This is a genomic window from Streptomyces sp. PR69 (assembly GCF_026420845.1).
In the GTDB taxonomy this organism is placed as follows: Bacteria; Actinomycetota; Actinomycetes; order Streptomycetales; family Streptomycetaceae; genus Streptomyces.
On the sequence record NZ_JAOWCB010000042.1, the window covers coordinates 1 to 41,407 of the forward strand.

General features: G+C 71.3%; 32 protein-coding genes. 18 read left to right on the forward strand and 14 right to left on the reverse strand.

Annotation, left to right across the window (positions count from 1 at the left end; translation table 11 throughout):
• A partial coding sequence (locus OF819_RS26230) for a hypothetical protein (RefSeq protein WP_267246122.1) occupies window positions 1-826 on the forward strand: 826 nt, incomplete at its 5' end.
• A 399-nt stretch (window positions 827-1,225) separates the two neighbouring features.
• Here the strand turns inward: OF819_RS26230 and OF819_RS26235 are convergent.
• Window positions 1,226-1,726 carry a hypothetical protein gene (locus OF819_RS26235; protein ID WP_267246123.1) on the reverse strand — a complete coding sequence of 167 codons (501 nt, stop codon included), beginning with the start codon at window positions 1,724-1,726 and terminating at the stop codon, window positions 1,226-1,228.
• Window positions 1,727-1,905: 179 nt separating this feature from the next.
• Between OF819_RS26235 and OF819_RS26240 the strand changes: the two genes are divergently transcribed.
• The gene (locus OF819_RS26240) at window positions 1,906-2,550 is read left to right on the forward strand and encodes a DUF6461 domain-containing protein (RefSeq protein WP_267246124.1); all 645 of its coding nucleotides are present in this window, start codon (window positions 1,906-1,908) and stop codon (window positions 2,548-2,550) included.
• A gap of 49 nt (window positions 2,551-2,599) precedes the next feature.
• Here the strand turns inward: OF819_RS26240 and OF819_RS26245 are convergent, their stop codons facing one another.
• Window positions 2,600-3,322 (reverse strand): GntR family transcriptional regulator, encoded by a 723-nt coding sequence (locus OF819_RS26245; RefSeq protein WP_267246125.1) that lies wholly within the window; start codon window positions 3,320-3,322, stop codon window positions 2,600-2,602.
• 154 nt (window positions 3,323-3,476) lie between these two features.
• Between OF819_RS26245 and OF819_RS26250 the strand changes: the two genes are divergently transcribed.
• Together OF819_RS26250 and OF819_RS26255 are read left to right on the forward strand one after the other, a co-directional pair.
• Window positions 3,477-3,674: a hypothetical protein gene (locus tag OF819_RS26250; RefSeq protein WP_267246126.1), complete on the forward strand. Its 198-nt coding sequence runs from the start codon at window positions 3,477-3,479 to the stop codon at window positions 3,672-3,674.
• Window positions 3,675-3,969: 295 nt separating this feature from the next.
• Window positions 3,970-4,716 carry a class I SAM-dependent methyltransferase gene (locus OF819_RS26255; RefSeq protein WP_267246127.1) on the forward strand — a complete coding sequence of 249 codons (747 nt, stop codon included), beginning with the start codon at window positions 3,970-3,972 and terminating at the stop codon, window positions 4,714-4,716.
• A 187-nt stretch (window positions 4,717-4,903) separates the two neighbouring features.
• On the opposite strand, the gene OF819_RS26260 is transcribed toward OF819_RS26255, so the two are convergent.
• Window positions 4,904-6,241 carry an LCP family protein gene (locus OF819_RS26260; protein WP_267246128.1) on the reverse strand — a complete coding sequence of 446 codons (1,338 nt, stop codon included), beginning with the start codon at window positions 6,239-6,241 and terminating at the stop codon, window positions 4,904-4,906.
• Window positions 6,242-6,360: 119 nt separating this feature from the next.
• Here OF819_RS26260 and OF819_RS26265 point away from each other — a divergent pair, with 119 nt between their 5' ends.
• Window positions 6,361-6,909, forward strand: a complete 549-nt coding sequence (locus OF819_RS26265) for an acyl-CoA thioesterase (RefSeq protein ID WP_267246129.1) — start codon at window positions 6,361-6,363, stop codon at window positions 6,907-6,909.
• Window positions 6,910-6,932: 23 nt separating this feature from the next.
• On the opposite strand, the gene OF819_RS26270 is transcribed toward OF819_RS26265, so the two are convergent.
• Window positions 6,933-8,318, reverse strand: a complete 1,386-nt coding sequence (locus tag OF819_RS26270) for an LCP family protein (protein ID WP_416370627.1) — start codon at window positions 8,316-8,318, stop codon at window positions 6,933-6,935.
• A gap of 343 nt (window positions 8,319-8,661) precedes the next feature.
• On the opposite strand from OF819_RS26270, the gene OF819_RS26275 reads away from it, so the two are divergent.
• Window positions 8,662-9,693, forward strand: a complete 1,032-nt coding sequence (locus tag OF819_RS26275; protein WP_267246131.1) for a glycosyltransferase family 2 protein — start codon at window positions 8,662-8,664, stop codon at window positions 9,691-9,693.
• Between the two features lie 96 nt (window positions 9,694-9,789).
• Here the strand turns inward: OF819_RS26275 and OF819_RS26280 are convergent, their stop codons facing one another.
• The 4 genes from OF819_RS26280 to OF819_RS26295 form a co-directional block, all read right to left on the reverse strand.
• Entirely contained in the window at window positions 9,790-11,508 is a 1,719-nt protein-coding gene (locus tag OF819_RS26280; RefSeq protein WP_267246132.1) for an LCP family protein, read from the reverse strand.
• 86 nt (window positions 11,509-11,594) lie between these two features.
• Entirely contained in the window at window positions 11,595-13,526 is a 1,932-nt protein-coding gene (locus OF819_RS26285; protein WP_267246133.1) for an LCP family protein, read from the reverse strand.
• A gap of 219 nt (window positions 13,527-13,745) precedes the next feature.
• Window positions 13,746-14,909, reverse strand: coding sequence for an LCP family protein (locus OF819_RS26290; RefSeq protein WP_323748968.1), 1,164 nt, complete (start codon window positions 14,907-14,909; stop codon window positions 13,746-13,748).
• Window positions 14,910-15,189: 280 nt separating this feature from the next.
• On the reverse strand, window positions 15,190-15,948 hold the full coding sequence (locus tag OF819_RS26295; RefSeq protein WP_267246134.1) for a TIGR03089 family protein: 759 nt from the start codon (window positions 15,946-15,948) through the stop codon (window positions 15,190-15,192).
• A gap of 139 nt (window positions 15,949-16,087) precedes the next feature.
• On the opposite strand from OF819_RS26295, the gene OF819_RS26300 reads away from it, so the two are divergent.
• Complete coding sequence (locus tag OF819_RS26300; RefSeq protein WP_267246135.1) at window positions 16,088-17,455, forward strand: peptidoglycan recognition protein; 1,368 nt, start codon at window positions 16,088-16,090, stop codon at window positions 17,453-17,455.
• Window positions 17,456-17,541: 86 nt separating this feature from the next.
• Complete coding sequence (locus OF819_RS26305; protein ID WP_267246136.1) at window positions 17,542-18,624, forward strand: nucleotidyltransferase family protein; 1,083 nt, start codon at window positions 17,542-17,544, stop codon at window positions 18,622-18,624.
• Window positions 18,625-18,660: 36 nt separating this feature from the next.
• Here the strand turns inward: OF819_RS26305 and OF819_RS26310 are convergent, their stop codons facing one another.
• Window positions 18,661-20,697: a WD40 repeat domain-containing serine/threonine protein kinase gene (locus OF819_RS26310; RefSeq protein WP_267246137.1), complete on the reverse strand. Its 2,037-nt coding sequence runs from the start codon at window positions 20,695-20,697 to the stop codon at window positions 18,661-18,663.
• A 94-nt stretch (window positions 20,698-20,791) separates the two neighbouring features.
• Window positions 20,792-22,867 (reverse strand): WD40 repeat domain-containing serine/threonine protein kinase, encoded by a 2,076-nt coding sequence (locus tag OF819_RS26315; RefSeq protein ID WP_267246138.1) that lies wholly within the window; start codon window positions 22,865-22,867, stop codon window positions 20,792-20,794.
• A gap of 176 nt (window positions 22,868-23,043) precedes the next feature.
• On the opposite strand from OF819_RS26315, the gene OF819_RS26320 reads away from it, so the two are divergent.
• Entirely contained in the window at window positions 23,044-24,096 is a 1,053-nt protein-coding gene (locus OF819_RS26320; protein WP_267246139.1) for a DNA-3-methyladenine glycosylase family protein, read from the forward strand.
• A 93-nt stretch (window positions 24,097-24,189) separates the two neighbouring features.
• Here the strand turns inward: OF819_RS26320 and OF819_RS26325 are convergent, their stop codons facing one another.
• The 3 genes from OF819_RS26325 to OF819_RS26335 are packed head-to-tail and all read right to left on the reverse strand — an operon-like array spanning window position 24,190 to window position 27,161.
• Window positions 24,190-25,593 (reverse strand): coenzyme F420-0:L-glutamate ligase, encoded by a 1,404-nt coding sequence (locus tag OF819_RS26325; protein WP_267246140.1) that lies wholly within the window; start codon window positions 25,591-25,593, stop codon window positions 24,190-24,192.
• Window positions 25,590-26,549: a 2-phospho-L-lactate transferase gene (gene cofD, locus OF819_RS26330; RefSeq protein WP_267246141.1), complete on the reverse strand. Its 960-nt coding sequence runs from the start codon at window positions 26,547-26,549 to the stop codon at window positions 25,590-25,592. Before cofD ends, OF819_RS26325 begins: the two co-directional genes overlap by 4 nt.
• 21 nt (window positions 26,550-26,570) lie before the next feature.
• On the reverse strand, window positions 26,571-27,161 hold the full coding sequence (locus tag OF819_RS26335; RefSeq protein WP_267246142.1) for a cysteine dioxygenase: 591 nt from the start codon (window positions 27,159-27,161) through the stop codon (window positions 26,571-26,573).
• 734 nt (window positions 27,162-27,895) lie between these two features.
• On the opposite strand from OF819_RS26335, the gene OF819_RS26340 reads away from it, so the two are divergent.
• From OF819_RS26340 to OF819_RS26350, 3 genes are all read left to right on the forward strand, one after another.
• The gene (locus OF819_RS26340; RefSeq protein WP_240139015.1) at window positions 27,896-28,159 is read left to right on the forward strand and encodes a WhiB family transcriptional regulator; all 264 of its coding nucleotides are present in this window, start codon (window positions 27,896-27,898) and stop codon (window positions 28,157-28,159) included.
• A 374-nt stretch (window positions 28,160-28,533) separates the two neighbouring features.
• A complete protein-coding gene (locus OF819_RS26345; protein ID WP_267246143.1) occupies window positions 28,534-32,478 on the forward strand; it encodes a glycosyltransferase family 2 protein in 3,945 nt (1,314 codons plus the stop codon).
• Window positions 32,475-34,049: a DUF5719 family protein gene (locus OF819_RS26350; RefSeq protein WP_267246144.1), complete on the forward strand. Its 1,575-nt coding sequence runs from the start codon at window positions 32,475-32,477 to the stop codon at window positions 34,047-34,049. Before OF819_RS26345 ends, OF819_RS26350 begins: the two co-directional genes overlap by 4 nt.
• Before the next feature lie 79 nt (window positions 34,050-34,128).
• On the opposite strand, the gene OF819_RS26355 is transcribed toward OF819_RS26350, so the two are convergent.
• Window positions 34,129-34,584: a metallopeptidase family protein gene (locus tag OF819_RS26355; protein ID WP_267246145.1), complete on the reverse strand. Its 456-nt coding sequence runs from the start codon at window positions 34,582-34,584 to the stop codon at window positions 34,129-34,131.
• 273 nt (window positions 34,585-34,857) lie between these two features.
• On the opposite strand from OF819_RS26355, the gene OF819_RS26360 reads away from it, so the two are divergent.
• The 6 genes from OF819_RS26360 (at window position 34,858) to OF819_RS26385 (ending at window position 40,986) form a co-directional block, all read left to right on the forward strand.
• Window positions 34,858-35,316, forward strand: coding sequence for a DUF3499 domain-containing protein (locus OF819_RS26360; protein ID WP_267246146.1), 459 nt, complete (start codon window positions 34,858-34,860; stop codon window positions 35,314-35,316).
• Window positions 35,317-35,431: 115 nt separating this feature from the next.
• On the forward strand, window positions 35,432-36,793 hold the full coding sequence (locus tag OF819_RS26365; RefSeq protein WP_267246147.1) for a phosphomannomutase/phosphoglucomutase: 1,362 nt from the start codon (window positions 35,432-35,434) through the stop codon (window positions 36,791-36,793).
• Window positions 36,794-36,968: 175 nt separating this feature from the next.
• Window positions 36,969-37,151 carry a Trm112 family protein gene (locus OF819_RS26370; RefSeq protein ID WP_267246148.1) on the forward strand — a complete coding sequence of 61 codons (183 nt, stop codon included), beginning with the start codon at window positions 36,969-36,971 and terminating at the stop codon, window positions 37,149-37,151.
• Window positions 37,152-37,345: 194 nt separating this feature from the next.
• Window positions 37,346-38,482, forward strand: coding sequence for an SIS domain-containing protein (locus tag OF819_RS26375; protein ID WP_267246149.1), 1,137 nt, complete (start codon window positions 37,346-37,348; stop codon window positions 38,480-38,482).
• A 175-nt stretch (window positions 38,483-38,657) separates the two neighbouring features.
• On the forward strand, window positions 38,658-39,848 hold the full coding sequence (gene manA / locus OF819_RS26380; protein WP_267246150.1) for a mannose-6-phosphate isomerase, class I: 1,191 nt from the start codon (window positions 38,658-38,660) through the stop codon (window positions 39,846-39,848).
• A 175-nt stretch (window positions 39,849-40,023) separates the two neighbouring features.
• Window positions 40,024-40,986 (forward strand): cation diffusion facilitator family transporter, encoded by a 963-nt coding sequence (locus OF819_RS26385; protein ID WP_267246151.1) that lies wholly within the window; start codon window positions 40,024-40,026, stop codon window positions 40,984-40,986.
• Window positions 40,987-41,407: the final 421 nt, after the last annotated feature.

Here is a 41,407-nt window from a genome sequence, read left to right on the forward strand (position 1 = left end):
AGACGGCGCTTGCGGTGGTACGTCTTACTGCAACGGCAAGACTGAGAGCTGGACCAAGGACAGCAGCGGAAAGTGGCAGTACGATGCGCAGCCCACCGGTGGCAAGGGAGGCAGCAATGCTGATGCCAGTAACGACATCAGGGCCTGTCGCTGCGGAAGGCGTCCTCCCCTGATCGACAGCAGCGGCAAGCCTACGGGAGCTCACACGAGTGGTGGGTCTCCCGTAAGTCGCAAGCTGATCCTGTCACCTGCTCCATCATCACGAGCTGAGGTGGAACCGGCAACCGAGGAACAGCGCCAGCAGGTCGAGCTGCTGAAGAACATCGATACCGGACTCAAGTGGGCCAGGGCAACGGGAGGCGGCACGCTCTCGCAAAGAGTCGCTGGCGTCATCTATGAGACAGCCTTCAGCGTGGCTGACTATCACACTAGGGGTGTCTGCGTTAGCGGCTCAGTGGGAATCGTTGCAGGTGTGAGTGGCCAGTATTGCGCTGTGATTGTAGCTACGCCAGAAAACGGCTACCGTGTTGGTCATACCAAGTCGGTAGGCTGGGGTACTGAGGACTTTAAATTTGGAGCCTCCGTGCTGTTCCATAGCCTCCGCAGCAATGCTGATGATATCGGTCAACTTGGTGGCGCAGGGCATGACATAGGTGGATCAGTGAGAGCAGGGTATGGGGTCGGCGCAAATCACGAGACCGCCATTCGCACGAATAATTCACGTGGACAGCAGGTGAGTGCAATCGATTTTGCACTCGGGTGGGGACTGGGGCTTGATATAAATACAGGTATAAACCACGCCTGGAGTGAGTGGGGGATCTGGTGATGATTGAACGGATGTCGTCTGACATTGGATCATTTCCTGCGAATGGATCGCAGGAAAATATCTACGTGCTGTATATCGGTGCATGTGTACTTATTGCGGTTGGTCTTCTCCTCGCCCTCAACGCATGGGGGGCCGCTGATAAATACTTCCGGTTGATCGTCCGGTTCAGTCCGCCCGGGAAGGCGACACCTAAGACGCTCAGAGCCGTTGGCGCGGGGCAAGTGGTAGTCGGGTCACTTGTGGTTCTCCCGGATGCCCTCCAGGCGCTCTTCTGAGAACTCACATTTACAGAGGATCGATGGGCTCTCCCTGTCGAAACGCAGCTCGCTCGGCGGCCGTGCTCCACCGCGCGTGAGCTGCCCACGAGTTTCGCGGAACGACGGGTGCAGGAGTCGTGGGTCACAGATAGTCGAAGAAGCGGGTCCACCAGGTCGGGGGATGCTCGGGTGGGCGGGGGCAGGAGGAGGCGAGTTGGCTGACGCCGTCGTATCGCGTCCAGAGCAGGTGCGGTGAGATGGCGACATAGCCGAGCGCCTTCAGTTCGGCGTCGATTCGGTACCGGTCAGCACTCTGGAAAAATTCGCGTTCCTCTTCCTCGTCGTAACTGCCGGGGTTCCCCAGGGACACGGCTGCGAGGCTTCCGAAGTTGCTGACGGTCACGGTGATGTGTTCCACGCTGACGGTGGCTGCGTCAGGGATGACGATCGTCCCGTGGTGACTGGCGTCCTGGACGCCTCGGTCGACAGTGCAGATGCAGTCGAATCGCAGGTTCAGGCGGTGTGCGAGCTGGTTGAACCTCGCTCGGCTGGCGGTGTGGTTATATCCGCGGGGAAACTCCAAATGGTCGGGGTCGTCAAGTTCCCGGAGCAGAGCCCAACTTGGCTGGTCATCAAGGGGCATGTACGTCTTCTCCTTACGGCTGCCGTCGGGCGGCCGCCGGTCGGCTTCGGTGGGGTAGTTGGCTCAGTCTTGGTGCTCCCCCCCACCGCGACGGCGGGTGGCGAGGACGCGTCCAGTTCGAGGGCCTCCCGTGGTACTTCTGGCGCTGCGTTGTCAGAGGGGTCGGACAGGATGATGGCATGACCAATGGAACAACCTGGCTTGCCGCCCCTGAATCCATCGCCTTCGGGGGCTACCACGTGGTACTGGCGCGCGGGCTCCCTCCAGAAGTGCTCGCCGACCGCCTCGCTGCGACTTTGAGGAGCGAACAGTGCATCGCCGTCGCGGTGGGGGAGCACACCGGAGACACCCTGTTGGATCTCATGGACGACACCTTCGGCGATTCCTTTGAAGGCATAGGCGTGCGGCTCGGCCGCGCCGGGGACTGGACGTACGCGGTCGGGTACGGCGGCTGGTGGGGCGAGTTCGGCTCTGTGACGCCGATCTCGCACGGCGGTGTGCACGTCTGCCGCCTGGAATACGAGGAGGAGAACGGCAAACCGGTCCCGCCGCAGTTCGAGTACGCCTACGACGGCCGCCTGCTGAGTGCATGCAACCTGTATCTGGACGCCTCGTGGGGCTACGAAGGGGTCGAAGGCGACCCCGCGACAGCAGCCCGCCTGCAGGACCGTCTGGCCGCCGCCGGCCTCCCGGACCACGAACGGGATGAACGAGAGGTCCACCGCACCGCGCTGGGAGTCGTCGAGCGGTTCTTCGGGCTCTCCCTGCCGAGAGAGCCGAGCGTGGAGGGCGTGCTCCCTGCTGTGGTGCTAGAACCGGCGTAGTTCGCGCCAGGCCCTTGGATGCAGTTCGCTTGGCGACCCTGGTGCCGGCTCAGGGTTGGTACTCGTAGCCGATCGTGAAGCGGGGTGGAAGGCACCACTCTCCGTACTCGATGATGCCCTCCGAGTCGGACCACCGGTGGGCGCCGGCCAGGATCGGGGAGCCGACCGGAAGTGCGAGGGCGCTAGACTCGCGGGCGTCGGCTGGGCGAGCGTGCATGTCGTCGCGGGCGTGGGTGATCGTGCGGCCGGTGGCTTCGAGGACGCGGGCGGACAGGCCGTGATTGCGGCCGGGCGCGGTGTTCAGCAGGTCGGGGACCAGGGCGGCGAAATGGGCCGGGTACCAGGTCACGGCGAACACGGTCCTGGTCTTGCCCCGGCCGGCGAGCCATTCACGGCGGACCACCTGGTCGCCGGGCTCCAGGTCGAAGATGTCGGCGATGTACAGCGGCGGGGCGATCAGTTCGGCAGCCGTCACACGGCTGGTCTCGCCGTCGGCGAGGAAGGACTTCACGCGCTGAACCCTGGCCAGCCTGTCGCGCGCTGACAGGGTCCACTTCGGGTCGTCGGCGACGTACGTGCCGCGAGGAGTCGTGCGGATGTAGTTCTCGACCTGAAGTGCTTGCAGAGCACGCGAGACGGTCGCGGCGGCTGCCTGCCACTGCCCGGCGATCTCACGGTTCGTCGGCAGCTTGGCGCCGGGCTCCAGCTCTCCTGACAGGATGCGCTCCCGGAAGTGGTCCGCGATCTTTGTGAACGTCTTGGGACTGGGCATATGGCTTGCCCCCTCAAGAAGTTGACGTGCGGTCAGTGCCAGCACACTAGTGCACCGGGAACCGTAGCGGGAGCGCTTCGGCCACTCGAGTACTGAACTAGAGCACTGGTCCGTCAGTGGGTCGGCGCTGTGACGTTCGAGAAGGGGCTGTGCCATGAGTGAGCCAATGCGGTACTCGACTACACCCGTTGAACTCCCGCTGCGAGCTGAGCCGGAGCCGATGCCTGTATCCGGTTGCGCGGGGTGCGAAGAGTTGGCCGCTGTGAGGGAACGGGCCCGTGCCGTAGGAGATATGACGGCTGTCACCGACTGCAATGTCTACCTGCGGCGCCACCCGGAGGGCCACGCATGAGCCCCCGCGCTGTGTTCCGCCACGTCCCTCACAGCATCCGCCATGTCCCTGAAGGGGGCATTGTCTACGAGGCGTTCTGCATGACGGCTGGCTGTGACGCCGCGTCCGGGCCGCACGATGCGCAGGAGGTAGCGCAGGACTGGGCGCTGAGGCACACAGGGCGGACCGGGCACCCGCTGGTCCGGCGGGTGGTGACGGATCACGCGCGCGTGACGCAAGAGCAATGACTGGGGCCGGTGAGCCCAGAGTTGGGCAACCTGGACCCGAGTCCCACGACCGGATTGCGGGGCCCTATGTGACCAGCCTCAACACGGAAGCCGAGCACGTGGAAGCCACAAACCTCCTCTACCGCGATCCGGTGCTTTACGACGTGGTCCAGTCCGGCAGCACGAGCGCCGGGATGTGCCAGAACCTGATCGAGCTGCACCGGCCAGACGCCCGGACCCTGGTCGACTTCGGGTGCGGTACCGGGCGGGATCTGGAGATCCTGGCCAAGCGCTTCGAGTGCATCGGCGTGGACCTCCAGCCCGGCATGGTCGACCACGCTCACCAGGCCCGGCCGGGGCTGGACATCCGCACCGGGGACATGCGCACCGCACGACTCGGCAAGCGCATGGACGTGGTGACCTGCATGGGCAACAGCCTGGCCTACGTGCATGACAACGAGGAGATCAGCCAGGTCTTCACCACCTTCGCGGCCCACGCCCGGCCGGGTGCCCTGCTCGTGCTGTGCTCCCCCGTCGCCCCGATCACCCGGACCGAGCCGACCACCGCCACGGTCGACACCCCGACGGGACCCGCGACCGTCACCATCCGGCATGAGTGGGACCTGCGGACCCAGATCAACACCATGCACCGGCACTGGGCGTTCCCCTCGGGTGCCGAGGCCCGAGACGAGATTCGCAGGCGCGTCCTGTTCCCCCGCGAGCTGGAGCGCTACGCGGAGGGTCCCGGCTTCCGGGTCCTGGACATGCTGGACGGCACAGGGGCAGGGCTCACCGGTCCAACCGCATACACAGTGGCCCGATACACCGGGCGGTGACCAGCGAGGGGCAGGCCGTTGGGGTCGGACCACAGGGGTCACCGCCCCCGTCGAGGTACGCGTCGCATGAGCCCCGCCGTCCCCATGGGCCTCTCCGGCGCGGCCGTGCGGAGGCCCGTGCCGGACGGCCCGCAGCCGGGAGGGCGGTCGGCGCGGTGGCATGACGCCGACGTGACGCCGGCGTGCGTCAGTTCGGCGTGACCGTGACCTTCTCGTCGTTCTGGATCTGCTTGACGAGCTGCTGGACCTTCGCCTTGTCCCAGACCAGGTTGGAGCCGCGGCTGCCGGAGATCGGGATGTTCATGGAGGTGCCGTCGCCGCCGTTGACGCCCTTCATGGCGAAGAACATCTGGGACAGGTCCCACAGGGACATGTCCTCGTCGACGATGAGGGTGTCCAGGCCCGCGCCCATCGTGGGGTAGAGGCGGAAGGGGTTCAGGATGGTGCCCGGGGTGGCCGTCTGGTTGGCGAGGGCCGCGAGGAACTTCTGCTGGTTCTTTGTCCGGTCCAGGTCGCTGCCCGCGAAGGCGTAGCGGGTGCGGACGAAGGCGAGGGCCTGTTCGCCGTCGAGGGTCTGCTTGCCCGCCTGGAAGTCCGCGCCGGACTTCTTGTCCTTGAAGGCCTTGGGGATGTCCATCTCGACGCCGCCGAGGGCGTCCACGATGTTGGCGAAGCCCGCGAAGCCGATCTCCGCGTAGTGGTCGATGCGCAGGCCCGTGTTGTGCTCGACGGTGCGGACGAGCAGCTCGGGGCCGTCCTCCGCGTAGGCGGCGTTCAGCTTGGTGCGGCGGCCCTGGTTCGGGAAGAGCTTGCCCGACTCGGAGCCCTTGAAGGACGGGATCTCCACATCCGAGTCGCGGGGCAGGGAGATCAGCGTGTCGCCGCTGCCGCAGGCCGCGAGGATCATCATGGAGTCGGTGCGCTTGCCCTCCGCCGAGCCGGTGTGGAGCTTCTTCTTCTCCTCTGCGGTCATGCCCTCGCGGCTGTCGGAGCCCACGACCAGGTACGTCGTGCAGTCGTCGTCCTTCGGGCGCTCGATGACCTTGGAGAGGTCGACCTCCCGGCGCATCTTGGAGTCCGCCCAGAAGTAGGTGCCGATGGATGTGGCCAGCACCGCCGTGACCAGCACAATGGAACCGATCTTGATACGGCGACGCCAGTCCGGGGGAGGGCTCGTCCGCGGGGCGCGCCCGGAAGGGCCGCCCGGGCCGCCGGGACGGCCGGGGCCGCCCGGGCCACCGGGACCGCCAGGGCCCTGGGGCGTGCCGTACACCTGGCCCGTGTTGTAGCCGCTGTCGTAGCCCTGCTGCGGCGGGATGCCCCCGTACGGCGGCTGCTGCGCGGGCGGCGGCGGGGCACTCGGCCGCGGCGGCTGCTGGGGCTGCCGGGGCTGGCGAGGCTGCTGCTGGCGCTGGACGTGGGGCATCACCCGCGCACCCTCCGGCCGCGCCGCACCGCTGCCGCGCCCGTACCCGTTGCCGCCGTCGCCGCGCTCGTCCGTCCACCCATCGGGCCACTGATTCATGCGGACCAGTGTGCAGCCAGGGTCACGAGCCCTGACAGAGAGGGTGGGAAACAGGAGCACTGCTGTTGCAAGCCTGATGCAATGCGGACAGACGTACGGACCGACATATCGTGGACGGCATGACAGATCAGGCTCAGCGCTCGGAGACCGAGATTCCGGGCAAGCCCACCTCCGCGTCCCGCACCACCCTCAGCCACATCATGACCGGCTCCGACACCAACCTCCTCGGCACCGTGCACGGCGGCGTGATCATGAAGCTGGTGGACGACGCGGCGGGCGCCGTCGCCGGACGGCACTCCGGCGGGCCCGCGGTCACCGCCTCCATGGATGAGATGGTCTTCCTGGAGCCGGTCCGCGTCGGCGATCTCGTTCATGTGAAAGCCCAGGTGAACTGGACCGGACGCTCCTCCATGGAGGTCGGCGTACGGGTCCTGGCCGAGCGCTGGAACGAGTCGACCCCCGCCCAGCAGGTCGGCAGCGCCTACCTCGTCTTCGCGGCGGTCGACGGGGACGGCAAGCCCCGCGCCGTACCGCCTGTGATCCCCGAGACCGACCGCGACCGCCGCCGCTACCAGGAGGCCCAGATCCGCCGCACCCACCGGCTCGCCCGCCGCCGCGCCATCAAGGAGCTGCGGGAGAAGCGCGCGGCCGAGGGGCTTGACGACTGATCTGGTCCCGCCGGAGGAGGCCCTTACGGGCAGGTCACCTGGTCTCCCGTGACTGTGCCCAGGTCGTTCCGCCGCGGGTCCTGCGGCCGTACCGGCGTCACCCGTTCGAAGTCCGCGCCCACCGTCACCCGCAGCGTCGCACCCTGGCCCTTGACCGCGCGCAGCTCAGCGCCCGGCAGGGCGGCGGCCAGGGTCTTCGCCGAGCGGTCCCAGCGGGGGTCGTACGCGATGGCAGTGCGCTTCACCTCGCGGCTCGCGCCGTTCAGCGGGGCGCGTGTGGTGGCGAAGCCGGCGGCGCGCAGCGCCGTGTCCGCCTTCTGGCCCAGGCCGTCCGTGTGCGTGCCGTTGTAGACCTGGACCCTGACCCGCTGCGGCGGGACGTCGACCAGGGCGGGCGTGGGGCCCTCCGGCGGCTCCGGGCGGCCGCCGGACGGCGGGGACGCCAGCGGCTTGTCGTCGCGCAGTGCCTGGAAGATGCGCTCCGCCTTCGCCGCGTCCCATTTCACCGTCGAGCCGATGCCCTTCACCGGGAAGCTGTGATCCCCCACGGGTACGGTCGTGAACTCCGACGAGGCGGGGGTGAAGCCCCGCATCGCCTTGCCCAGCGCCAGCAGCTGCTCGGTGCCGAAGCCCTTGTCGGCCCGTACCGAATTCAGGACGGTCGAGGCCACGTCGCGGAAACGCACCGGGTTCAGCAGCACCCCGCTGTCGGCCGCCTGCTTCGTCAGCGCCGCCAGGAAACGCTGCTGGCGTTCCATACGGCCCAGGTCGGCGGCCCCGTCGACATGGCGGGAGCGTACGTACTGCAGGGCCTGTCCGCCGTCCAACCGGTGGGTGCCGGCGGGCAGGTCCAGGCCCGTGTGGGAGTCCTTCAGCGGGCGGGCGGTGCAGATCTCCACCCCGCCCAGCTCGTCCACCGTCTTCATAAAGCTGATGAAGTCGACCTCCAGATAGTGGTCGATCTTCACCTTGGTCAGCTGCTCGACCGTCCGCACGGTCAGCTGCGGGCCGCCCTCCGCATACGCGGCGTTGAGCTTCACCGGGTGGGGCTGATGGCGTTCTCCGGTGGTGAGGTCCGTGTGCTCGGGGAGCTCCGCATAGCTGTCGCGCGGCAGGCTCACCACGCTGGCGCGTCCGCGGTCCTCGGAGATGTGCACCAGCATGATCGTGTCCGTGCAGTTGCAGGGCGCGCCGCCGAGGAGGTACTTCTCCTTCTCCTCCCGGCCGATCTTGTCGCGGCCGTCGGCGCCGACGAGCAGGATGTTCAGGCCGTGGCCCGCCTCGGGGCGGTTCTTCATGTCCCTGAAGGGGTCGATCCGGTCGATGCCGGTGTCCAGGCTCGTCACGATGCCGTGGCCGATGCCTCCCGCGCCCAGGACCAGCATGGACAGCGTCGTCGCCGCCCGCAGCCCCCACCGCGGCCGTCCGACCGGCCGCCGGGGGCGTGGCCGGGTCCCCTGCGTCGCCTGCGTCCTCGGCGTTCCCGTCCCGGCCGGCGGGCGGCCGCGCCCGCGCTGCCCCTGACCCCGCGAGTACGGGGACGACGCCGCCTTGGGGGCCTGACGGCGCGGGCGGGGCGGTGTGGGCACGGGGACACCTCCGCGGGCGACAGGAAAGCCGGGGCCTCAGGGCGTCCGGCCCATACGCATCCGGCGCATCCTGAGCACCGTAGGCCCATACGATCTCCGCCAGGCGGCAGCGACCCGGCTGCCGCACGGCCATATCCCCCGTTCGCGGTAACGTGTGCGGACGATGAACGCCACACCGCCTGCCTCTGTGCCCGTCTCCGTGATCATGCCGGTCCTCAACGAGGAGCGGCATCTGCGCAACTCGGTCCGTCATATCCTCGAGCAGGAGTACGACGGCGAGCTGGAGGTGGTGATCGCGCTCGGGCCGTCCGCGGACCGCACCGACGAGATCGCCGCCGAGCTGGTACGGGAGGACCCGCGCGTCCACACCGTGCCCAACCCCACCGGCCGCACCCCCGCCGCGCTGAACGCCGCCATCAAGGCGTCCCGGCACCCCGTCGTCGTACGCGTCGACGGGCACGGCATGCTCTCGCCGAACTACATCGCCACGGCGGTGCGTCTGCTGGAGGAGACGGGCGCGCAGAACGTCGGCGGCATCATGCACGCCGAGGGTGAGAACGACTGGGAGCACGCCGTCGCCGCCGCCATGACGTCGAAGATCGGCGTCGGGAACGCCGCCTTCCACACCGGCGGCCAGGCGGGCCCCGCCGAAACCGTGTATCTGGGCGTCTTCCGCCGCGAGGCGCTGGAGCAGCAGGGCGGCTACAACGAGGAGTTCATCCGCGCCCAGGACTGGGAGCTGAACTTCCGCATCCGTGAGGCGGGGGGACTGATCTGGTTCTCGCCGGAGCTGAAGGTGCGGTACCGGCCCCGGCCCTCCGTACGGGCGCTGGCCAAGCAGTACAAGGACTACGGCCGCTGGCGTCATGTGGTCGCCCGCTACCACCAGGGGTCGATCAATCTGCGCTATCTCGCCCCGCCGGCCGCCGTGTGCGCGATCGCCGCGGGCCTCGTCGTGGGCGCGGCCCTCACCCCGCTCGGCTTTATCGTCCCGGCCGGATACCTCGCCGCGATTGCCGCGGGCTCGGTTCCGGCGGGGAAGGGCCTGCCGCTCAGGGCCCGGCTGCAGATCCCCGTGGCCCTCGCCACCATGCACATGTCGTGGGGGTACGGCTTCCTCACCAGCCCCCGCTCCCTGGCGAAGAAGGTCATCGCGAGCCGCCGCCCGGCCGTGAGAGCCGCCGCCCGGCCGTGAAGACCGCCTGAGGGTACGCGGACACAAAGCAGGGCCCGGGTACGCGCACCGCGCGCGCACCCGGGCCCTGACCGTGGCCGTCTGCTCAGTCAGCCGCTACCAGGTGAAGCCCTCCTGGACCTCCATGCACTCCGAGTCGTCCGCGCCGTTGAGCGGCCGCGCCGACTCCGGCGCCTTGTCGTCCTGCTTCGGCGCCGCCTTGGGGAAGGCGTCGCCCTCCCGCCAGTCCGCCCCGACGGTCAGCGTGATGCCGGTGACGTCCGTCGACTTCTTCACCGACGACAGCGGAATCCCCAGCGCCTTCGCGACCGCCTGGGCGTCCCCCTCCAACTCGGCGTTGGAGAAGCGCACCACGGTCGTCTTCACCGGATTGCGGGTGCTCTCCGCCCGCGCCAGCGTGAAGCCCTTGTCGGCGAGCAGGCCGACGACCGCCGTCGCCCGGCCGCGGGCGGCGAGCATGCCGTCGCCGTCGGTGCCGTTCTGCACCATCACCGGGATCTCCGCGGGCGCGGCCGCCGGATCCTTGGACTCCGCCTGCTTGGCCGGCGGCTTCCTGACGCCCTTTCCGTCCAGCGGGATGTCCTCACGGACCATGCGGAACAGCTGCTCCGCATCCTCCGGCTCCGGCTCGACCTTGCCCGTGTACCCCGGCCGCTGTGAGTAGAAGTTGGGCATCGTGGTCATGGTGATCCGGTCCGTGGGCACGCTCTTGAGCTCCTGGCCCAGGTCGTACAGCGTCTTGACGCTGTTGATGCCCTTGTCGACGGTCAGCGCCCCGATGGCCGCCTCGGCGAGCTTGCGCAGCTTGTTGGGGTCCGTGAGCTTGGTGTTGGCGCGCAGCTCGCGGACCATGGAGTTCATATACATATGCTGCGCGTGGGTACGGGCGAGATCGGAGCCGTCCTCGAAGCCGTACCGGGTACGCAGCCACTGCAGCGCCTGCTCGCCCTTGACCGGGTGCGTGCCGGCCTCCAGCTTCAGTCCGGAGCCCTTGCCCTGGGCGTTGCGCGAGTGGATGTTCTTGTCGACGCAGACCGGTACGCCCCCGATCGCGTCGGCCATCGACACCACGCCCGCGAAGTCGATCATCATAAAGTGGTCGATGGTGATGCCGGTCAGCTCATACCAGGTGGCCACCGTGCAGCCAGGGCCGCCGCGGCCCAGCGATTCGTTCACCGGCCGCACGCCGGCGGTGGCGGGATAGGTCTCACCGGTGTCCGGGTCGGTGCACTCGGGGAACTTCACCAGAGTGTCGCGCGGCATGCTGATCACCGAGATATTGCTGCGGTCCGCCGACAGATGCACCAGCATCTGCACATCCGCGAGGGGCGGCGCGTCGAATGTCTCCTTCGCGCCGCCGAGCTTCTTGTTCTCCTCGGAGTTACGCGCGTCGGAGCCGATGAGCAGGATGTTCAGCGGGGTCTGCCCGAAGGCGTTCGCCTTGTGGTCGGGCATCGCCCTCGCGCCGAGGGTGAGGTCGTCCTTCTTGAGCTTGCCGTTGAGGTGCTCGTAGTAGACATAGCCCGCCCCGGCGGTGCCCAGGATCAGCAGCGAGAGTGTGCCCGCCGTCCACAGAAGTATCCGGCGTTTGCCGCGTTTCGGGCGCGACTGGCGTGCCGGGCGCTTGCCGCTGCGCCGGGAGCCCCTGCCGCCGCTGTGGGGGTGCCCGCCGCCGGCGTCCGCCTCCGGCGCTGCGGAAGCCGGCGGCGCCGCGGTCGCCGTGGCCGTCGCTGTCCCCGTGCCCGTCCCCGTGCCCACGCCGCCGCCCGGCGGCATTCCGTCCTGCCCCACCCCTGGGTCCCCCTGTATTCGCATGCTCTTGTTCACACATCACTCGGGTCGTTCGGGCGCACGCTGCCGCACGGCGACGCGGCCGTCCGTCCCGGCGCCGGTCCGCCGCGTCACTTGGCGCAGATCTGCTGGTCCGCCTGAACCGTGCCCTCCGGCGCCTTCGCCGGACCGGTGACGGGCACACCCGCGCCCTTGAAGTCGGCCCCGAGAATCAGCGTCATCGGCTCACGCTCCGCCGCGTCCTGCGTGCCCGGCTTCAGCGCCGCAGCGGGCAGGCCCATCAGATCCGCGAGCTTGCGCGCCTGGTCCGCCTGGTTCGGGGCGTACTCCAGCGAGGTCTTCGCCTGCTTGTTCGGCGCATTTCCCTCGTTGCTCGACTTCAGCACACCCTGCTGATTCTGCAGCCATGTCAGCGTGGACAGCGCCGCCCCCTGGGTGTCGCTGCCGTTGTAGACGGCGACCCGCACATCCGAGGCTTCCGCCTGCGGGCCCTTAAGCAGCTGCTCCTGCTTGTTCTTGGCGTCGGCCTTCGCCTGGGCTTCCTTCTCCTTCACCTCGGTGAGCGAGATGTCGTTCTGCACCATGGTGAACAGCGGCTTCGCCTCGGCCTCGTTGAGCAGCACCGTCGCCTTGTCGGTGTTGTCGACCACCGGCACGGTCACAAAGCTGATGTTCTTGATGTCCACCTTGGACAGCTCCATGCCGAGGTCGCGTAGCTTCTCGATGCTGCCTATCCCGGTGTCGACCGTGAGCGCCCTGGTCGCGGCCTCGGCCAGGTCCCACATCTTGGTCGGGCTGGAGAGTGTGTCGCTGGACTTCATCTTGCGGATCAGCGAGCTGAGGAACTGCTGCTGGATCTCGATACGGCTCAGATCGCCGCCGAAGCCGACCGAGTGCCGGGTGCGGACGAACGCCAGCGCGTCCTCGCCCTGCACCACATGCTTGCCCGCGGGCAGATTGAGCTTGGAGTCCTTGTCGTTGATGGCCTTGGCGAGGCAGACCTCGACACCGCCGACCGCCGTCGACATCGTCTTGACGGCGTTGAAGTCGGCCATCATGAAGTGGTCGACACTGACTCCGGTCAGCTCCTTGACCGTGCGCATGGTGCAGCCGGGGTCGCGGCCCAGCTGGCCGAGGCTCTCGTTGAAGCGGGCGTTGCGCGTGCCCGGGATGACCTTGGTGCCGTCCTCGGTCTTCGTCTCGCAGTCCGGGATGTCGGTGATCAGATCGCGGGGGATGGACATCGCCGTCGCGTTCGTCCGGTCCTTGGAGACATGGAAGAGGATCGTGGTGTCGGCGTGGCCGGGGCTGCCGGCGTCTCCGTACCCCTCGTTGCCCTCACCGCTGCGCTTGTCGGTGCCGATGACCAGGATGTTGACGGCCTGGTCCTTTTTGAAGCCGCCTGTGCCCGCTCCCGCGACGTCCACCGTGTTCAGGTTGGAGTTGAAGTGCTCGTAGACGAAGTAGGCGGCGGTCGCCACGCCGACGAGGAGGAAGGACAGCACCCCGCCGATCCACATCAGCGCCTTCTTCTTGCGGGGCGCGGCCTGCTTGCGCTTGCGCCTGCCGCGGCCTGCCGCGGCGGCGGGTCCGCTGCCGCCCGGGCCGCCGGGGCGGGTCTGGCCGCCGCCCGCGCGGCGGGAACGCTGGCCCGGCACCTCATGGCCGCTGCCCTGCCGGCTGCCCGGGGTTCCGCGGCCGGTCCCCGCGGCCGCCGCCGTCTCCGTACCGCCTGCCATGCCGTCCGCCGTGCCGCCCGAGCGGCGGTGTCCGGCGCCGCGCGGTCCGGGCATACGAGGGGAGGAGGCCTCGGTCGCATACGGGCTTGTCGACGCCGCCGTTGTCGGGGAGCTCAAGGAGTGTGAGGAGTGTGAGGAGTGTCCGGAGTGCGCAGGGCGGGAACTCGACGGTGCGGCAGAAGGGGACTGGGACTGCGGTGCGGAATGGTCCAGTCGCAATTCGTAATTGCCGGTCTGCGGGTTGAACACCCACTGGTCGGCGGGGTCGATCTCCTCCGCCCGCCCACGGCTATGCGCATCCACGGTTGTCTTAAGTCCTCCGTCGGTGCCACGCTCAGCGTCTCCCCCCGGCGACGCCACTCCTCGATCCGGCAGTGCGTATCCATGGTCGGAAGCACCGGATCGCGTCACACTATCCGCCCTGCTCAGCGCTCGGCGACGTGCGTGACAAATTCCACGGCCCTTATAAGCGGGCAATTCACCCATTCGTTATGGGTTGCCTGCTCGCCCTTGGCCATCGCTTTACTCGCACATCCCTTCTGCAGCATTGGTTCCGGAGAAAGTAGGCACCGGTGCGGGGGTTGCCGCCCCTGTGTCGTCGCCTCGTCCGTCCCGGTCCTCTCCCGGCTCTGTTTCGCGTGCCGATGAGCCTTCCGGCGCGATGGCGATGGGCGCGTCCTCGCGCAGCAGCCTGAACAGCTCGCCCGCCTCGGGTTCAACCAGTTCGTCCCGGTTCGGATTGGCGGAGTACGGCTGCCGCGGCACCGTGAGGAACTGGACTTTCTCGGTGGGAATGCCGCGAACGGAACGGGTCAGATCGTACATATCCTTCAGCGAGTCCAGTCCCGCATCGGTGGTCAGCGACTTGGTCGCCGCATCCAGCACGGGATAGAGCCGCACCGGATTGAGCAGCACTCCATTGCTCTGCACCTTCTTCACCAGCGCGCCCAGGAACCGCTGCTGGCGGTCCATGCGTTCGGTGTCGCTGCCGTTGCCGAGGGACTTGCGGGCCCGTACGAAGCCGAGTGCCTGCTCGCCGTCGAGGGTCTGCTTCCCGGCCGGGAGCGTGAGATGCGCGTCCGGGTCGTCGATCGGCTCCCTGAGGCAGACCTCGACGCCGTCGACCGCGTCCACCATGTCCTTGAAGCCGCGGAAGTCGACCACCATGTGGTGATCGACGCGGATGCCGGTGAGCCGCTCGACGGTGCGGATGGTGCAGGCCGTCCCGCCGAACGCGAAGGCCCAGTTGAACTGCGCGAACTGCTCCCGGGTGCGGGAGCCGTCGGCCTTGCGGCAGCTGGGGATCTCCACCATCAGATCGCGCGGGATGGACATCGCCGTCGCGTTCTGCCGGTCCGCGGCGATATGCAGCAGGATCGTGGTGTCGGACCGCTCGCCGCCGTCGTCGCCCGAGCCGTACCGGTCGTTGCCCTCGCCCGCGCGGGTGTCGGAGCCCATGATCAGGATGTTCTGGGCGCCGGCGGCGAGGGCTGTGGGCCGCTCCTTCTCGTACGCCTGAAGCTCGGCCGCCGCCGAGGTGTCCGTGGTGATGTTGGCGTCGAGCTTGCGGTAGAGCCACCAGCCGAGGCCGGCGGCCGCCAGGACGACGACGGAGACGGCGAATGCGGCCCAGCGCAGGCAGTAGCGACTGCGGCCGCAGGGGTCGGCGCCAGCACTGTCCGTCACGTCTGCGTCCATCCTTCAAGGCGTCGGCGGCGCGCCGGGCGGCCGAATCGCTTCGCTGGACGGCCGAACCCGGCGCTTGGTCGTACGTGAGATGCGGTGTGCGCGTGGGAGGACACGCAATGCCGATCATCCACCGGAGCTGACGTGCAGGCCGGGAGGGCCCGGCCCGAGTGTGCGCCACACGAGTGCACTTCAGCGGGGCGGCTGGACTGAAGCGATGTGATGTGCTCGCGCCGCGACCTGGCGGCCGCCGACAGCCGGCCCCGGACGGCGTGGTCGGTCACGCCTCGATGACGCAGACCGTGACCTTCTCCGCCTCGATCCGCTTCTCCAGGTCCTCCTCGGAGAGCCGGTCGAGGTTCCGGCACAGCACGACCGACCCGCCGGCCGCGAGCGGTGCGTACAGTCCCGTCGACAGCCCCTCCCAGGAGTCGTACGGACGCCCCGACAGCAGCCGCGAGCCCGGTACGAGGCCGAGTGCCTCCGCGTCCGTCCGGGCCCGCTCGGCCAACTCCGCGCCGGTCAGCTCACGGCCGGGGACGGCCAGCGCGGGCGCGTCCGGGTCCACCGGTGCGAACGGGGTGAAGCGGTCGCCCTGGCCCGGCACTTCCACCGCGTAGTCGACGAAGCCCGCGGGAGGCTGCGGGAACCGTCCGCCCAGCGGGCGCAGCGCCAGCGCCACCCGCTCCCCGGTGCAGGCGCGGGCGGCCTCAAGGGTGTCGGGGCCGCTGACGACGAGATCCGCCGCGGCCGGATCGCCGCCGACCTCGGCGCACACCCCGACCGAGGAGCAGGCGAGCAGCCAGACCGCGCTCTGCCAGTGCGCGGGCAGCAACAGCGCCAGCCGGTCGCCGGGTGCGGCGGCAAGGTCGCCCTGGAGCAGATTGGCCGTCTTCGCCACCCAATTGGCGACGGTGGCCACGGACAATTCCACGCGCTCACCGGTGGCGTCGTCGTAAAAGGTGACCAAGGGGCGCGCGGGGTCCGCGGCGAGCGCGGATCGCAGCAGGTCGGCAGGGGTGCGGTCGCTGGCGTTCACACCGGCAAGCCTACGCGCCGGGACCTCTCGCGGGGCCTTCGGACGGCGGCGGGGTCCGCCGGTCGGACGGACGGGCCCGGATTTTCCCGAAAGGCGGAGCGCATGCGCCCGGTTCAGGATCGTGGACATGCGTGGAAATATGGCTTCATCCTCCATCGCCGCATCCTCTGTCGGCATCGTGTGCTCAGCCGTGCTCGTACTGCCGCTGACCCTGCCGTCGGTCCTCATGCCCGAAGCCGCGGCGGCCTCGCGGCCCCCTGCTTCCGGCGAGTCCGGCTACACCCAGTCGCTGCCGCTCAAGGCGGCCGGTCCCGCAGAGCGTTCCGCGGGACCGGCGGGAGCGGCCGAACAGGGCCTGTCAGCGCGGGACGTCAGACCGTTCTCGCTCGTCGGCGTCGTCTGGGAGGACGAGCGGGCCGAACTGCACGGCGCCGTCCAGGTGCGCACCCGGGCCGTGGCGACCGGCGCCTGGTCGTCCTGGCAGGACGTGGAGACGCACAACCACGAGCACGCGGCGGACCGCGGCACCGCGGAGGGCGACTCCGAGCGGGTGCGGGGGGCCACCGCGCCGCTGTGGGTGGGGGAGTCGGACGGGGTGGAGGTGCGGGTACGGGCGGAGAACGCCGAGCGCGCGCCGCTGCCGGAAGGGCTGCGTCTGGAACTCGTCGAGCCGGGGGCCGAGCCGCCTCCGGCGGGCCGGACGGGGGAGGACGCGGATGCGGACGCCGATTCGGGCGACGACGCGGATTCGGGCGACGAGGCCGCGGCCGCGGACGGGCTGCCCGAAGCCGCCCCCGAAGCCGCGCCGCTGGTGCTCCCCGCCCTGTCGCGGGAGGAGACCGAGGCGCAGGCCGCGGCGGGAGTGCAGCTGGTGGCCACGGTGGATGCCGCGGGGAAACCCTTCATCGGGCCCCGGCCGGCCATCGTCACCCGCGCCGGGTGGGGTGCGGACGAGAGCCTGCGGGAGAGCGGCTATCTCTACACCTCAACGATCAAGGCCGCGTTCGTCCATCACACCGCCACGGGCAACAACTACACCTGCAGCGAGGCGCCCTCCGTTATCCGCAGTATCTACCGCTACCACACCCAGAGCATGGGATGGCGTGACATCGGCTACAACTTCACCATCGACAAGTGCGGAAAGATCTACGAAGGCCGTGCGGGGGGCGTGGCCAAGCCGGTCATGGGCGCGCACACGCTGGGTTTCAACTCGAAGACCACGGGCATCGCCGTGCTCGGCACGTACAGTTCGACCAATCCGCCGTCCGCTTCGGTGACGGCGGTGGCCAAGCTGACGGCCTGGAAGCTCGGTCTGCACGGAGCCGATCCGAGCGGGAAGACCGTGCTCACATCAGGGGGGAGCGGTAAATACGCAAAGGGCGTGAACGTCAATCTCCATGTCATCTCCGGGCATCGGGACGGCTACGCCACCGACTGCCCCGGAGGCCGCCTCTACAGCATGCTCGGCGCCACCCGGAGCGTCTCTGCCAAGTACCAGGGCCGCTGACCCGGGAGGTCCGGACCCACTGCATAAACTGGCCGGTCTCGAAGAGAGCGATCACACCGGCCCCAGCAGGAAGCAGAGACGACAAGGTGACAGAAGCGATCCTCCTGGTGGGCGGAAAGGGAACGCGGCTGCGGCCGCTGACCGTCAACACGCCGAAGCCCATGGTTCCGGCGGCGGGCGTCCCCTTCCTGACGCACCAGCTGGCGCGGGCGCGGGCCGCGGGGGTGGAGCACATCGTGCTCGCCACCTCCTATCTCGCCGAGGTGTTCGAGCCGTACTTCGGCGACGGCTCCGCGTTCGGCCTCGATCTTGAGTACGTCACCGAAGAGGAGCCGCTCGGCACGGGCGGGGCGATACGGAACGTGGCGTCCCGGCTGTCGTCCGGGCCACAGGAACCCGTACTGATCTTCAACGGCGACATCCTGACGGGCCTGGACATCAGGGCGCTCGTCGCGACGCACCAGTCGTCCGGCGCGGATGTCTCGCTCCATCTGACGCGGGTGCCGGACCCGAGGGCGTTCGGACTGGTGCCGACCGACCAGACGGGGCGGGTGACGGCGTTCCTGGAGAAGCCGCAGACCCCGGAGGAGATCGTCACCGACCAGATCAACGCCGGAGCGTATGTGTTCCGGCGGTCCGTCATCGACTCGATCCCGGCGGGCCGGCCCGTGTCGGTGGAGCGCGAGACCTTTCCGGAGCTGCTGCGTTCCGGAGCGCATCTTCAGGGCATGGTCGACTCCACCTACTGGCTCGACCTGGGGACCCCGCAGGCGTTCGTCCGCGGGTCGGCGGACCTGGTCACGGGCCGTGCGCCGTCCCCGGCGGTGCCCGGCCGCTGCGGAGACCGGCTGGTCCTGCCGACCGCGCGGGTCGCGCCCGGCGCAAAGCTGACCGGGGGCACGGTGATCGGCGCGGGCGCGCACATCGGGGAAGGCGCGCGCATCGACGGCAGCACGGTCCTCGACGGCGCGGTGGTCGAGCCCGGGGCGGTGATCTCGGCCTCGCTCGTCGGAGCGGGGGCGCGGGTCGGGGCGCGGACGGTCCTGTCGGAGACGGTGATCGGCGACGGCGCGGATGTGGGCGCGGACAACGAGCTGCGGGCGGGGGCGCGGGTGTGGTGCGAGGCGAGGGTGCCGGCGGGGGCGATCCGCTTCACGTCGGACGCGTAGCGACCGCCCCCGCGGTCCGGGCCTCCGGCCGGCGTGTCAGTGCATCTGCCAGAGCAGGACCGAGTCCTTGGCGTCGTAGTCGACCGCCATGTCGAGGCCGATCGCCACGGTCTTGCCGTCCGGGCTGACGGCCACCGTCTCGACTCCGTTGGGGCACTTCTGGCGGCCGACTTCCTTCCCCGCGAGCGTGTCCCACACATGAACGGTCGTGACGTCGCCGGCGACCAGGAGGCGTCCCTCCGGGTGGAACGCGAGGCACGTGAGCCGGTTCATGTCCTCGAAGCGGACGACCTCCGAGCGGGAGTCGGTGTTCCACAGCACGACATGGCCGCCGTCCGTGCCATACGCGAGGAGACTCCCGTCCGGACTGAACACGGCGGCACTCGCGCCGCCGCTGTCCTCGACCGTGCCGGTGGTCCTGCCCGCGGGGGTCAGGGTCGTCAGGGGGCGCCCGCTGACCAGCATCTGACCGTCGCCGCGGATCGCCACGGGGCCGCCGGCCGCGCTCGTGGAGCCGCCCTTGTCCTTGCCGGACGGCAGTTCCCAGAGGCGCAGGCCCTCCGGGGTGCTCGCGGCCAGCGTCCTGCCGTCCGCGCTGATGGCCAGGCCTGTGGGCCAGCCCTTCTGGGTCGGCCCCTCCTCGGTGGGCAGCGTGAATGTGTGCAGGGTCTTGCCGGTGGCCGTGTCCCAGACGCGGACCTTGTTCTCCTCGGCCCTGACCAGACGGCTGAGGTCCCGGCTGAAGACCGTGGGCTGCAGATACTCCGGCGCTCCGATGAGGACGGGAGTGCCGTCCCCGGTACTCGGGTTCCAGCGCACGATGGTGTTGTGGCCGGCGCCGTACAGCTGCTTGCCGTCCTCGCTGAAGGCGAGCGCCCGCACCGCCGGGAGGCCCTTGAGGCGGATGGGCTCTGCGGTTCCGTCCGGCGTCGAACCGGCGGGCGGGGAGGCGGCGGGCTTGCCGCCGGCGTCCGAGGAGCCCCCTGCCCTGTCGTTGTCGCGGAGCAGGATCGGCGTCCCGACCGCCGTGGCGGCTGCTGCTGTCCCGAGCCCGGCGAACAGGAGCGTGCGCCGCGACAGCGCGCGCGGGCGCGGCCTGTCGCCCGCGTCGGCGGCGGTGCTCGCCGGCCCGAACCCCGGTGGCGGGGTGCTGGAGGGTGCGGCGACGGTCGGCGGGTGGGTCAGGTGCGAGGGCGCGGCCGGCGCGGGTGCGCCCGCGCCCCTTGTCCCGCCTGTGCCCTGTGCCCCGCCTGTGCCGCGTGCCCCGCCCGCGTGCGCCGCGAACCGCGCGGGCAGCTCATCGACGGCTGGCCGCGCCTCGGGCTCCTTCGACAGGCACGCGGCGAGCAGCTCCCGCAGCGCGTCATCCTCGATTCCATCGAGCGAGGGCGCCTCGTCCAGGATGCGCTGGACGACCTCGATCAGCGTGGGTGCGTCGAACGGCCCGCGCCCGGTCGCGGCGAACGCGAGCACCGAGCCGAGCGAGAACACATCGCTCGCCGCCCCCGCCCGGTCGGCGCGGATCTGCTCCGGCGACATATACGAGTAGGTGCCGATGACCGTGCCCGTCGCCGTGAGCGAGCTGGCGTCCACGGCGCGGGCGATGCCGAAGTCGATGATGCGCGGCCCGTCGTCGGCGACGATCACATTGCCGGGCTTCAAGTCCCGGTGCACAAGGCCGCACTTGTGGATCGCCGCGAGCCCTTCCGCGAGCCCTGCGCCGAGCCGCAGCACGGCGGCGGCCTCCAGCGGTCCGCCCTCGGCGATGACGTCGTACAGCGTCGGGCCCGGTATGAACGCCGTGACCAGCCATGGGGATTCGGCCCCGGGGTCGGCGTCGACCACCTGCGCGGTGTGGAATCCGCCGACCCGCCGCGCCGCGTCCACCTCGCGCGCGAACCGCTCCCGGAACTGCGGGGCCGCCGCGAGCTCCCGCTTGATCAGCTTGACCGCGACCTTCCGGCCGCCCGGCGACGTACCGAGGAAGACCGATCCCATGCCGCCCTCGCCGAGCCGTCCGTCGAGGCGGTAGGGGCCGACCCACTGCGGGTCGTCGGGTCTGAGTGCGTCCATGGGTTCCGTCCGTGCGAGAAGAAGTCAGAAGAAGCCAGAAGGGGCAGGGTCGGTCAGATGGCTTGAGGCAGAGCGGCATCTCCGGGACCGTCCTCTACGGCAGTCTCCACAGCTGGACCGAAGGCCCGGCCGCGTCCTCGTTGGGCGCGGGGTTGAGCACGCCCGCCAGGGTCCTGCCGTCCGGGGTGAAGGCGAGGCGGACGATGGCGGCCCGCAGCGGGGTCTTCGGGTCGCCCGCGACCAGGGTGGCGGCGAGCTTCCCGGTGTCCGCGTCCCAGACGCTGACCGTGCGGCCCACGGTGTCGGTCTTCTCGATCTCGATATAGCCGCCGCCGCCCACGACGACCGCCTTGCCCGAAGTCCCGGCGCCGGCGGGCCGGTATGCCGCGCTGCCGAGGTACTCGTGCTGGTCGGCGAGGGTCCTGGTGAGCTTTCCTGAGGCCACGTCCCACAGCTGGACGCCGGGGCCGTTCGCGATGAGGGTCGTGCCGTCGGGGCTGAACGCCACCTCGGAGTAGTTCTTTTCCCCGCCGTCGCGCAGGGTCTTCAGCGAGCGGCCGTTCGCGGTGTTCCACAGCCGGATGCCGCTCTTGCCGACGTCGGCGCCGACGCTGGCGAGGGTCTTGCCGTCCGGGCTGAAGGCGACCCAGTTCATGCTCCCCGTGTGCCCTTCGAGTGTCTCGCGGACCCGCCCCGTGCCCGGGTCCATCAGCTCGATCCGGCTGCCGACGCCCACGGCGAGGGTCTTGCCGTCCGGGCTCATGGCCAGGCAGCTGACATAGTCGAACTCGCCCGTGTACGCGGCGAGTTTTTTCTTCGCGGCCCCGCTGTTCGCGTCCCAGGCCAGCAGTTCCTTGAAGGCGCCGGAGTACAGGGTGGCGCCGTCGGCGCCGAAGGCTGCCGACAGGACGGCATCGGTGTGGCCTTCGCAGGTGAACTTCTCCCGGCCTGCCGTGAGATCCCACAGCTTCAGCGTCTTGTCATAGCCGCCTGTGGCGAGGAACCTTCCGTCCGGGCTGACCGCCAGGCAGTCGATGTCCTCCTCGTGGCCCTTCAGTTCGCCGACGGGCCTGGTGATGTCCCGCTCGGGGCTCTTGCCCGCCTTCGGCTTCTCCTCCGGCTTGCCCTTGGGTTCGGCCGGTGCTCCGTCCTCTGGCCACAGCAGGAAGGCGGCGGGCACGGCGACCGCGGCCGTCGCGGCGGCAAGCCCGCCGAGCAGCACGGAGCGGCGTTGGATCGTACGGCCGCCGACGGGAGCTGTGGCCTGAGGCGGGGTCTTGGGCGGGTACGGCGGCATGGCTGGCGGCATGGGCGGGGGCATGGGCGGGTGCGCGGCCGGTACGGGAGGAGGGGTGGGGGCCGTGACGGCCAGCCGGCGCAGGACCTCGGACGTCGGCGGGCGAGAGGCGGGGTCCTTGGCGAGGCAGTGGCGCACCAGGGTGTGCAGCGGGCCGCCCTCGGCGATGCCGGTCAGTACGGGCGCCTCGCGCGTGACCCGGTGGATGATCGCCGGGACGTTCGACGCGTCGAACGGACCCCGGCCGGTGGCGGCGAACGCGAGCACCGAGCCCAGCGAGAAGACGTCGCTGGCAGGGGTCACCTGGGCGGGGGTGCGGATCTGCTCCGGCGACATATAGGCGTAGGTGCCGATGACGGCGCCCGTATGCGTCATCGGCCCGGCGTCGAGGGCGTGCGCGATTCCGAAGTCGATGATGCGGGGGCCGTCGGCGGCGATGATGACGTTGCCGGGCTTCAAGTCCCGGTGCACGAGGCCGCAGTTGTGGACCGCGGCCAGGCCCTCGGCGATTCCGGCGCCCAGGCGGAGCACGGCATCCGCGGGGAGTGGGCCCTGTGCGGCGATGACCTGCTGGAGCGTCGGCCCGGGGATGTACTCGGCGGCCAGCCAGGGCGATGCGGCCTCGGGGTCGGCGTCGACGATCTGGGCGGTGTGGAACCCTCCCACCCGCCGTGCCGCCTCGACCTCGCGCGCGAAGCGCGCGCGGAACTGCGCGGCGTCTGCCAGCTCCGGCCGGATGACCTTCAACGCGACCTTGCGCCCCGCGGCCGAGGCCGCGAGGAACACCTGCCCCATGCCGCCCGCGCCGAGCCGCCCTTCGAGCTGGTACGGGCCGATGTGCCGGGGGTCCGAGGGGGCCAGTGGCTCTGCCATGGCTAAGCGAATCTTCCAGGTATGCGGGTGATCACAGACGGCATTGAACCATGATCGGACGCACGGGGAAGGCGGTGCCTGACGTTCCCCCGCCCCACGCCCCGTACCCTCGATACCGCACCGCGCACCCCCCGCGCACCCCCGCCCCCGCCCCCGCCCTCGCAAGGACCCCACCCGTGGCAGGACGTTTCTCCCCGAGACCTTCCGGCGGTTCGTGGCATGCCGGTGGTGGGGGGCCGCGGCCCACGCGTACCGCCGTACGCGGCGAGCACACCGGGGTCCCCCGGCCCGCCGTATCCGGGGCACGGCAGCACGGGAGCGCGAAGACGCGCCGGTACACCCCCTCCGGCCCGCTGGATCTCGGCCTGGTGCTCGGGCCGCTGCGCCGCGGGCCCGCCGACCCGACGTTCCGGACGACGGCGGACGGGTCCGTCTGGCGCGCGACCCGCACGCCCGCGGGCCCGGGCACCCTGCGCGTACGGGCCGCGGAGCCCGGCGGGGTGCGGGCCGAAGCCTGGGGCCCGGGGGCGGACTGGCTTCTGGACAGCCTGCCCGCACTGCTCGGCGCGGAGGACGACCCCGACGCCTTCACCCCCCGCCACCGCCTCGTCGCGCTGTCGCAGCGCCGCCGCCCGGGCCTTCGGCTCACCCGCACCGGCCTGGTGCTTGAGTCGCTGATCCCCTCGGTCCTGGAGCAGAAGGTCACCACGGACGAGGCGTACCGCGCCTGGCGGCTGCTGGTGCGCCGCCACGGCGAGCCCGCGCCCGGCCCCGCACCGGAGCGGATGCGGGTGATGCCCGACGCCCGCACCTGGGCCCTGATCCCGTCGTGGGAGTGGCACCGCGCGGGCGTCGACGCCAAGCGTTCCGCCACGGTCCTGCGGGCCGTGCGGGTGGCGGGCCGTCTGGAGGAGGCCGCCGCCATGGACCCGGAGGCGGCCGCCGCCCGGCTGCGGCTCGTCCCCGGCATCGGTCCGTGGACCGCCGCCGAGACGGTCCAGCGCAGCCATGGCGCGCCGGACGCGATCACCGTGGGGGATCTGCATCTGCCGGGCGTCGTCGGCTACGCCCTGGCGGGCGACCGGGACGCCGACGACGCGGCGATGCTGGAGCTCCTCGCCCCGTACGCCGGCCAGCGGCACCGCGCCGCCCGCCTCATCCTGCTCAGCGGCCGCACGCCGCCGCGCCGGCATCCGAAGATGCCCCGCACGGACATCTCCGTACTCTGAGCGACACCCTGAGCGGCAGCTCCGCGCTGAGCGGCAGCTCCGCGCTGAGCGACAGCTCCGCGCTGAGCCGTGCCGCGCTCTGACGGGGAAGGGCTACCGCACCTCGATGAACGCCCCGGGGTCCCGCGCGGGCCGCTCCTTCGGCGGCGCGGCCGGACGTCCCACCGCCACCGCGCCCATCGGGTCCCACTCAGGCGGCAGCCCCAGCACGTCCCGTACGACGTCACGGCAGAACATCGTCGAGGACACCCACGCCGATCCGAGCCGCTCGCCGGCCAGGGCCACCAGGAAGTTCTGCACCGCCGCACCGGCGGCGACCACGAACATCTCCCGCTCCGCGGTGTCCCGGCGCGGGTCGCCGTAGTGGTGCGCCCCGTCCATGACCAGGCAGGGCACCACCAGACAGGGCGCGTTGCGCAGCAGGTCGCCGCGCCGTACGCGCCGGGCGGCGGCTTCCTCGGACCGGCCGTCGCGCCGCAGGTCGGCGATCCAGGCGTCCCGCATGGCGTCCAGCAGCCGCAGCCGCGCCTCGGGCGACTCCAGCAGCACGAACCGCCACGGCGTCGTGTGGTGCGGCGCGGGCGCCGTCACCGCCGCGGCGACGGCCCGCCGCACCGCGCCGGGGTCGACGGGGTCGTCGGTGAACTCGCGGACCGTGCGGCGCAGGGCGACCGCCTCGCGCACCGCCTCCGAGGTCCCCAGCCGGAACATGTCGTCGGCCGCGGCGCGCACCATCGCCCGCGCGCCCCCGGCGTCGGCGTCGGAGGCTTCTGCGGGAGAGGCGACCAGATGGGGCAGTCCCCGTACGACCGCCACCGGCAGCCCGCGGGCCTTGCCCTTGACGAGGTCTCCCGCGGCGGCGAGCTCGTCGGCCGCCGCGGTCACGGTCACGCTCAGCTCGTTGCCGTGCGCATCGGTGCTGCCGCGCAGATCGTCCAGCACCCGTACGCCCGCCGCGCCGATCGCCACATCGGTCAGTCCGTTGCGCCAGGGACGTCCGAAGGTGTCCGTGACGATCACGCCGACGTCGACGCCGAGGGCGTCGCGCAGTCCGTCGCGGATGGCGCGGGCGGAGGCGTCGGGGTCCTCGGGCAGCAGCAGCACCGTCCCGGCGGGGGTGTTGGAGGCGTCGACGCCGGCCGCGGCCATCACCAGGCCCTGCCGGTTCTCCACGATCCGCAGCGCGCCGCGGCGCGCGACGACGCGCACCGTCTCGGCGTCTATCGCCGCCTCCCGGTCTGCGGCCTGGACGATCCGCCCCTCCGCCTTGCTCACGATCTTCGAGGTGACCAGCAGGATGTCGCCGTCCGCGAGGCCGCCGCCCGGGCCAGCGGCGTCGGCGCCTGTGCTGGCGGCGGCGTCTGGGCCCGCGGTGTCGGCGTCCTGGCCAGCGGCGGCGGTGGCGATCAGCTTGGCCAGGTCGTCGCCCTCCCGTACCTCCCCGATGCCCTCAAGGGCCCACACCCGGTACCACGGCGTCGCGCCGTCGCCGCTCATACGCGGGTCTCCTCGGCCAGCGCCAGTGCCTCGCGCGCCATCTGCGCGGCCGCGTCGAGGTCCGTCATCAGCAGCGGCACGGCGCGGCAGCGGATGCCCGCGGCCTCGACGTCGGCGACGGCGTCCGCGTCGGCGGTGTCGACGAGCCAGCCGTCGAGCAGCCCGGAGCCGTAGTGCGCGGCGACGGCCGCGGCCGTCGCCTCCACGCCCACGGCGGCCAGCATCTTGTCGGCCATGCCCCGCACCGGCGTGCCGCCCACGATGGGGGACAGACCGACGACCGGGACGCCCGCCTCGGCGATGGCCTCGCGGATGCCGGGCACGGCGAGGACGGTCCCGATGCTGACGACCGGGTTGGACGGCGGGAAGAGGATGACGTCGGCCGCGGAGACGGCCTCCAGCACTCCGGGTGCGGGCTTGGACTGGTCCGCGCCGACGGGCACGACGGCCTCCGCGACCACGGAGGCCCGCAGCTTCACCCAGTACTCCTGGAAGTGCACGACCTTGCGCCCACCCTCCTCGGCCTGGATGGCGACATGCGTCTCGACGCGGTCGTCGGTCATCGGCAGCAGCCGTACGCCCGGCTTCCAGCGGGCGCACAGCGCCTCGGTGACCGCGCTGAGCGGATAGCCCGCGCCGATCATCTGCGTACGGACGATATGGGTGGCGAAGTCGCGGTCGCCGAGCCCGAACCAGGTCGGCTCGACGCCGTAGGCCGCCAGTTCCTCCTTGACGTGGAAGGTCTCGTCGGCGCGCCCCCAGCCCTGCTCCTCGTTGATGCCGCCGCCGAGCGTGTACATCACCGTGTCGAGGTCGGGGCAGACCTTCAGCCCGAACAGATGGATGTCGTCACCGGTGTTGCCGATGACCGTGATGTCGGCGTCGGGGGCGGCCGCTTTGAGGCCGCGCAGGAAACGGGCGCCGCCGATGCCGCCGGCCAGAACCACAATGCGCATGCAGTGCAGTCTGTCAGGCCGTCAGGCGCGTACGACATCCTGTCCGGGGGCGGCCGGGGCGGCGGCGCACTGTGCGGCGTGAGCGAGGTGCGCGGCGTCGGCGTCGGAATCGGCGTCGTGCATCGGCATCTCGGTCAGCCCGGGGAAGTAGACGTGCAGGCTGACCGCGCCGTCGAGCGAGTCGTTGACGACCTCGTGCGCATAGCCGGGGGCGAACACGCGCTGTGATCCGGCGGCGAGGGTGCGGGCCGTCGTGCGGGACCGTTCGGTCAGCTCGCCCTGGAGGACGGTCAGCACGCCGGAGGACGGGCCGTGGTCGTGCAGTCCGCTGCCCTGCCCGGGCACCCAGGACAGCAGCCACACCTCGTAGCCGGGGCCGGTGCGCAGCCGGTGGTACCAGCGGGAGGCGGCGTCGTACCGGACGAGGGGGGCCCACTGGGCGCGGTCGGCGGCGATGGCGCGGGCGAGGCCGGCGAATTCGGCGACGGTGGCGGGGTGCTCGCGGGCGGGCTGGAGCAGGTGCTGTACGGCGAGGATGTCACCGGCGATCGTCAGGTCGCTCTCGACGACGGTCGGGCCGCCGGGGTGGGCGCTGGTGCTGTTGCTGTTCATGGGGTGCGGGGATTCCTTGGCTGGAGCGCGGTACGGGCGGTGCGCGGATACACGGCAGTCCGAGGTGACGCGGGCGGGACGGGTGGCACGGGTGGGGCCTGTGCGGTGCGCCGTGGTCCCTGCGCGGGGACGTACGGGAGAGCGGGGAGAAAGCCGGAGCGCTGGGGCGTCAACAGCTGGAACAGCAACAGCGAGCCTGGACAGCGGTGCGGAACCCACGGACGTGGGTCGCGGAGTGCGCTGAGGTCGCTGGCATGGGAACAAAGGTGACCGGTTGCTCTGCCAGTGTCAACCCAATGCCCGATTTGGCGGCAATGTTTCACCTCATCCGGTTACCGCATGCGGAGAAAGGTTTGTTCATTCAAGGCCCGGGAGACAGGGGTCGACATGTACGGCAGGCGCGCCCGTAAACGCGGCTGAGGCGTCGTGATCAGACTGTGATCTCGATCGCTTCGGCGGCTCGCGCCGAAACAAGATCGACCCATGGGGCGTCCTTCTCCATGCGAGAAGGGAGATGCGAGCAGGCCGTTGGCATGTGTCACCTTTTTGGTGATTTGCACACTTTCCGCATAGCCTTGGTTCCGCAGAGTGAATACCGCGCCCGATAGCAGATCCCGGCTTGACTGGCTCGGAGCACCGCACTTGTAATTTCACTCGTGTCGTTCGGCCGAGATCGATGACGGCGAACATCGACGGCAACATCACGGGGACGCGAAGACAGACGAGGGGCGCACATGACCGAGCTGTTCCATCAACTGCTCGTCGAAGACGCGGACGAGGAACTCGGCTGGCAGGAGCGCGCCTTGTGCGCGCAGACCGACCCCGAGTCCTTCTTCCCCGAGAAGGGCGGCTCCACCCGCGAGGCCAAAAAAGTCTGCCTCGCCTGCGAAGTCCGGTCCGAATGCCTTGAATACGCCCTGGCCAACGACGAGCGGTTCGGCATCTGGGGCGGGCTCTCGGAGCGGGAGCGGCGGCGGCTGAAGAAAGCCGCCGTCTGAGGCATTCCACCGCATTCCGCGCTGCACTGGCCATAGTTCCGCGGAAGCGGACGTAACGGCAGCCTGTCGGCAGTCGGGACCGCCCGCCGGCGGAGCGCCGCGGGGCCGGAGCCGTACGACCCCGGTCCGCACCCGGCCCCCGCGCAGACGGCCCCGCGGGCAACCGCACCGGCACGCACGCCGACAAGCACACCCCGGCAAGCACACCGGCACACCGGCAAGCAGAGACAAACCCATATGTGAACGACGGTCCGCCGACTGCACCCTCCAGCAGTCGGCGGACCCCTGTGCCACCAGCCGTTAGTGTGGGCATCCGTCCACGACGCTCCACCGCCCCACGGGGCGACCCCGCCCGGCCGGAGGGCCCCTACCCGATGTCCGCCACCACAGCCGCGTTCAACCCCCCGCAGCAGCCCGAGTTCCCGCGGCACGTCGTCACCGCTGTGCTCGTCTCCCACGACGGCGCACGCTGGCTCCCCGACGCCCTCGCCGGCCTCGTCGGCCAGGAACGTCCCGTGCAGAACGTCATCGCCGCCGACACCGGCAGCGCCGACGACTCCGCGCAGCTCGTCGCCGACGCCATCGGCCCCGGCCGCGTCCTCCACCTCGCCCGCCGCACCGGCTTCGGCGCCGCCGTCGACGAAGCCGTGCGCACCGCGCCCGTCCTCACCCCCGAGGACCTCCCCTACCTCAAGCGCCCCAGCGGCTGGGACCCCGTCAGCAGGACCTGGCGCGACGACACCTACGACATGCCGGAACTCCCCCATGGCGAACCCGTCCAGTGGCTCTGGCTCCTCCACGACGACTGCGCACCCGAACCCGACGCCCTCGCCGAACTCCTGCGCGTCGCCGACAACGACGCACACGCCGCCGTCATCGGCCCCAAACTCCGCGGCTGGTACGACCGCAAGCAACTCCTCGAAGCCGGCGTCTCCATCGCCAACAGCGGCCGCCGCTGGACCGGACTCGACCGCCGCGAACAGGACCAGGGCCAGCACGACCAGATCCGAAGCGTCCTGTCCGTCTCCACCGCCGGCATGCTCATCCGCCGCGACGTGTACGAACAACTCGGCGGCTTCGACCGCCGGCTGCCCCTCATGCGCGACGACGTCGACCTGTGCTGGCGCGCCCACAACGCGGGCCACAGCGTCCTCATCGCCCCAGACGCCGTCCTCCGCCACGCCGAAGCGGCCTCCCGCGAACGCCGCACCGTCGACTGCGCCGGACGCTCGGCCACCAGCCCCCACCACATCGACAAAGCCGGGGCCGTCTACACCCTCCTCGCCAACACCCGCGGCATCGCCCTGCCCTGGGTGTTCGCCCGCATCGTCCTCGGCACCCTGCTGCGCACCCTCTTCTACCTCGTCGGCAAGGTCCCCGGACAAGCGGTCGACGAAATCAGAGGACTCCTCGGCACCCTGCTGCGACCCGAGCGAATCATCGCCGCCCGCCGCAGACGCGCCAAGACCGGCAGAGCCGTCCCCGCCTCCGAACTCCGCCCCCTCTTCCCGCCGCCCGGCGCGACCGTCCGCGCCACCGTCGAACAGTTCGCCGGCAGCCTCGGCAGCGGCTCCGACGCCGACGCCGGCGGATCCCGCCACGGCGCCGTCGAGAGCGGACCCGGCGGCGACGACGCCGACTACCTCGAAGTCGAACAGTTCGCCCGGCTGAAGAAGATCGCACGCAAACCCGCACCCGTCCTCTTCGCCCTGCTCCTCCTCGCATCGCTCATCGCCTGCCGCGACCTCCTCGGCGGCGGCTCCCTCGCCGGCGGCGCACTGCTGCCCGCGCCGCCCGACGTGGCCGACCTCTGGAGCCGCTACACCGACCACTGGCACCCCGTCGGCACCGGCGGCACCCAGACCGCACCCCCCTACCTCGCCGTCCTCGGCGCACTCTCCGCGCTCTTCCTCGGCTCCACCGGCCTCGCCCTCACCGTCCTGCTCGTCTGCTCGGTGCCGCTGGCCGGACTCACCGCGTACTTCGCCTCCCGACCCCTCGTCGAATCCCGGCTGCTGCGCGCCTGGGCGAGCATCGCGTACGCCTTCCTGCCCGCCGCCACCGGCGCGCTGGCCACCGGCCGTCTCGGCACCGCCGTCCTCGCCGTCCTGCTGCCGCTCATCGCCCGCGCCGCCGTCGCCGCCCACGGACTGCGCGCCGCCCCGGCCGACCACGGCCCCGGCACACGCGGCAGCTGGCGCGCCACCTGGGCCTACGCCCTGCTGCTCACCCTCGCCATGGCCTTCACGCCCATCGTGTGGCCGCTGGCCCTGGTGCTCGGCATCGCCGTCCTCATCCTGCGCCGCCGAGACCTCACCGCCTACGGACTGCGCTTCGTCGCCGCCCTCGGCACCCCGCTCCTCGTCCTCGCCCCCTGGTCCCTCACCCTGCTGACCAACCCCTCCGCCTTCCTCGCCGAAGCCGGGCTCGACTACGCGACCGGGCCCGCCGGCACCCTCGACCTGCTCGGCATCAGCCCCGGCGGCCCCAAGACGGTCGGCGGCGTCGTCCTCATCGGCATCGTGCTCGCCGCGCTCGCCGCCCTGCTGCGCGAAGAACGCCAGTTCGCGATCCGCACCGCCTGGGCGGCGGCCCTCGCCGGACTCGTCCTCGCCGTCGTCCTCAACGGCGCCGACCGCGCGTGGGCGGGCCCCGCCACCCTCGTCTACGGCCTCGCCCTGCTCACCGCCGCCGTCCTCGGCGCGGAAGGCGGCCGCACCCGCGTCGCCGCCCAGAACTTCGGCTGGCGGCAGCCCGTCGCCGTCCTCATCGCCCTCGCCGCGGCACTCGGCCCCCTCGCCGCGGCCGCCAACTGGATGCTCAGCGGCGCCGCGGGCCCCCTCGAACGCCGCGACCCCGTGCAGGTGCCCGCCTTCGTCGCCGAAGAGAGCGGCACCCGCGACCAGCCCCGCACCCTCGTCCTCGGCGGCGACTCGCCCGGCACCGTCCCCTACACCCTCGTCCGCGGCTCCGGCGCCCGCCTCGGCGACGCCGAACTGGCCGCGAGCGGCGGCAGCGACCCACGCCTCGACGCCGTCGTCGCCGGACTCGTCGCCGGCTCCGGCGCCGACCAGACCAGCCAGCTCAGCGGATTCGCCATCCGGTACGTCCTGGTGCGCGACGGGGCGCCCCGCCAGACCGCCCGCGTCCTTGACGCCACCCCCGGCCTCACCCGGCTCAGCCAGCTCGACGGCAGCGCCCTGTGGCGCGTCGACCGGCAGGTCGCCCGCGCCGTCATCGTCGCCGGCGAGGAGGACCCGCTGCCCGTCGCCTCCGACCCCGTCGAGGCCCGCGCCGACATCCCCGACGGACCGGGGGGCCGCATCCTGCGTATCGCGGACCACGCGGCGGACGGCTGGCAGGCCACCCTCGACGGAAAGCCGCTGGAGAAGACCGTCGTCGACGGCTGGGCCCAGGGCTTTGAACTCCCCGCCGAAGGCGGCCGCCTCCATCTGACCTACGCCGACCCGGTCACCCACACGGCATGGATCTGGACCCAGGGCGCGCTCGCGCTGCTGCTGCTGATCCTCGCCCTGCCCGGGAGGCGCCGGGAGATCGACGACGACCTCCCGGACGAGGAGGAGCTCACGGCCCTGGCCGCGCCGCAGCCCGCCGACGGCGAGGGGCGGCGCGCGCGGCGACTGCGTGCCACGGCCGCGGTTTCCGCTGCGGCAGGGGCGGCAGGCGTTCCGGCGGACGACGGGACCGCAGACCACGCCGCCGCCGCGCCGCGCGTACCGCGGCAGCACTCCGATGAACCCGACCCGTACAGGTCGGCGCCCGAGCAGCAGCGCGGCGCATGGGAGACCGCGGACGCCGGTCCGGACGCCGATCCGGCGTACAGCGGGGCGCCGCAGGGCGACCAGCCGCACCGCGGCGGGCAGTTCGGCGAGCAGCAGTACGACGGCCAGTACGGCGAGCAGCAGTACGACGGCCAGTACGGCGAGCAGCAGTACGGCGACCCGTACGCGGCCGCGCAGCCGCTCCGCGACACGGGCCAGTACGGCTCCGAGGCGTACGGCTCGACCGCGTACGACTCCGGCGCGTACGGCTCCGAGGCGTCCGAGACGTCCGAGGCGCACGCCCAGCAGCAGTACCAGGCCGACCCGTACCAGCAGCAGCCGGACCCCTACGGGCAGTACCCGCACGAGCCCTATGCCCAGGACCAGTACGGACAGGACCAGTACGGGCAGCAGGACCAGTTCCAGCAGGGCCAGTACGACCCCTACTCCTACGGGCAGCCGCACCAGCACCCCGACGACACCCACGGCCAGGGGCAGTGGCCCACCGGCAACACACCGCGAGGCGAGTCAGAGTGAAGCGCACCACCATCTCCCTGATCGCGGCGAGCGCCGCGCTGGCCGCGATCACCGGATTCGCCACGCTGACCGCGCCCGGAAAGGACGGATCACCCGCTCCGTCGGCCGCCCCCGCCCGGCTGCCCGTCGAACGCTCCAGCCTGCTCTGCCCCGCGCCCAGCGCCTCGGAGGTCGCCGAGACCGCGTACACCTCCTTCACCCCGTCGGGCGGAGCCCCCGCCCCCACGGGTGAGGACGGCGGGAGCGGGCCGGCGACGGCCGAACTGAGGCCGTCCGCTACCGCGCTGGCCGACGCCGGGGACAGCCCCAAGGCCGACAAGAAGGGCGAGCCGGAGGGAGAGGCGACGGGCGGGGCGAAGGAGCCGCCGCAGGGCAAGCCCGTGCTCACGCTCAAGGAGCCCGGCAAGCCCGTGACGGCCGAGGCGAGCGGCGCGGACGCCCCCGCGCTCATCGGCACCGCCACCGGACGCTTCGCCCCCGGCTGGACCGCCCAGCAGACCACCAAGGTCACCGCGGGCAGCGGCCGCGGCCTGCTCGGCGTCAGCTGCACCGCGCCGGACACCGACTTCTGGTTTCCCGGCGCTTCCACAGGCGAGGAGCGCCGCGACTATGTCCACCTCACCAACCCGGATGAGACCGCGGCCGTCGTCGACATCGAGCTCTACGGGGAGGAGGGCCGGCTCAAGAGCACGCTGAGCGAGGGAATCCCGGTGCCGGCGGGCGCCAGCGTCCCCGTGCTGCTGTCCACGCTGACCGCCGAACGCGCCGTCGATGTGACGGTGCATGTGACCACCCGCACCGGCCGGGTGGGGGCCGTGGTGCGGGCCGCCGACGAGAACACCGGAAGCGACTGGCTGAGCGCCTCCGCCGACCCCTCCGCCACCGCCGTGCTGCCGGGCATCCCCAAGGACGCCGTGTCGGTGCGGCTGGTCGCCTTCGCGCCCGGTGAGAGCGATGCGGAGCTGAAGATCCAGCTCGCGGGCCCGGACGGGCTCTTCACCCCGGCCGGCAGCGAGAGCCTGCACGTCAAGTCGGGGATGACCGCGAGTGCCGACCTGCAGAACGTCACCAGGGGCGAGGCGGGGTCGCTGGTCCTCAGCCCCGCGGAGGGGCGGCCTGCGACCCCCGTGGCCGCCGCCCTGCGGGTCGTCCGCGGCAAGGGCGACAAGCAGGAGATCGCCTTCATCCCGGCGACCGCGCCGGTGGGGGAGCGGGCCGCCGTCGCAGACAACAGGGCGAAGGGCTCCACCCTGTCCCTGACGGCGCCCGGCGCGGACGCCAAGGTCAGGGTGACGGCTTCGGCGGGGACGGAAGGAGGGTCGGAGACCGTCAAGACGTACGACGTCAAGGGCGGCACGACGCTCTCGGTCACCCCGCCGGTCCCACCGGGCCTCAAGGGGGCGTATGCGCTCACCGTCGAGACGGAATCGGGCGGTCCGGTGCATGCGGCGCGTATGCTGGAGCAGCCGGAGGACGGCATCCCGATGTTCACGGTGCAGACGCTGCCGTATGACGAGGGGACGGTGGCGGTGCCCCGGGCGGAGCAGGACCTCTCGGTGCTCGACGACTGACGGACGCCGGCCCTGACCGACGGACGCCGGCCCTGACTGACGGACGCCGGCCCTGACTGACGGACGCCGGCCGTGGATGTCAGTCCTGGCCGTAGCGCGGGTCCACCGACTCCGGGGCCAGCCCCAGCAGCTCCGCCACCTGCTCCACGACGACCTCGTGCACCAGGAGGGCCCGCTCGTCCCGGTTCTTCGTCCGGATCTCGACCGGTCGGCGGTAGATCACAATCCGCGCCGGCCGGTCCTTCCCGGCGGGTGTCATACCGCCCAGCGGCACGGACGCCTCCGGCGCGCCCGGCACCTCCAGCACCAGAAAGTCGACGTCGGCCAGCTGCGGCCAGCGCCGTTCCAGCCGCTCCACCGAGTCCTGGACCAGATCGCGGAATGTCTCGGCGCGGCTGGCGGCGAGCGGGACCTGGGGCGGAGCGACCGGTCCGCGCATACCGCGCCCATGGCGGTCGCGTCGGCGCGGCCGCGGATCGGCCGGACGGGAGGAGGAGGCCCCCGCGGCCGGGGGAGGAGGCACAGGACTGTCCATCACTGACGCAGCGTAACTCTCCCCGCGGGGCGGCGTTCCGGCTTGCGCCCCGGTGAGGGTGGTTGTCGGCAATTGAACGATCCGGCCAGGCTTTGGCTCGATTGTTTATCGCGCCACGACCGTCACTCTCTTCGTGATTGACCTTATTCGGCCCCCGTCATGACCGGTTCGTGACGCCCTCTTCTTCTGTTCCGTCCCTGAATCGCAGGTCAGCAAGGACCCTTCGGAGGGCCGTATGCGGCATCTCACAGCGCGACACGGGCGAGTGACCTGGTGGAGAGTCGTCGCAGCCCGCTCAAGAGTGCGGTACCGTCCAACGTCGTGAGCCCTGTACGTCGCTGTTCGCGCACCGCGTGCGGCCGCCCTGCCGTCGCGACGCTGACGTACGTCTATGCCGACTCGACCGCGGTCCTCGGCCCGCTCGCCACCTACGCCGAGCCCCACTGCTACGACCTGTGCGCCGAGCACAGCGAGCGGCTCACCGCCCCGCGCGGCTGGGAGGTCGTACGGCTCACCGACGGCTCTGCTCCGCCCCGCCCCAGCGGCGACGACCTCGAAGCGCTCGCCAACGCCGTACGGGAAGCGGCGCGCCCCCAGGGACGCGCCGCCGAAGCCGGTGGCCCCGGTGGATCCGGCGGACCCGGCGCGCAGAACGGCAGCCGCCGCACGGCGGACCCCATGGAGGTCGCGCGCCGCGGGCATCTGCGGGTCCTGCGCTCCCCCGACTCCTGACGCCTCCCGCTCTTCTCCTGCTCCTGACGCCCGCGGCTCCTGACGCCCGCGGCTCCTGATGTCCGCCCGGCCCGGTAGCTTTGGGCGGACCGATGAGTTTCAGGAGGGGTGGCCGGTGGCTGTCGATCTGTCGCAGATTGTGAAGGCGTACGACGTACGCGGGGTGGTGCCGGATCAGTGGGACGAGAGCCTCGCGGAGCTGTTCGGCGCGGCGTTCGTCCAGGTCACCGAGGCCGCCGCGATCGTCGTCGGCCATGATATGCGGCCCTCGTCGCCGGGTCTTTCCGCGGCCTTCGCCCGGGGCGCCGCCGCCCGCGGCGCGGATGTCACGCTGATCGGGCTGTGCTCCACGGACCAGCTGTACTTCGCCTCGGGGCGGCTGGGCCTGCCCGGCGCGATGTTCACGGCGTCCCACAACCCCGCCCAGTACAACGGCATCAAGATGTGCCGCGCGGGCGCGGCCCCCGTGGGCCAGGACAGCGGTCTCGCCGAGATCCGGGCGCTCGTGGAGCAGTGGGCGCGGCAGGGCGCCCCGGCCCCCGTCGCACAGCCCGGCTCGATGACCGAGCGGGACACCCTGGACGAGTACGCCGCGCATCTGCTGTCGCTGGTGGACCTGGGGTCGATGCGGCCGCTGAAGGTGGTCGTCGACGCGGGCAACGGCATGGGCGGGCACACCGTCCCCACCGTCTTCAAGGCCCTCCCCGTCACTCTGGTGCCGATGTACTTCGAGCTGGACGGCACTTTCCCCAACCACGAGGCCAACCCGCTGGACCCCGCCAACATCGTCGACCTCCAGGCCCGCGTCCGGGCCGAGGGCGCCGACCTGGGCGTGGCCTTCGACGGCGACGCCGACCGCTGCTTCGTCGTGGACGAGCGCGGCGAGGGCGTCTCCCCGTCGGCGATCACGGCGCTCGTCGCCGCGCGGGAGCTGGCCAAGCACCCCGGCGGCACCGTGATCCACAACCTGATCACCTCCTGGTCGGTCCCCGAGGTGGTGCGGGAGAACGGCGGCGTCCCCGTCCGCACCCGCGTGGGTCACTCCTTCATCAAGGAGGAGATGGCCCGCGCCGGTGCGATTTTCGGCGGCGAGCACTCGGCTCACTACTACTTCCGGGACTTCTGGAACGCCGATACGGGCATGCTGGCGGCGCTGCACGTGCTGGCGGCCCTCGGCTCCCAGGAGGGCCCGCTGTCCCGGCTCGTGGCCCAGTACGACCGGTACACCGGCTCCGGTGAGATCAACTCGACGGTCGCCGATCAGGCAGGCCGCACCGCGGCGGTCAAGGAGGCGTTCGCGGCGCGCGACGGCGCGACGGTCGACGAGCTGGACGGGCTGACCGTGGCGACCGCGGACTGGTGGTTCAACCTGCGCCCCTCGAACACGGAGCCTCTGCTGCGGCTGAATGTGGAGGCACGGGACGAGGCCACGATGGCCAAGGTCCGCGACGAGGTGCTGGCACTGGTCCGCGCCTGAAAGAAGCGGCCGCGGCGGGCAGGCTCCCCCCGCGGCCGTCTTCAACGCGCTGCACTCCGGTCCCCGGAGGTAGGCTGACGTGGCTCGACGCATACGACGTGATGCATACGACGTGTCGCATACGACGTGACCCTTGTGAACGTGACGCTTGTGAACCTGAAGGGACATCCTCGCCATGCCGCTTGACGCCGGCCTTCTGGAGATCCTCGCCTGCCCGGCCTGCCACGCTCCCCTGAGCGACCGCACGGCGGCCGACGAACCCGAGCTGATCTGCACCGGCGACGACTGCGGCCTGGCCTACCCGGTACGGGACGACATCCCGGTCCTCCTCGTCGACGAGGCGCGCCGCCCGGCGTAACCGCGCCCCCGCGTGCCCGTGCAGGGTGGAGCCGGCCGCCTCACGCGTACGCCTCACGGAGAGCTCAGGCCAGCGCATCACCGTACAACTGCCAGACAACTGCCAGCACAACCGCACAGAAGCACGCGAAACGTGTCAGTACGCGTCTTACGTACGCGCACGGCACACGCGACGGCGATCGGAGGCCCACCCTCATGCTCGACGAGTCGCTCCTCGACGACCCGGACGCCCTGGCCCGCGCCGATCGCCGGGGTCTGCTGCGGGGCGCGGCGGAAGCCGGGGCACGGGTGCGCACCGCCGCCCTGCACGCCGCCGAAGCGGGCATCGCGGAGCTGAGGCCGGAGGGCCGCCCGCGCGCCCTGCTGGTCGCGGGACCCGGCACCGCCGCCACCGGCGTCGCCGATCTGGTCGGCGCGCTCGCGGGCACGTCCGCTCCCGTCATCCGGCTTCACCCCACCGGCGTCGCCCCCGCCGCCGGCGCCCTGCGGTGGGTGCTCCCAGGCTGGACCAGCTCCGTCGACCTCCTGCTGATCCCCACCGCCGACGGCACCGAGCCCGGCCTCGCCGTCCTCGCCGAGCAGGCCTACCGGCGCGGCTGCACCGTCGTCGCCGTCGCCCCCCAGCGCTCCCCGCTCTCCGAGGCCGTCGGCGGCAGACACGGCCTGGTGGTGCCGATGGCCACCGCCCCGCACGAGTACGACGAGACCCAGGCCGCCGCCAGCCCCGGCGCGCTATGGGCGCTGTTCACGCCGCTGCTGGCGCTGCTGGACCGGGTAGGGCTGCTGGACGCGCCGCACGACGCGCTGGCGAAGGTGGCCGACCGGCTCGACCGCACGGCGGAGAAGTGCGGCCCGGCGATCGTCACCTACGACAACCCGGCCAAGACGCTCGCCGCCGAACTCGCCGACAGTCTGCCGCTCATCTGGACGGAGGGCGTCGGCGCGGCGCCCGCGGGCCGCCGCTTCGCCGCCGTCCTGGCCGAACTCGCCGGGCGTCCCGCCCTCGCCGCCCAGCTGCCCGAGGCGCTGCCGTCCCATGCCGTGCTGCTCGCGGGGGACCTGGCGGCGGGCGCAAATCCGGAGGACTTCTTCCGGGACCGGGTGGAGGAGCAGCAGGTGCTGCGGGCGCGGGTCGTGCTGCTGCGCGACCGGCCCGCCGACGGGCTGACCGCCGCGCCCGCCGCGCGGGAGCTGGCGCTCAGCCATGACACCCCGATCAGCGAACTCGAACCGGAGGAGGGCGGCGAACTGGAGTCGATCGCCGAGCTCCTCGCCGTCACGGACTTCGCCGCGGTGTATCTGGCGCTTACCGACTCGTACGACCGCTCGTAACCCGAAAGGGGGACGCTGCGCTGCGCTCCTCGTGCTTGCGCCGCGCGATGACCATCATCGCGTGCGTATAGAGATGCGTATAGAGACCTGAGCACCGGGCCCCTGGCACCGGGCCTGAGCACCGGGCCGCCGAGCCACCGAGTACCTGCACCGAGACCGAGAACCGGGAAGTTCCATGGACCGCCTCTCCAACACCGTGCGCCCCTACGCCTGGGGGTCCACGACCGCCATCCCGGAGCTCCTCGGGGTCGCCCCCACCGGTGAGCCCCAGGCCGAGATGTGGATGGGCGCGCACCCCGGAGCCCCCTCCCGCCTCACCCGCAACGACGTCGAGCACCCCCTCTCCGAAGTCATCGCCGCCGACCCCGCGGGCGAACTCGGCACGGCCGCGGTCGAGAAGTTCGGTCCGCGCCTTCCCTTCCTCCTCAAGCTGCTGGCCGCCGGAGCGCCGCTGTCCCTCCAGGTCCACCCGGACCTGGCACAGGCCCGGGAGGGGTACGCCGCCGAGGAGCGCGCGGGCATCCCCGTCGACGCCCCCCACCGCAACTACAAGGACCCACAGCACAAGCCGGAGCTGATCTGCGCGCTGACGCCCTTCGACGGGCTGTGCGGCTTCCGCGAACCGGTCGTCTCCGCCGATCTGCTCGCCGCCCTCGACGTCGATTCGCTCAAGCCGTACGTGGACCTCCTCCACGCCCACCCCGAGGAGGCCGCGCTCCGGGAGGTGCTGACCGCGGTCCTGACCGCGGACCCCGAGCAGATGGCCGCCACCGTCGCCGCGGCCGCCGCCTCGGCGGAGCGCCTCGGCGGAGAACACGCCCCGTATGTCGCGCTCGCCCACCACTACCCCGGCGACCCCGGTGTGATCGCCGCCATGCTGCTCAATCACGTCAGGCTGCAGCCCGGCGAAGCCATGTTCCTGGGCGCCGGAGTGCCGCACGCCTATCTGAGCGGCCTCGGCGTGGAGATCATGGCCAACTCCGACAACGTCCTGCGCTGCGGACTCACCCCGAAACACGTCGATGTGCCCGAACTGCTGCGCATCGTCCGCTTCGAAGCCGGCGACCCGGGCATTCTCCGGCCGGAGGAGTCACCCTCCGGGGAAGAGGTCTACGACACCCCGGTCGACGAGTTCCGGCTCTCGCGCTATGTCCTCGCCCCGGGTGCCGCGCCCCGCGACCTGACCGCCCGCACCCCGCAGATCCTGCTGTGCACGGCAGGCCGGGCAGCCGCGGGCGACCTCGTGCTCGGGCCGGGGGAGTCCGTGTTCGTGCCGGCCGGCGAGGGTGTGCACCTCTCGGCTGCGGCGCAGGGAGACGCCGGGGCTGCCGGCGGCACGGTCTTCCGGGCCACAGTGGTCGCCTGACACGCCGCGCCGCCGTCCGGCGCCGCCCTCCGGCGCCGCGGCTCCCGCTGTGGCGCCGCAACCCGTGCTGCAACAATGACGCACCGCCAACGCCGGGCACTGCAGCCCCGGAGGGCCGGGCACTGACGTCCCGGAAGGCGGCAGCCGCATCGCATGAAGGGACACACCGACACATATGAGCGCGTCAGGCGGAACCAAGGCGATCGTGGCGGCACTCACCGCCAACCTCGCGATCGCGGTAGCGAAGTTCGTTGCGTTCCTCTTCAGCGGCTCTTCGTCGATGCTGGCTGAGAGCGTCCACTCGGTCGCCGACTCCGGCAACCAGGGGCTGCTGCTCCTCGGCGGCAAGAAGGCCAAGCGCGAGGCGACCCCGCAGCACCCCTTCGGGTACGGCCGGGAGCGCTATATCTACGCCTTCCTGGTCTCCATCGTCCTGTTCTCGGTCGGCGGCATGTTCGCCATCTACGAGGGCTACGAGAAGATCAGGCACCCGCACGAGATCGAACACTGGTACTGGCCGGTCGGCGTCCTCATCTTCGCGATCATCGCGGAGACGTTCTCCTTCCGCACGGCCATCAAGGAGTCCAACGAAGTCCGGGGCAAGCTCTCCTGGAAGGAGTTCGTCCGCCGGGCGAAGGCTCCCGAACTGCCCGTCGTCCTGCTGGAGGACCTCGGCGCGCTGGTCGGCCTGGTCCTGGCGCTCGGCGGCGTCGGCCTCGCCCTGGCGACCGGCAATGGCGTCTGGGACGGCATCGGAACCCTGTGCATCGGCGTCCTGCTCATCCTCATCGCCCTCGTCCTCGCAGCTGAGACCAAGTCCCTGCTGCTGGGCGAGGCGGCCGGGGCGGAGGACGTCGAGAAGATCAAGACGGCCCTGGTGGACGGCGACAGCGTCACCCGCATCATCCACATGCGCACACTGCACCTCGGCCCGGAGGAGCTGCTGGTCGCCGCGAAGATCGCGGTGCAGCACGACGACACGGCGGCCGAGGTCGCCGCCGCGATCAACGCGGCCGAGGACCGCATCCGCGCCGCCGTCCCGATCGCCCGCGTGATCTACCTGGAGCCGGACGTCTACGACGAGACCATCGCGGCGGGCGGCGCCCCGGCCCAGGCCCCCGGCGGCGCAGGCCGCTGACACGCGCGGAGCGCGCCGCACCCGGGCAACCGGTCGGCCGTCCGGCGGGACGGCCGACCGGAACCGCTGTCGGACATCCCAGACGGTCTGATGTCTCGCGGACGGTCTGAATCTCGCAGGCTGGCTGGATCTCGCAGACCGGCCGGATCCAGGCCCGGGCGGGCTGGGGCGGGCCCGGCCGGTCGGTGTAGATTCGTGGCGGAGTCAGACGTCGCTGCTGATGGCGGTCGGGCGGTCCCGGAGCGGGCCGACCGAGGGAGAGAGGGCCTCCGACGGACTGAGCTGCGGTCGATGCCCGGGCATTCGTATGCTCGTCTCGCCGCATAGCCAGCCGTACCCACCTCGACCCCAATGACGAGGAGCAGTTCGCATGTCGACTGTCGCCAATGGCAAGGACTTCAAGGTCGCCGACCTTTCCCTC

What these genes read in the sequence shown, in the direction of transcription:
- OF819_RS26325 (WP_267246140.1), bottom strand. Translation starts at nt 25,593, where the DNA reads ATGAGCGGCGACGGCGCGACGCCGTGGTACCGGGTGTGGGCCCTTGAG.
- OF819_RS26235 (WP_267246123.1), bottom strand. Translation starts at nt 1,726, where the DNA reads ATGCCCCTTGATGACCAGCCAAGTTGGGCTCTGCTCCGGGAACTTGAC.
- OF819_RS26245 (WP_267246125.1), bottom strand. Translation starts at nt 3,322, where the DNA reads ATGCCCAGTCCCAAGACGTTCACAAAGATCGCGGACCACTTCCGGGAG.
- OF819_RS26340 (WP_240139015.1), top strand. Translation starts at nt 27,896, where the DNA reads ATGACCGAGCTGTTCCATCAACTGCTCGTCGAAGACGCGGACGAGGAA.
- OF819_RS26260 (WP_267246128.1), bottom strand. Translation starts at nt 6,241, where the DNA reads ATGAATCAGTGGCCCGATGGGTGGACGGACGAGCGCGGCGACGGCGGC.
- OF819_RS26315 (WP_267246138.1), bottom strand. Translation starts at nt 22,867, where the DNA reads ATGGCAGAGCCACTGGCCCCCTCGGACCCCCGGCACATCGGCCCGTAC.
- OF819_RS26335 (WP_267246142.1), bottom strand. Translation starts at nt 27,161, where the DNA reads ATGAACAGCAACAGCACCAGCGCCCACCCCGGCGGCCCGACCGTCGTC.
- OF819_RS26345 (WP_267246143.1), top strand. Translation starts at nt 28,534, where the DNA reads ATGTCCGCCACCACAGCCGCGTTCAACCCCCCGCAGCAGCCCGAGTTC.
- OF819_RS26250 (WP_267246126.1), top strand. Translation starts at nt 3,477, where the DNA reads ATGAGTGAGCCAATGCGGTACTCGACTACACCCGTTGAACTCCCGCTG.
- OF819_RS26280 (WP_267246132.1), bottom strand. Translation starts at nt 11,508, where the DNA reads ATGCGAATACAGGGGGACCCAGGGGTGGGGCAGGACGGAATGCCGCCG.
- OF819_RS26385 (WP_267246151.1), top strand. Translation starts at nt 40,024, where the DNA reads ATGAGCGCGTCAGGCGGAACCAAGGCGATCGTGGCGGCACTCACCGCC.
- OF819_RS26265 (WP_267246129.1), top strand. Translation starts at nt 6,361, where the DNA reads ATGACAGATCAGGCTCAGCGCTCGGAGACCGAGATTCCGGGCAAGCCC.
- OF819_RS26275 (WP_267246131.1), top strand. Translation starts at nt 8,662, where the DNA reads ATGAACGCCACACCGCCTGCCTCTGTGCCCGTCTCCGTGATCATGCCG.
- OF819_RS26300 (WP_267246135.1), top strand. Translation starts at nt 16,088, where the DNA reads ATGGCTTCATCCTCCATCGCCGCATCCTCTGTCGGCATCGTGTGCTCA.
- OF819_RS26355 (WP_267246145.1), bottom strand. Translation starts at nt 34,584, where the DNA reads ATGGACAGTCCTGTGCCTCCTCCCCCGGCCGCGGGGGCCTCCTCCTCC.
- cofD (WP_267246141.1), bottom strand. Translation starts at nt 26,549, where the DNA reads ATGCGCATTGTGGTTCTGGCCGGCGGCATCGGCGGCGCCCGTTTCCTG.
- manA (WP_267246150.1), top strand. Translation starts at nt 38,658, where the DNA reads ATGGACCGCCTCTCCAACACCGTGCGCCCCTACGCCTGGGGGTCCACG.
- OF819_RS26375 (WP_267246149.1), top strand. Translation starts at nt 37,346, where the DNA reads ATGCTCGACGAGTCGCTCCTCGACGACCCGGACGCCCTGGCCCGCGCC.
- OF819_RS26240 (WP_267246124.1), top strand. Translation starts at nt 1,906, where the DNA reads ATGACCAATGGAACAACCTGGCTTGCCGCCCCTGAATCCATCGCCTTC.
- OF819_RS26370 (WP_267246148.1), top strand. Translation starts at nt 36,969, where the DNA reads ATGCCGCTTGACGCCGGCCTTCTGGAGATCCTCGCCTGCCCGGCCTGC.
- OF819_RS26310 (WP_267246137.1), bottom strand. Translation starts at nt 20,697, where the DNA reads ATGGACGCACTCAGACCCGACGACCCGCAGTGGGTCGGCCCCTACCGC.